At 52.2% G+C, this 57671-nt stretch carries 58 protein-coding genes and 1 riboswitch (1 of these 59 running past the window's edge); of the genes, 56 read left to right on the top strand and 2 right to left on the bottom strand.

What is annotated here, in order from left to right:
- The 15 genes from L1N82_RS21700 to L1N82_RS21630 all read left to right on the top strand — a co-directional run.
- On the top strand, positions 1–858 hold the 3' portion of the coding sequence (locus tag L1N82_RS21700) for an HD domain-containing protein (RefSeq protein WP_235289540.1). 432 nt of this gene lie to the left of the window's left edge; the window shows 858 of its 1290 coding nt (coding positions 433–1290); its start codon lies beyond the left edge, outside the window; it ends in the stop codon at positions 856–858.
- Positions 859–893: 35 nt separating this feature from the next.
- Complete coding sequence (locus tag L1N82_RS21695; protein WP_235289539.1) at positions 894–1658, top strand: TatD family hydrolase; 765 nt, start codon at positions 894–896, stop codon at positions 1656–1658.
- A 184-nt stretch (positions 1659–1842) separates the two neighbouring features.
- A riboswitch (cyclic di-AMP (ydaO/yuaA leader) is annotated at positions 1843–2049 on the top strand.
- A 232-nt stretch (positions 2050–2281) separates the two neighbouring features.
- On the top strand, positions 2282–3433 hold the full coding sequence (locus L1N82_RS21690; RefSeq protein ID WP_407946800.1) for a ubiquitin-like domain-containing protein: 1152 nt from the start codon (positions 2282–2284) through the stop codon (positions 3431–3433).
- Between the two features lie 199 nt (positions 3434–3632).
- Positions 3633–4196 carry a ribonuclease M5 gene (gene rnmV, locus L1N82_RS21685; RefSeq protein WP_235289537.1) on the top strand — a complete coding sequence of 188 codons (564 nt, stop codon included), beginning with the start codon at positions 3633–3635 and terminating at the stop codon, positions 4194–4196.
- Complete coding sequence (gene rsmA / locus L1N82_RS21680; RefSeq protein ID WP_235289536.1) at positions 4165–5082, top strand: 16S rRNA (adenine(1518)-N(6)/adenine(1519)-N(6))-dimethyltransferase RsmA; 918 nt, start codon at positions 4165–4167, stop codon at positions 5080–5082. Before rnmV ends, rsmA begins: the two co-directional genes overlap by 32 nt.
- Before the next feature lie 127 nt (positions 5083–5209).
- On the top strand, positions 5210–5584 hold the full coding sequence (locus L1N82_RS21675) for a hypothetical protein (RefSeq protein ID WP_235289535.1): 375 nt from the start codon (positions 5210–5212) through the stop codon (positions 5582–5584).
- 121 nt (positions 5585–5705) lie between these two features.
- Positions 5706–6596, top strand: coding sequence for a sporulation peptidase YabG (yabG, locus tag L1N82_RS21670; protein WP_235289534.1), 891 nt, complete (start codon positions 5706–5708; stop codon positions 6594–6596).
- A gap of 154 nt (positions 6597–6750) precedes the next feature.
- Positions 6751–7026 (top strand): biofilm formation stimulator Veg, encoded by a 276-nt coding sequence (gene veg, locus L1N82_RS21665; RefSeq protein WP_111147683.1) that lies wholly within the window; start codon positions 6751–6753, stop codon positions 7024–7026.
- Positions 7027–7120: 94 nt separating this feature from the next.
- Positions 7121–7315 (top strand): small, acid-soluble spore protein, alpha/beta type, encoded by a 195-nt coding sequence (locus L1N82_RS21660; RefSeq protein WP_235289533.1) that lies wholly within the window; start codon positions 7121–7123, stop codon positions 7313–7315.
- A gap of 142 nt (positions 7316–7457) precedes the next feature.
- Positions 7458–8312 (top strand): 4-(cytidine 5'-diphospho)-2-C-methyl-D-erythritol kinase, encoded by an 855-nt coding sequence (ispE, locus tag L1N82_RS21655; RefSeq protein ID WP_235289553.1) that lies wholly within the window; start codon positions 7458–7460, stop codon positions 8310–8312.
- An 83-nt stretch (positions 8313–8395) separates the two neighbouring features.
- The gene (gene purR, locus L1N82_RS21650) at positions 8396–9223 is read left to right on the top strand and encodes a pur operon repressor (RefSeq protein WP_235289532.1); all 828 of its coding nucleotides are present in this window, start codon (positions 8396–8398) and stop codon (positions 9221–9223) included.
- Positions 9224–9236: 13 nt separating this feature from the next.
- On the top strand, positions 9237–9635 hold the full coding sequence (locus tag L1N82_RS21645; RefSeq protein ID WP_235289531.1) for a RidA family protein: 399 nt from the start codon (positions 9237–9239) through the stop codon (positions 9633–9635).
- 127 nt (positions 9636–9762) lie between these two features.
- Positions 9763–10050 (top strand): septation regulator SpoVG, encoded by a 288-nt coding sequence (gene spoVG, locus L1N82_RS21640; protein WP_111147706.1) that lies wholly within the window; start codon positions 9763–9765, stop codon positions 10048–10050.
- Between the two features lie 124 nt (positions 10051–10174).
- Complete coding sequence (glmU, locus tag L1N82_RS21635; protein ID WP_235289530.1) at positions 10175–11575, top strand: bifunctional UDP-N-acetylglucosamine diphosphorylase/glucosamine-1-phosphate N-acetyltransferase GlmU; 1401 nt, start codon at positions 10175–10177, stop codon at positions 11573–11575.
- A gap of 170 nt (positions 11576–11745) precedes the next feature.
- Positions 11746–12411, top strand: a complete 666-nt coding sequence (locus L1N82_RS21630) for a 50S ribosomal protein L25 (protein ID WP_235289529.1) — start codon at positions 11746–11748, stop codon at positions 12409–12411.
- A 154-nt stretch (positions 12412–12565) separates the two neighbouring features.
- Here the strand turns inward: L1N82_RS21630 and L1N82_RS21625 are convergent, their stop codons facing one another.
- On the bottom strand, positions 12566–12808 hold the full coding sequence (locus tag L1N82_RS21625; RefSeq protein ID WP_235289528.1) for a hypothetical protein: 243 nt from the start codon (positions 12806–12808) through the stop codon (positions 12566–12568).
- Between the two features lie 92 nt (positions 12809–12900).
- Between L1N82_RS21625 and pth the strand changes: the two genes are divergently transcribed.
- The 25 genes from pth to ftsH all read left to right on the top strand — a co-directional run bounded on the left by pth (position 12901) and on the right by ftsH (position 42169).
- The gene (gene pth / locus L1N82_RS21620; RefSeq protein ID WP_235289527.1) at positions 12901–13461 is read left to right on the top strand and encodes an aminoacyl-tRNA hydrolase; all 561 of its coding nucleotides are present in this window, start codon (positions 12901–12903) and stop codon (positions 13459–13461) included.
- Between the two features lie 54 nt (positions 13462–13515).
- Positions 13516–13746: an anti-sigma-F factor Fin family protein gene (locus L1N82_RS21615; protein ID WP_235289526.1), complete on the top strand. Its 231-nt coding sequence runs from the start codon at positions 13516–13518 to the stop codon at positions 13744–13746.
- Positions 13747–13908: 162 nt separating this feature from the next.
- On the top strand, positions 13909–17439 hold the full coding sequence (mfd, locus tag L1N82_RS21610) for a transcription-repair coupling factor (protein ID WP_235289525.1): 3531 nt from the start codon (positions 13909–13911) through the stop codon (positions 17437–17439).
- Positions 17426–18580, top strand: coding sequence for a peptidylprolyl isomerase (locus L1N82_RS21605; RefSeq protein ID WP_235289524.1), 1155 nt, complete (start codon positions 17426–17428; stop codon positions 18578–18580). Before mfd ends, L1N82_RS21605 begins: the two co-directional genes overlap by 14 nt.
- A 407-nt stretch (positions 18581–18987) precedes the next feature.
- The gene (gene urtA / locus L1N82_RS21600) at positions 18988–20265 is read left to right on the top strand and encodes an urea ABC transporter substrate-binding protein (protein WP_235289523.1); all 1278 of its coding nucleotides are present in this window, start codon (positions 18988–18990) and stop codon (positions 20263–20265) included.
- Positions 20266–20380: 115 nt separating this feature from the next.
- On the top strand, positions 20381–21289 hold the full coding sequence (gene urtB, locus L1N82_RS21595) for an urea ABC transporter permease subunit UrtB (protein WP_235289522.1): 909 nt from the start codon (positions 20381–20383) through the stop codon (positions 21287–21289).
- 72 nt (positions 21290–21361) lie between these two features.
- Positions 21362–22462 carry an urea ABC transporter permease subunit UrtC gene (gene urtC, locus L1N82_RS21590; protein ID WP_407946801.1) on the top strand — a complete coding sequence of 367 codons (1101 nt, stop codon included), beginning with the start codon at positions 21362–21364 and terminating at the stop codon, positions 22460–22462.
- Positions 22410–23195, top strand: a complete 786-nt coding sequence (gene urtD / locus L1N82_RS21585; protein ID WP_235289521.1) for an urea ABC transporter ATP-binding protein UrtD — start codon at positions 22410–22412, stop codon at positions 23193–23195. The genes urtC and urtD overlap by 53 nt, the downstream gene beginning before the upstream one ends.
- Positions 23173–23868, top strand: a complete 696-nt coding sequence (gene urtE, locus L1N82_RS21580) for an urea ABC transporter ATP-binding subunit UrtE (RefSeq protein ID WP_235289520.1) — start codon at positions 23173–23175, stop codon at positions 23866–23868. Before urtD ends, urtE begins: the two co-directional genes overlap by 23 nt.
- 391 nt (positions 23869–24259) lie before the next feature.
- Positions 24260–24802, top strand: a complete 543-nt coding sequence (gene spoVT, locus L1N82_RS21575; RefSeq protein ID WP_235289519.1) for a stage V sporulation protein T — start codon at positions 24260–24262, stop codon at positions 24800–24802.
- A 202-nt stretch (positions 24803–25004) separates the two neighbouring features.
- Complete coding sequence (locus L1N82_RS21570; protein ID WP_235289518.1) at positions 25005–26777, top strand: putative polysaccharide biosynthesis protein; 1773 nt, start codon at positions 25005–25007, stop codon at positions 26775–26777.
- A 345-nt stretch (positions 26778–27122) separates the two neighbouring features.
- Positions 27123–28202: a hypothetical protein gene (locus L1N82_RS21565; RefSeq protein ID WP_235289517.1), complete on the top strand. Its 1080-nt coding sequence runs from the start codon at positions 27123–27125 to the stop codon at positions 28200–28202.
- Positions 28203–28743: 541 nt separating this feature from the next.
- Entirely contained in the window at positions 28744–30246 is a 1503-nt protein-coding gene (gene yabN / locus L1N82_RS21560) for a bifunctional methyltransferase/pyrophosphohydrolase YabN (RefSeq protein WP_235289516.1), read from the top strand.
- A 189-nt stretch (positions 30247–30435) separates the two neighbouring features.
- Positions 30436–30708 (top strand): HU family DNA-binding protein, encoded by a 273-nt coding sequence (locus L1N82_RS21555; RefSeq protein ID WP_235289515.1) that lies wholly within the window; start codon positions 30436–30438, stop codon positions 30706–30708.
- Positions 30709–30711: 3 nt separating this feature from the next.
- Positions 30712–31002, top strand: coding sequence for an RNA-binding S4 domain-containing protein (locus L1N82_RS21550; RefSeq protein ID WP_235289514.1), 291 nt, complete (start codon positions 30712–30714; stop codon positions 31000–31002).
- Positions 31003–31171: 169 nt separating this feature from the next.
- A complete protein-coding gene (yabP, locus tag L1N82_RS21545; protein WP_235289513.1) occupies positions 31172–31456 on the top strand; it encodes a sporulation protein YabP in 285 nt (94 codons plus the stop codon).
- Complete coding sequence (gene yabQ / locus L1N82_RS21540) at positions 31453–32055, top strand: spore cortex biosynthesis protein YabQ (protein WP_235289512.1); 603 nt, start codon at positions 31453–31455, stop codon at positions 32053–32055. Before yabP ends, yabQ begins: the two co-directional genes overlap by 4 nt.
- 12 nt (positions 32056–32067) lie before the next feature.
- On the top strand, positions 32068–32388 hold the full coding sequence (locus L1N82_RS21535) for an FtsB family cell division protein (RefSeq protein WP_235289511.1): 321 nt from the start codon (positions 32068–32070) through the stop codon (positions 32386–32388).
- A gap of 136 nt (positions 32389–32524) precedes the next feature.
- The gene (locus tag L1N82_RS21530; RefSeq protein WP_111147662.1) at positions 32525–33043 is read left to right on the top strand and encodes a S1 domain-containing RNA-binding protein; all 519 of its coding nucleotides are present in this window, start codon (positions 32525–32527) and stop codon (positions 33041–33043) included.
- A gap of 514 nt (positions 33044–33557) precedes the next feature.
- Positions 33558–36053 carry a stage II sporulation protein E gene (spoIIE, locus tag L1N82_RS21525; RefSeq protein ID WP_235289510.1) on the top strand — a complete coding sequence of 832 codons (2496 nt, stop codon included), beginning with the start codon at positions 33558–33560 and terminating at the stop codon, positions 36051–36053.
- Positions 36054–36253: 200 nt separating this feature from the next.
- On the top strand, positions 36254–36982 hold the full coding sequence (locus tag L1N82_RS21520; RefSeq protein WP_235289509.1) for a vWA domain-containing protein: 729 nt from the start codon (positions 36254–36256) through the stop codon (positions 36980–36982).
- Positions 36966–37907: a serine/threonine protein kinase gene (locus L1N82_RS21515; protein ID WP_235289508.1), complete on the top strand. Its 942-nt coding sequence runs from the start codon at positions 36966–36968 to the stop codon at positions 37905–37907. Before L1N82_RS21520 ends, L1N82_RS21515 begins: the two co-directional genes overlap by 17 nt.
- Before the next feature lie 109 nt (positions 37908–38016).
- Positions 38017–39480 carry a tRNA lysidine(34) synthetase TilS gene (gene tilS / locus L1N82_RS21510; protein ID WP_235289507.1) on the top strand — a complete coding sequence of 488 codons (1464 nt, stop codon included), beginning with the start codon at positions 38017–38019 and terminating at the stop codon, positions 39478–39480.
- A 33-nt stretch (positions 39481–39513) separates the two neighbouring features.
- Positions 39514–40053, top strand: coding sequence for a hypoxanthine phosphoribosyltransferase (gene hpt, locus L1N82_RS21505; protein WP_235289506.1), 540 nt, complete (start codon positions 39514–39516; stop codon positions 40051–40053).
- Positions 40054–40162: 109 nt separating this feature from the next.
- Positions 40163–42169 carry an ATP-dependent zinc metalloprotease FtsH gene (gene ftsH, locus L1N82_RS21500; RefSeq protein ID WP_235289505.1) on the top strand — a complete coding sequence of 669 codons (2007 nt, stop codon included), beginning with the start codon at positions 40163–40165 and terminating at the stop codon, positions 42167–42169.
- Positions 42170–42255: 86 nt separating this feature from the next.
- On the opposite strand, the gene L1N82_RS21495 is transcribed toward ftsH, so the two are convergent.
- Complete coding sequence (locus tag L1N82_RS21495) at positions 42256–42720, bottom strand: DUF2269 family protein (RefSeq protein ID WP_235289551.1); 465 nt, start codon at positions 42718–42720, stop codon at positions 42256–42258.
- A 360-nt stretch (positions 42721–43080) separates the two neighbouring features.
- Between L1N82_RS21495 and nadA the strand changes: the two genes are divergently transcribed.
- The 16 genes from nadA (at position 43081) to lysS (ending at position 57570) form a co-directional block, all read left to right on the top strand.
- Complete coding sequence (nadA, locus tag L1N82_RS21490; protein WP_235289504.1) at positions 43081–44019, top strand: quinolinate synthase NadA; 939 nt, start codon at positions 43081–43083, stop codon at positions 44017–44019.
- 91 nt (positions 44020–44110) lie between these two features.
- On the top strand, positions 44111–45727 hold the full coding sequence (gene nadB, locus L1N82_RS21485) for an L-aspartate oxidase (protein ID WP_235289503.1): 1617 nt from the start codon (positions 44111–44113) through the stop codon (positions 45725–45727).
- Positions 45720–46598, top strand: coding sequence for a carboxylating nicotinate-nucleotide diphosphorylase (nadC, locus tag L1N82_RS21480; protein ID WP_235289502.1), 879 nt, complete (start codon positions 45720–45722; stop codon positions 46596–46598). Before nadB ends, nadC begins: the two co-directional genes overlap by 8 nt.
- Positions 46598–47365, top strand: coding sequence for a type III pantothenate kinase (locus L1N82_RS21475; RefSeq protein WP_235289501.1), 768 nt, complete (start codon positions 46598–46600; stop codon positions 47363–47365). The genes nadC and L1N82_RS21475 overlap by 1 nt, the downstream gene beginning before the upstream one ends.
- A gap of 33 nt (positions 47366–47398) precedes the next feature.
- Positions 47399–48289, top strand: a complete 891-nt coding sequence (hslO, locus tag L1N82_RS21470) for an Hsp33 family molecular chaperone HslO (RefSeq protein ID WP_235289500.1) — start codon at positions 47399–47401, stop codon at positions 48287–48289.
- 18 nt (positions 48290–48307) lie between these two features.
- On the top strand, positions 48308–49231 hold the full coding sequence (locus L1N82_RS21465) for a peptidyl-prolyl cis-trans isomerase (RefSeq protein ID WP_235289498.1): 924 nt from the start codon (positions 48308–48310) through the stop codon (positions 49229–49231).
- Between the two features lie 143 nt (positions 49232–49374).
- Positions 49375–50313 (top strand): cysteine synthase A, encoded by a 939-nt coding sequence (cysK, locus tag L1N82_RS21460; protein WP_235289497.1) that lies wholly within the window; start codon positions 49375–49377, stop codon positions 50311–50313.
- A 115-nt stretch (positions 50314–50428) separates the two neighbouring features.
- Positions 50429–51010, top strand: a complete 582-nt coding sequence (gene pabA / locus L1N82_RS21455; protein ID WP_235289495.1) for an aminodeoxychorismate/anthranilate synthase component II — start codon at positions 50429–50431, stop codon at positions 51008–51010.
- Complete coding sequence (gene pabC / locus L1N82_RS21450) at positions 51007–51885, top strand: aminodeoxychorismate lyase (protein WP_235289494.1); 879 nt, start codon at positions 51007–51009, stop codon at positions 51883–51885. The genes pabA and pabC overlap by 4 nt, the downstream gene beginning before the upstream one ends.
- A 79-nt stretch (positions 51886–51964) precedes the next feature.
- Positions 51965–52822, top strand: a complete 858-nt coding sequence (gene folP / locus L1N82_RS21445) for a dihydropteroate synthase (protein WP_235289493.1) — start codon at positions 51965–51967, stop codon at positions 52820–52822.
- Between the two features lie 49 nt (positions 52823–52871).
- Positions 52872–53258 (top strand): dihydroneopterin aldolase, encoded by a 387-nt coding sequence (gene folB, locus L1N82_RS21440; RefSeq protein ID WP_235289492.1) that lies wholly within the window; start codon positions 52872–52874, stop codon positions 53256–53258.
- The gene (gene folK / locus L1N82_RS21435; RefSeq protein WP_235289491.1) at positions 53236–53823 is read left to right on the top strand and encodes a 2-amino-4-hydroxy-6-hydroxymethyldihydropteridine diphosphokinase; all 588 of its coding nucleotides are present in this window, start codon (positions 53236–53238) and stop codon (positions 53821–53823) included. The genes folB and folK overlap by 23 nt, the downstream gene beginning before the upstream one ends.
- Positions 53775–53981 (top strand): helix-turn-helix domain-containing protein, encoded by a 207-nt coding sequence (locus L1N82_RS21430; RefSeq protein WP_235289490.1) that lies wholly within the window; start codon positions 53775–53777, stop codon positions 53979–53981. The genes folK and L1N82_RS21430 overlap by 49 nt, the downstream gene beginning before the upstream one ends.
- 53 nt (positions 53982–54034) lie before the next feature.
- Entirely contained in the window at positions 54035–55030 is a 996-nt protein-coding gene (gene dusB, locus L1N82_RS21425; protein WP_235289489.1) for a tRNA dihydrouridine synthase DusB, read from the top strand.
- Positions 55031–55438: 408 nt separating this feature from the next.
- Complete coding sequence (gene greA / locus L1N82_RS21420; RefSeq protein WP_235289487.1) at positions 55439–55915, top strand: transcription elongation factor GreA; 477 nt, start codon at positions 55439–55441, stop codon at positions 55913–55915.
- Positions 55916–56052: 137 nt separating this feature from the next.
- Positions 56053–57570 (top strand): lysine--tRNA ligase, encoded by a 1518-nt coding sequence (gene lysS, locus L1N82_RS21415; protein WP_407946799.1) that lies wholly within the window; start codon positions 56053–56055, stop codon positions 57568–57570.
- The last annotated feature ends 101 nt before the right edge of the window (positions 57571–57671 follow it).

Here is a 57671-nt window from a genome sequence, read left to right as displayed (position 1 = left end):
GCGAAGGTGGCATCGGTTATATGTAAAACCTATCCTCAACCGATTGTCATCAGCCTCGTTTCGAGCCAGATGGATGCTGACCGTATGGACTACCTGTTGAGGGATGCCTACTATACGGGCGTTAATTACGGCACCTTTGATCTGGACCGGATTCTGCGCGTGCTTCGTCCGTACCGTGACAAGATTGTCGTCAAGGAAAGCGGTATGCACGCCGTTGAGGACTATTTGATGTCCCGTTACCAGATGTACTGGCAGGTTTACTTTCATCCGGTTACCCGCAGTTCTGAAATTATCCTCAGACAGATATTTCGCAGAGCAAAAGAGCTTTATGCGGGTACGTATACATTTCAATATATGATGGAGCCGCTGGATAAGCTGCTGAGCAACAATCTGGATGTCGCGGCTTATCTTCAGCTGGATGAAGCACTTGTTCAAACTGTCTTTAGCCAATGGATGAATGAGCAGGATCAGCTCCTGGCTAATTTGTGCCAGCGGTTCATTGACCGGGCCTTGTATAAATATGTAACAGTTGAACAAATGGATGAGTCTCTCAATGCACAGATTCGCGCAAATTTTGAAAAAATCGGTCTTCATCCTGACTATCATCTGGAAATTGATTATCCCTTCGATCTTCCGTATCATGTATACCGTCCGGGCAACTCTGAAGGCGAAGAAAAAGCGCCTATTCTACTGCTCGGCAGTAAGGACCAACTGGAGGATATATCCGGTAAGTCGGATATTATCCGGTCAATCGCCGGGCTACATAGAGGCAAGTATCACCTTTATTACCCCGAAGAAGAACTTTTGAAACACAATAATCAATTAGATGATGAAATTCGACAACTTTTTAATGTATAAATGCTAAATCGACAGAATAGAGGAGCCAAGAACCTATGTTAATCGACACGCATACCCATCTGGATTCCAAGAAATTTGACAACGACCGGGAAGCTGCTATTCAGCGGGCGAGAGAAGCTGGTGTCGAAATCATGATCAATGTCGGCTTCGATAGAGAGACCATTCCGTCCACTATGGAGCTGGCTGAGAAATATGAATTTATATACGCGGTTATCGGCTGGCACCCGGTCGAGAGCATACATATGCGGGAAGAGGATTTGGAGTGGATCGAGCGGTTATCCGCCCATCCTAAGGTAGTTGCTATTGGAGAAATTGGTCTGGATTATCACTGGGATACATCCCCCAAGGATGTTCAGCATGAAGTATTTCGCAAACAAATCCAGCTGGCTAAGCGGGTAGGAAAACCGATTGTCATTCATAACCGGGATGCGCACGAAGATGTGGTTCGTATCCTGCGTGAGGAAAAGGCTGAAGAGGTGGGAGGGGTCATGCACTGCTTCTCGGGAAGCTGGGAAACGGCCAAGCAGTGCCTGGACATGAATTTCTATATCTCCTTTGGGGGACCGGTTACCTTCAAGAATGCCAGGGTGCCTAAGGAAGTGCTCGCCAAGGTGCCGGAAGACCGGCTCTTGATCGAAACAGATTCTCCCTACCTGTCTCCGGAGCCTTATCGGGGCAAACGAAATGAGTCTGCCTACGTGGCTTATGTAGCAGATGCGGCTGCGGTAATATTAGGTAAAGACAGGAAGGAAATTGAAAAAATAACAACGGATAATGCCAAAATTTTGTTTGGCCTCTAGCGAAATCACGTAAAAAGGTTAGAAAAAGCGACCTATACGGTGAAAAAAGTGATTTTACTTCGCCGAATCGCGACTTTTTTGCGTGATTTTCCTTAAATAAGCTTTAAATCGTCTTTTTCGCGTTCTTTACAATGCTGGTCCAAAGACGGTATGATTCTTCTCAGAGCTTTTGAGTTTGTATCCATTTCCAGTTGCGCTTAATCTCCGTATGGAGAGCGGGGGAACCGATACATCCTTTTGCCTAACCCACGGGCAAGGACTGTATTTGAATTCTTCTAGGGGTGAATTTGTAAGACGATCCGGTCATCATATTGGCTGGGCGTTGATCATTAGGGCGGCTCTCTTGCCCGAACCCGACAGCTAACCTCGTAAGCGTTCATAGAGAGATCTCGTGCATCCACTAGCCTATGAATCCATTCCTGCCGGAAGCCACGAAGGATCCTCTGACGTCGGCTTCTTTTATTTTTTGAATAATACGTAAAAGGACGTCATAGGTTTTCATCATGGGGGTGGGGCTTTGCGGTGTAACTGGAACAGCGTGCTTGCACGCATACTACCAATAGTCGCGTCATTTATACTCATGTCACTCTAGGGCGGCGGGGCTATGAAGGAGGACCGAAGAAGTGGGCGCTTTCCAAATCAAGGAATCCCATGGTAAACGATCATCCAGCATGACTTTCGCATTGCGATGGAAGCATGAAAACTTGCGTTTGATTCTTTTAAGTGGAATTATCTCAATCGCTATGACTTTCATGTTTTTGGTGTTGTTGTACGGAACGGCTGATAAGAGCGTCTCCGTAGTAGTTAATGGACAAGAAACCGTTGTTTCTACGAAGCAATGGGTCCTGCAACGCCTACTGGATGAACAGGCCATTACGGTTGGTCCGCATGATAAGGTGTCACATCCGCTGGATGCGCCAGTGAAGGATGGAGACCAGGTTGTCATCGACCAAGCTGTACAAGTAACCGTAAAGGCTGACGGGAAATCAAAAACGTTCTACACGACAGGAAAAACAGTTGGGGCAGCGATCGAGCAATCAAATATTGCGATTCGCGAGCAGGATAAGGTTTTCCCGGCCTTGAATGCTGAGCTTAAAGCCCATATGGCTGTATCGGTTACCCGTGTCGACAAGAAGTTGACCGAAACCGAACATACGATGCCTTTCACTGTGGTGAAGCGCAAAGATCCTAATCTTGAGGTCGGCCAGCAGAAGGTCGTTCAAGAGGGTCAGGAAGGGCTTATCGTTAAACAATTCGAAAAAGTATACGAGGACGGACAGCTGGTCGAAAACCGGCTCGTCACCAAATATATGGAGACGTCTAAGCGGGATCACATCGTGGCAGTCGGTACGAAGAAACCGGAACCAAAGGTTGAGATCCTGACGGCGCAATCATCGAGTGCAGGTGCTACTGTAACCAAGCAAGGCGTATCGTTTAAGTCCAAGAAGGTACTTAAGAACGTCACCTTAACGGCCTACTCGGCCGGCGTGGCTTCAACCGGCAAGAGCGAAAACCATCCTCAGTATGGTATAACGGCTTCCGGAGCCCGCGTGAAGGAAGGGCGGACGATAGCAGTTGATCCGAAGGTTATTCCGATCGGCTGGTGGGTCTACATTGAGGGCATTGGCTTCCGCCGTGCGGAAGACACTGGTAGTGCCATCAAAGGCAATAAGATTGATGTCTATTTTGACAGTGAGTCTTATGCATTGAAGTTCGGCAGAAAAAAGGGTTACACCGTGTATGTCCTTGGCCCGAACAAACCATCGGCAAGCTAAACCGGTATCATCTATAAACCTCTATGCGCAGTTTTATCCTCCGGCAGGGGATGGCTGTGCTGGAGGTTTTTCTGTGATTTAGACAGACAGTCCTGTATACTAGCCAGTAGCGGCACAGGGTTAGTTTCATGTATAGCATTAGACGATCTAGGCTACCCTTAGGTTGCATAAGGGCAGGCTTTTTTGAAAGGATTTTTCCATGATAAAAGAAATTATTGTAGTGGAAGGCAAGTCCGATACGGCTGCCATCCGCCGTGCGGTTGAAGCTGAGACGATAGAAACTAACGGATCAGCGATCGGGGAGGCAGTGCTTCGGCGAATCGAGCTGGCTGCAGAACGGCGGGGCATCATAATATTCACTGATCCGGACCACGCCGGTGAACGGATACGCAAGATTGTCTCCCGCCGTGTACCGGGATGCAAGCATGCGTTCCTGCCTCAGGAGGAAGCGGAGTATAAGGGAGACATTGGAATCGAGAACGCACAGCCTGAGGCTATCAGGCGGGCGTTAGCGACGCTGCGCACCGAAACGGCCGGTTTAGAGGCGGAAATAACCTGGGATGACCTAATTAGAGCCGGACTCATCGTGCACCCGGAGGCAGCTTCGCGCCGGCTCATCGCAGGCAATGCGCTCGGTATTGGCTATGCGAACGGCAAGCAGTTCTTCAAGAGGTGTACGATGTTTCAGATAACAAGAGCAGAATTTGATCGGGCTGTTCAGCTGCTGGAGAATGATAAGGGAAGAGGTGAAGCCGATGCCTGAGGATACGGGTAGCAGGCCGGTTGTTTCTTCGCCGAAGCGGACGAAGGACATCATAGCAAGACACGGCTTTTCATTTAAGAAGAGCCTCGGGCAAAATTTTCTGATTGATCATAATATCCTGAACAAAATAGTAGACGCAGCAGAGCTTAACGAACACAAGGGAGCCCTGGAGATTGGGCCGGGCATTGGCGCGCTTACCGAGCAGCTGGCCAGGACAGCGGGCAAGGTGACGGCAGTTGAAATTGATCAGCGGCTTATTCCTATTTTGGCGGAGGTGCTCGCTGATTATGAGAATACCGAAGTCATTCACGGGGATGTCCTAAAGCTCGACCTCCAGGCTTTGTTTAGGGAACGCTTTGGAGATATGGAGAGTGTGAGCGTAGTTGCCAACCTCCCTTACTATGTAACAACTCCGATATTGATGAAGCTGCTGGAAGAGCGCCTGCCGCTTGAGCACATCGTAGTGATGATTCAAAAGGAAGTGGCAGAACGGATCGCAGCGGCTCCCGGGTCCAAAACGTACGGTAGTCTCAGTGTGGCTGCCCAGTACTATTGTGAGCCCCGTATGATATGCATTGTGCCTCACACGGTATTTATTCCCCAGCCGAATGTAGATTCGGCTGTTATCCGGCTTACCGTCCGCAAGACACCGCCTGTTGAATTAAAGGATGAAGAGCAGTTTTTCCGTATCGTGCAGGGTTCATTTGCACAGCGGCGCAAGACGCTGGCTAACAATCTCTCTGCGCTCCTGGGTAAAGAGCGGCGGGATGAGATCAATGCCCTCCTGACGAGCTGTGAGATAGAGCCTTCACGCCGCGGCGAGACGTTGTCCCTGCAGGAGTTTGCACGTCTTAGCAATGCTATCGCGGACAAGGGCTGGCTGTAGGAGCCCGACTTAAGTCCAGTTTAAGACTGAACCTCAGGCTGAGCTATGAATCCGGAATATAGGGTATTCTAAATTAAGGAAGGGCTTCTAGGCTAGAGGCCGTGAGACGAATGGAGGTGATAGTAGGGTGGATTCGTATGTACATGTTGGAGAACCGGCGCCCGTCATGATACGCAAGCGCAGCAAGGCCGCTGCGGCGATGCTGTCTCTGATGCTGCCGGGAACAGGTCATCTCTATCTCGGTGAGCTGCCAAGAGGTCTTGCCTTTATGGTGCTGCTCATCAGCAATATTGTTATGCTGGTCTTTGCCGGAATGAATGATATTCCACTTAAGGTACTCGCGATTGTGTTCCTGTCCCTTATGATCCCGGTCATCTATGTCGTGACCTTGTTTGATTCCCTGCATCAAGCAGAATACATAAACCGCCAATGTCAGGCTGCCGCTGGGCCCCATCCAGGCATGCATCCTGAACCTCATCAGCCGTTCTCCGTAAGGCGGTAAAACGGGTATCAGCGAGAGCTCCACATCCTGTAAGAAAGGATGATGGGGCTTTTATTGTGCCTGAATACCAAACACCAAACGGGCTATTATCCCATAGGATAGACGAAGAGGTGATAGGCTCATGAAGCAAGGGGATTATGTCGTGCGTAAATCGTACGGCGGCGATGTTCTGTTCCGTATTGAATCATTCTGGCAGCATTCCGCTATACTGAAAGGAATCGATTACAGGCTGTTAGCGGATGCACCGCTTGGTGATCTGGATGTGATTGCTAACCCGGAGCAGACGGGGGCATCACAGGAAGTGAAGATTAAAGTGAACGAGACGATGCGTCGGATTCAGCAGCAGACAGCCAGGCTTGAAGAGCAGCGGAGTATGTACTACGGGCCGCGGCCGGGTATGCCCAAGGGAGGGGGTCCCTATTTTGAAGTACCCGGCAAGGTACTCCATCTGGACGGTGATGGCAGTTACCTTAGAAAAAGCATGCAGCTATATAACCATATGCGTGTTCCCGCACAGGGCCTTCATGCCCACGAATCCCAGATGCCCGGTCTGCTTCAACAGCTTCTACCGAGTCTGCAGCCGGATATTATTGTAATCACGGGTCATGATGGTCTGCTGAAGAATCGGCCAGAGCCTAATTTGCAGCAGCTGAGCAGTTACAAGAATTCTCAAAACTTTGTCAATGCTGTACGGGTTGCAAGGAATTATGACCATAACCGGGACAGCTTGATTATTATAGCAGGTGCCTGTCAATCGCACTTTGAAGCGCTGCTGCAGGCAGGTGCTAATTTTGCAAGCTCACCGGACCGGATTCTGATTCATGCGCTGGATCCTGTGTATATAGCGGTTAAAGCAAGTCAAACACCGATACGCGAAACGATTAGCCTTAATGATGCCATCTACGGAACGATTAGCGGTGCGGCGGGGGTTGGGGGAATTGAGACATCAGGGACTTACCGGGTAGGTATGCCCAGGCCCAAACAAGTAAAGGCTATAGCCCAAGGGCGCTAACGAGGCTTTTTTAAGTACTCAATGCATAATTTACGCTAAAAAAGGCAAAATGCCCGTTGACAGATTATTTGGTTGGTTGTTATAATTATTTGCTTCATTTGACACCACCCTCTTTGTCCGGTATAATGGACAAGGAAAGAGGTGGTAGTGGACAATGGCAAAAAATGCGCTGTTGGAAATTAAACGAAACTTAGAGGCACATGTGGGTTCCAAGATTTGTCTTCGGGCCAATGGCGGCCGACGGAAGACCATTGAACGTACCGGTGTGTTGGAAGAAATCTACCCATCTGTTTTCATCGTCAAACTCGATCAAGACCAGCACGCCTTCAAGCGTGTTTCTTACAGTTATGCTGACATATTAACGGAATCGGTTGAAGTAACGGTGGTTAATGACGAAGGGCAGGTTCGTATCACCTATATTCAGCACTGACTGGATTGCTCCCGCATGTTAGGCATGCCGGCGGCGCATATTATGTAGGGGACAGCTTTCAGCATGACAATGCAGAGAAGGAGGCCCACATAATATGAGCCGCAGAAGACGCAGTGTGATGTCCGAGCAGCTTAAGTATGAGCTTGCCAAGGATCTTGGCTTCTACGATACCGTTCAGAAGGAAGGTTGGGGCGGTATTCGTGCAAAAGATGCAGGAAATATGGTCAAACGGGCTATTCAGCTTGCTGAGCAGTCCGCTCAAGGGAGCAGTAATCCGAATCGGCAGTAGCTTCGATATCCGTCTTATGAATGAACGGCCTTTACGCGTTATACGCGGATGGGCCGTTCTTTCGCTTTTACATACGTCATTTGTTATAATAGCATGAAGTACAAGATCGTTTTAGTGGAGATAAGGCGAGCGGGTGAATAAGATGAAGATCTATGAGAAAGCGCCGGCCAAAATCAATCTTCTGCTGGATGTGCTTGGCAAGCGGAATGATGGATTTCATGAGGTCGAGATGATTATGACTATGGTTGATCTGGCAGACCGCCTGGAGATGGAGGAACTGCCGCGGGATACGATCATTATTTCCAGTCAGGCTGGTTACATTCCGCTTGATGAGAAGAACTTGGCCTTTCAGGCTGCCAAGCTGATTAAAGAACGTTACCAGGTGCGCCAAGGCGTCTATATCCACCTGGACAAGCATATTCCCGTAGCTGCGGGGCTTGCAGGGGGCAGCAGCGATGCGGCTGCTACGCTGCGCGGGCTAAATCGTCTGTGGGGCCTTCATATCCCCGAGAAGGAGCTGTGCGAGCTTGGAGCAGAGCTTGGCTCGGATGTGCCGTTCTGTGTAACCGGCGGGACAGCAATAGCTACAGGACGCGGTGAGAAGCTCGAGCCGATCGATAACCCGCCACAGTGTTGGGTAATACTTGCGAAGCCTCCCATTAATGTCTCAACGGCAGATGTGTATGGGCGCTTCCGTGTTGACGATCTGAAGAGCCACCCTTCTGCGGCCGGGATGGTGGAAGCGATACGGAACCGGTCCTTCTCGGAGGTGTGTGACAGGCTGGGAAATGTATTGGAAACGGTCACACTGCGCCTCTACCCGGAGGTCGCACAGCTGAAGGAAAGTATGATCCGGCTGGGTGCTGACGGCGTGCTGATGTCAGGAAGCGGACCTACTGTATTCGGACTGGTATCCAAAGAATCCAAGGTGGCCAGAATCTATAATGGACTGCGGGGCTTTTGCAAGGAAGTATATGTGGTAAGAATGCTTACATGAAGGTTACGTTCTTCTTGTAAAAAACCGTATAAAAATGTTATATTGACTGTATAACATTCGGTTTTTATCAGGGAGATGGGCCCATGAAGAAATTAAAGCGGAGCGCAAGGCTGGTAGAGATGACACAGTACCTGTTATCCCGGCCTCACACGTTAATTTCGCTGACAGCCTTTGCAGACCGTTATCAGTCTGCAAAATCCTCCATCAGCGAGGATTTGGCGATTATTAAAGAAGTTTTCGAAGGTGAAGGACTTGGCGAGCTGCATACCCTAGCGGGTGCGGCCGGCGGGGTGAAGTATATTCCAAAGACTGATAAACAAGCGGCCTTGTCTACAATTCAGGACATATGCAAGCAGCTGGAGCAGCCGGAGAGGGTGCTGGCTGGCGGCTATCTGTATATGACCGATATGATTGGGCAGCCGTCGGTTATGAGCGATGTGGGGCGTATATTTGCTACGGCATTTGCAAACCGGGACATTGACGTAATCATGACCGTAGAGACCAAAGGTATCCCGCTGGCATACTCGACTGCAACCTTCCTCAATCTGCCCGTTGTTATAGTGCGGCGTGACAATAAAGTGACGGAAGGTTCGGCTGTCAGCATCAATTACGTTTCCGGATCGAATAAGCGTATCCAGACGATGTCGCTGGCAAGACGTGCCTTGAAGGAGCGGTCCAGAGTTCTGATCATTGACGATTTCATGAAGGCCGGCGGAACGGTGCAGGGTATGATCGATCTTCTGACGGAATTTAATGCAACCGTTGCTGGTGTGGGCGTGTTCGTGGAGTCGGGAGAAGTAGAGATCGAGGAACGGCTGCTTGAGGATTATATTTCTCTTGCCAAGCTGACTGCTGTTGATATGAAGACCAAGCACACGACTGTGGTGCCGGGTAATTATTTTAATGAGTAGGGAGGAATAGATGATGTCTAAGCAACAGCCGATTCCGCTGACTACGACAGAAGCGCCGGCAGCAATTGGTCCATATTCACAGGCGGTAAAGATCGGGGGTCTGCTCTTCACCTCGGGGCAAATCCCTCTTAAACCGGACGGTTCGCTTGTTGAGGGCGGAATCGCGGAACAGACGCACCAGGTATTCCGTAACCTTCAGGCAGTTCTTGCAGCTGCAGGGGCCGGACTGAATGATGTAGTCAAGGCAACGGTATTTATTAAGGATATGGATCAGTTTGCAGAACTTAACGCGATCTACGCGGAATACTTTGGCGAGCACAAGCCGGCACGTTCAACTGTAGAAGTGGCACGTCTTCCGAAGGATGTGCTTGTCGAAATTGAACTCATCGCATCGATAGGTGTCGAACAGTAGCGAACCATTTTTTACTCCAAAAAAAACTTATTAAAGTGGCGTAAATTTTCCAAATTCAAGAAGGATTTGGGGGAGAAATGTGGAATTATACACCAAGTCTTCGAAAGGCAAAGGTGGTGAACACAAAGTGCAAATAACCGATGTTAGACTCCGCCGTGTAAATTCCGAAGGAAGAATGAAGGCTATCGCCTCCATCACCATTGACAATGAATTTGTAGTTCACGACATTCGCGTGATCGATGGTAACAATGGTATGTTCGTGGCTATGCCGAGCAAGCGTACTCCGGATGGAGAATTCCGTGATATCGCTCATCCGATTTCCTCCACTACTCGGGAGAAAATCCAAGCTGCTGTCCTGGCTGAATATGAACGCGCAGCGACTGAGGAAGAAACCGCAATTGAAGAAGGTGCGTGAATTCGTGTCATGAGAGAAGAGGGCCCTAAGGCTCTCTTTTCTTTTGGCATGAAGTAATGATATAGTCAGTAATGATTATATTTCGCCCCCGGGTGGGCAGGTTGCGGGGAGGAGAAGAGTAGTTATGAAGAAAATGGCGATTGTGCTTGCTGCGGGTCAAGGCAAGCGGATGAAGTCCAAATTGTATAAAGTGCTGCATCCGGTATGCGGCAAGCCCATGGTGGGACATGTACTCGATACGGTGCGCGATGCGTCCTGTGAACGTGTGGTGGTCATCGTTGGACACGGTGCGGAGGCGGTTCAGGGTTATGTAGGTGACCGCGCCGAATTTGTGCTGCAGGCCGAGCAGTTGGGAACCGGGCACGCTGTTCGCCAGGCTGAGAGTCTGCTGGGAAGTGAAGAGGGTACGACCATTGTGATATGCGGCGATACTCCGCTGGTTACCGCGACTACCATTCAGTCTATGCTGGCGCTTCATGCTTCTTCCGGTGCATCGGCAACTGTCCTGACAGCTGAGCTAGAGGACCCGACAGGGTACGGACGGGTTGTCCGCAGTGCCGGTGGTGCAGTGGAACGAATCGTCGAACATAAGGACTGCTCTGCAGAGGAGCGGAAGGTACGGGAAATTAATACCGGTACATATTGCTTTGATAACAAGAAGCTGTTCGAGGCGCTCGCTAACATACGTAACGATAATGCGCAGGGTGAGTTTTACTTGACGGATGTCATTGGCCTTCTGAAGGAGGCAGGTGATATCGTGCAGGCTTATTGCACATCAGACCTTGCGGAAGCAATTGGCGTCAATGACCGTGTTGCCTTGGCTGAAGCCGAGAAGCTGATGCGCGAGCGTATTATTAAGCGTCACCTCTTGAACGGTGTAACGATCATGGATACATCTAATACCTATATCGAAGATAGTGTGACAATCGGAGCGGATACGGTCCTGTATCCGGGCACAGTGCTGCGCGGACGCACGGTTATCGGCGAGGATTGCCACATTGGCCCGCAGGCTGATATTACCGACTCGGTGCTGAAGAGCGGCGTGCAGGTCAGATATTCCGTCCTGCTGGAAGCTGAAGTGGGGGATGCCTGTGCAATCGGACCTTATGCGAATCTGCGGCCGGGCTCGAAGCTTGACCGCGACTGCAAGATCGGCGACTTTGTCGAGCTGAAGAATGCGTCGCTTGGCAAGGGCAGCAAGGTTTCCCATTTAAGCTATGTGGGAGATGCGGTAGTAGGCAAGGATGTTAACATCGGCTGCGGTGCAATAACGGTTAACTATGATGGCATCAATAAATCGGTAACGGAGATTGGCGACGGCGCATTCATCGGCAGCAACTGTAACCTGATTGCCCCGGTTAAGATTGGGGAGGGTGCTTATGTGGTAGCCGGATCGACGGTAACGCATGATGTGCCGGCAGGCGATCTGGCAATCGCCAGAGAACGTCAGGTTAACAAGGAAGGGTATGCGGAACGAATCCGTGCTAGAGCCAAGCTGAAGAAGGAACGCGGCGGCGAGAGCTAACATCCTCTAGGGTTAATGAAACCGCACGAAGAAGAATGCCGGCTGACCGCAGGGTTAGCCGGCATTCTTCATGGAGGCGCTGGCAAAAAAAGCTTCCCTACGGTTAAACAACCATGGTAATGGGTAAGAATATATGGAAACGTACATGCACGATAAGAGGAGGTTTCCATATGACGATGACCATGAAAGCCGAAGAGCGACTTGTACAAACCAAAGCGGATCTGAGGCAGCTGCGCGAGCAGGGTAAAGTCCCAGGTGTCGTATACGGCAAAAATATCAGCAAAGCAACGGCAATTGCCGTGGAGGAAAAAGAGCTGATGGCTCTTATCCGCTCAAATCCGCATGCGGTTCTGGAGCTGGAGGTTCCTGCTGTCGGTAAGCAATCGGTTATGCTGTCGGATGTACAGCGCGATCCGCTGAGCCGTCATTTGCTCCATATTGATTTTCACCAGATTGATATGAATCAAGCTATCCGCACGCAGGTAAGAGTAGAAACGACAGGAGTGTCCGCGGGCGAGAAGGAAGGCGGTATTGTGCAGACCATGCTTCATGAAGTTGAGATTCAGTGTCTGCCAAGCCGGATCCCGGATTCGCTGGCTGTCGATGTCTCCTCCCTGCAGGTGGGTGAGAATATATTGGTTGGCGAATTAAAGCTGCCGGAGGGTGTAGAGCTAAAGACGGATCCGGAATCGGTCGTCGTGACGGTTCTTGCACCGCAGAAGGATCTCACTGCTGAAGAAGCAGAGGATGCGGCTGTTGAGGAAGCGGAAGCAGCTTCTCGCGCGGAAGAAGCCGGTGCCGAGGAAGTCAGGGAAGAAGAGGCGTCCAAGGCGTAAATCGGCTGGACAAGCTCTTCGTACAAAATGGAGTAGGCCCGTGTCGCTTGGACATGGGCCTACTCCATTTGGGACCGAGGAGAGTGCATAGCGAAGAAAAGACCGGACATGTGGTTCATGGACAATGAACCATTGGGCAGGCACATCAGGAAATCTAGTAGCCGGGCCTTGATTTGAAGGTAAACTGGCGGCGGTTATAGAATACATTATTAACCTTAACATAATCAGGGCAGAACTGTTCAATAAAACCGATGTCTCGATGTTCCTTCCCCCAATAGACTTGTATCGGGACTTCATGCTCGATGTGATCCAGAAGCTGCTGGTCGGAGGTTAGAATTTGACCGTTGATGTACATCGGAATCTCCAAATCGAACAGATGCATGATTTCATTGACCATGATATCACCTCTACTTATAATGACAATTTAGAAGAATAGAACGTTGCACGTGCGAAAAAAATATTATTCTGTTGGAAGCGGGGAATTGAAATATGAAATGGATTGTCGGATTAGGCAATCCCGGAAGCACCTATCAATCGACGCGGCACAATGTGGGTTTTATGGTTGTGGACACGCTGGCGAAGCGTTGGGGCATATCCGTTACGCAGAGCAAATTCAAGGCGCTTGTCGGTGAAGGACACGTGCAGGGTGAGAGAGTATACTTGATCAAGCCCATGACCTATATGAATTTATCCGGTGAAACGGTCCGGGCTTTTATGGATTTCTATAAGGCGGAGCTGGACGATTTTATTGTGGTGTATGATGATTTGGACACGGAGATCGGGAAAATCAGACTCCGTTATCAGGGCAGTGCCGGCGGGCATAACGGAATCAAGTCGATTATTCAGCATACCGGAACCCAAAGCTTTAACAGGGTCCGCATGGGTATATCGCGACCTGCTCCGGGAGTTAATATAGCCGATTATGTATTATCCCCCTTTGCCAAGAGTGAGCATGACCAGCTGGCCGGGATGATTGAGGCGGCTGCTGATGCGCTTGAGTATGCACTTTCACATCCATATGAGCAAACCATGGCGAGATATAACCGTTAGTTTTTGCCGAAAAGGGGCATACTGGGGGTATACTGTACCCTCAGGAGGCATACAATGGCTGTAAATTATGTTTGCCGGCACTGCCGGACCGAAGTTGGAACATTACACAATGAAGAACTGACAGAAGCCAGACTGGGCTTCCATTTCTTGACCCCCGAGGAGCGCAGCGATATAATAGCGTATAACGCGAATGGCGATGTGACCGTTAAGGTGGTCTGTGAATACTGCCGTGAAGCGCTTGAAGCTAATCCCGAACTGCTGCTGGTGGAGAGTCCTCTTCAATAGAGAAGGAGTTCCCCGCCGGCTGATGTACGGCCTCGGCCCGGATGCCGAGGCTTCTTTTTCCTGTGTGAACCGGACTCTCGTAAACGCGCCTAATCTCTTTGATGGTTTAGGGGCGTTTAGTTGCATGTGGTCCTTTTTTATAGAAGCGAGGTGCCTTGTACGTTGGAAACATTAATAAAAGCAGTAGCTGCTGATCCGGATTTTCAGAACGTCTTAGCGGGTTTTGAGAGCGGTATGCGTGAGCAGATGGTATCTGGTCTGGCCGGTTCATCCCGTCAGTTATGGATGGCGGCACTGCAGCAGAAGATGGACCGGCCGATGCTGGTTGTGACACACAATATGTTTGCAGCGCAGAAGGTTGCGGAAGATTTGGTTGAATGCCTCTCTCAGGAGCAGGTTCTGCTCTACCCGGCTAATGAGCTTGTGGCGGCGGAGGCTGCCATATCGAGTCCGGAAACACTTGCTCAGCGGATGGAAGTTCTAATCCGGTTATCGCAAGGATTTCGGGGCGTTGTTGTCGTGCCTTTCTCCGGTGTCCGGCGGTACCTGCCGATTCGCGAGGTGATTGCGGAAGCACAAATTTCGCTTAAGGTTGGCGAGACGCTGACGATGGAAGCGTTTTTACGGCGCATGGTGGAGCTCGGTTACGAACGGGCTGACCGTGTCGAGAACAAGGGTGAGATCAGCGTACGCGGCGGGATCGTCGACTTCTATCCGTTGACCTCTCCTGCTGCTTACCGGGTGGAGTGGTTTGATGAGGAGATTGATTCCATCCGTACCTTCGATCCGGCCGATCAACGGTCAATTGACAAGGTAGAATCGTATACTGTTCCTCCATGCAGAGAAGTAATCGCCAATGAGCGGCGGATGCTGAATGCGGCGCAGCATGCAGCCGAGCTGCTCGAGCGGCAGCTGGAGAAGATGACAGACCGGCTTGCCAAGGAGAGACTGCGTGAGGAGATTGGCTCTGAGCTTGAGAAGCTCCGCGGGCAGATTCATTTCCCTGAGATGTACAAGTATATTTCCCTCCTCTATCCGGAGCGGGAAACCTTATATGATTACATGCCGCAGGATACGCTGCTAATCATGGATGAACCGACCAGACTGATTGAGACAGCGAAGCAGCTGGAGCGGGATGAGGCGGAATGGGCTACCCATTTGCTTCAGAACGGCAAATCGCTGCCGGGCTTCGTGCTGGCAAGAGATACGGAGCCGATTCTGTACCAGCGCCCGTTCCCGACCTTGTTCATGTCCTTGTTCCTGAGACAGATTCCGCATACCCAGCCGCAGAACATTCTCAATATCGTCAGCCGGGCGATGCAGGATTTCCATGGACAGATGAATGTGCTTAAGGCAGAGATGGAACGCTGGCGCAAGGCAGGGGCGAATATCCTGATGCTTTCCGGCACACCGGAACGGATGGACCGGATGAAGCGTGTGCTGATGGACTACAGCATTGATCTGCCGACGATGGTGGAGGGCAATCTGCAAAGCGGTTTTGAGCTTCCTTCCTCCCATCTGGTTGTCATCACGGAAGGCGAAATGTTCTCACAGAAGCAGCGCAAAGCGCGCCGCGTGGACAAGAAGATTGACAACGCTGAACGGATTAAGAGCTATACCGAGCTTAAGGTAGGCGATTATGTCGTCCATCAGAATCACGGGATTGGCAAATATGTCGGAATCGGAACGCTGGAGATTGGCGGCATTCATAAGGACTACCTCCATATACTGTACGCGGGCGGCGACAAGCTGTCTGTGCCGATCGAGCAGATCGATCTGATCCAGAAGTATGTGGGCAACGAAGACAAAGAACCGAAAATCTATAAGCTTGGCGGCAATGAATGGACACGGGTCAAGAACAAAGTGCAGTCATCCGTTAAAGACATCGCGGATGACCTGATCAAGCTTTATGCCCAGCGGCAGGCATCGTCGGGATTCGGTTTCCAGCAGGATACGCCTTATCAGAAGGAATTCGAGGAGATGTTCCCTTACGATGAGACGAGGGATCAGCTAAGAGCAATTGAAGAAATCAAGAAGGATATGGAGACGCCCCGTCCAATGGACCGGCTGCTGTGCGGCGACGTAGGCTACGGGAAGACGGAGGTCGCGGTGCGCGCGGCTTTCAAGGCAGCCATTGAGGGTAAGCAGGTTGCTGTTCTGGTCCCAACCACCATATTGGCCCAGCAGCATTATGAAACCTTCAAGGAGCGGTTCTCCGGTTATCCGTTTAACATTCAGGTGCTGAGCCGTTTCCGCTCCCGTAAGGAGCAGAACGAGACGATGAAGGGTATTAAGGCCGGTACGGTGGATGTCGTCATTGGTACTCACCGCCTGCTGTCCCAGGATGTGGTCTTTAAAGACCTGGGCCTCCTTATTGTGGACGAGGAGCAGCGTTTTGGCGTATCCCATAAGGAGAAGCTGAAGAAATTGAAGACGAACGTGGACGTGCTGACGCTGACAGCGACGCCGATCCCGAGAACGCTTCATATGTCGATGCTTGGCGTACGGGATCTGTCCGTTATCGAGACGCCGCCGGAGAATCGTTTTCCCGTACAAACTTATGTGGTTGAGTACAATACATCCCTTGTGCGGGAGGCAATTGAACGTGAACTGGCCCGCGGCGGGCAGGTGTATTACCTGTATAACCGGGTACAGGGCATCCACCAGATGGCCGAGCAGATTACGGCGCTTGTTCCAGGTGCCAAGGTAGCGGTCGGCCACGGGCAGATGACGGAGCAGGAACTGGAGAAGACCATTCTAGATTTTCTGGATGGGGAATCCGACGTTCTGGTTAGCACCAGCATTATTGAGACAGGGGTGGATATCCCGAATGTTAATACGCTGATCGTGCATGATGCGGACAAAATGGGTCTCTCCCAGCTGTATCAGCTGCGCGGCCGTGTCGGGCGCTCCAATCGGATCGCGTATGCCTATTTTACCTACCAGCGCGATAAGGTACTGACAGAGGTTGCGGAGAAGCGCCTGCAGTCAATCAAGGAGTTCACCGAGCTTGGCTCCGGCTTCAAAATCGCTATGCGCGACTTGTCTATCCGGGGAGCAGGCAATCTGCTGGGTGCCGAGCAGCACGGCTTTATCGCTTCAGTCGGCTTTGATCTGTACTCCCAAATGCTGGCCGATGAGATTGCTAAGCGGAAAGCGGAGATGTACGGTGAAGGCGCAGAGACGGTGAAGGAAGTGAATACACAAATTGACCTGAGCATGGACGCTTATCTGCCTTCCGATTACATCTATGACAGCATTCAGAAGATTGAGATCTACAAGAAGGTTGCGGTCATCCGCAGTGTGGAAGAGACAGAGGATCTGCGTGAGGAGCTCGTTGACCGTTTCGGCGATCTGCCCGAGGCAGTCGACAACCTGTTGTCTGTTGCGCGGCTTAAGGTATACGGAAGAGAATATGGAATTGAGCAGATCATCCAGCGCGGGGAGGATCTCATTCTGAAATTCGCGGCCTCTGAGAGACAGCGGATGGATAACAAGAAAATTGACAAGCTCTGCCTGGCTTTTGAGAACCGGTTTATGCGTTCCGGAACAGCTGAAGGCGAGCAGCCGGTTATCCAGCTGCTTGGCAAGGGGCTGGCCGATCATGAGAAATTGGAAATGCTTGAGCGTTTTCTGGTACAATACAAGGAAGCACTTAAACCGAAAGGGGAACTCCAAAATGCTCTTCAATAAACGCAAATCGTCATGGCGGCAAGGCTTGCTGCTTGTTGTGGCGGCAGTTCTCGTCCTGACGATGGCGGCGGGCTGCGGTAAGAAGGATAATACGAATACAACAGGTGGTGGTAATACTCCCGCAACAGGAGAGACCAGCGCTACGGTCGTGGCAACTTATAAAGATGGTGGACAAGTTACCGAAGCTGAGTTTGACAAGTACATCACACTGACTCAGATTACAGATCCTCAGAACGCGATGTATCTGATGATTCCGCAGTACAAGGAGCAAGAGCTTAAGCGTTATATCGTGTACAAGGAATATGAGAAGAAGGCAACCGAGGAGCAGCTTAAGACGGCGGAGGAGCAGGCCGAAACCTTCCGGAAGAATATTGAGGAAGCACTGAAGGAAAATGAAGAACTGAAGAAGACCATGTCAGACAGCGGCTTGACGGTTGATGACGCGAAAGCTATCGCCAAGACAATGCTGGCGGCTAGTGCAGTAATTGAAGCGAAGAGAGTCGAGTTCAGCGAGGATATTCCAGATGAAGACTTGAAGGCTGCGTTTAACGAAAAGCAGGCTGACTATACCGTGGCGACTGTCCGCCATATCCTGGTTGGAACATCGGATCCGGCCACAGGAGAACAGAGCCGTACAGAAGAAGAAGCACTATCGAGAGCTAACGAAGTGAAGGAAAAGCTCGAGAAGGGCGGCGACTGGGGCGAGCTGGCTAAGGAATATTCCGATGATACGGGTTCCAAAGAAAATGGCGGTCTGTATGAGGAGCAGCAGGTTAATTCTTGGGTAGAAGAATTCAAGAATGCCGCTCTTACCCAGGAGATCGGTGTGATTGGTGATCCGGTCAAAACAACCTATGGTTACCATGTTATGAAGGTAGAGAAGCGCGAAGAGGTTACCTTCGACAAGATGACGCAGGAGCAAAAGGATCAGCTTCGTGAATCGATCGCGGTTGAGAAGCTGAATGAGTTCATGACGCAAGAACAGGAGAAGCTGGAAATTAAGGTTTCCCTCCCGCAAGAAGAGCCTGCCCCGGCTGAAGATGCCGGTAATGCGGCGACTGAAGGTAATGCAGGCACAGATGCATCCGGTAACGCGGGTGCGGAAGGCGGGCAGGCAACAGAAGGTAATACAGCCGAGTAATTGCGGCTGCTTAGGCGAAAGAGGAAGCCCTTGGCATGATGCCAAGGGTTTTTGTCGTTCTTAGGGAACAATTAGGGGAAAGGGAATTTTCCAATAATAGGATAAAGGCGAACAAAGGGGCAATAGTAAAGTGAAAGTTTTATGTTATATATATGTTATGTACAGAGAAATATTGAAGTGATAATGACGGATATTCAACCGATATGATAGGTATATTTACGTAATTTCTGCTTAAAATCCGACATTTTGCAGGGCTTCAGACATATTTGCTGTTCGCCATCATATTTTTATGTAAGATATATTGACATCATAATGAGACCGCGTCTATAATAAAACCACGAACAAAGCAACTGGAAAAACGATCGAACGTTCGGAAACTACAGACAACGATTATGGGGAGTGGAAGCATGAGAAAAAGAGTGTGGTCTTCGGTCTTGTTGTTGGTATTGTCGCTGAGTCTGATATTGGCGGGCTGCGGTTCAAACAATGGAGGTACAGCCCCTGCCAGCGGGGGAGCAGAAACGGCTTCGGGCGGCAGTAACAGTGGTTCATCAGGTGACGGAAGTGAAATCAAGGTTGGCATTCTGCACTCACTCAGCGGCACGATGGCAATCAGTGAAAAATCTGTACATGATGCCGAGCTGATGGCGATTGAAGAGATCAATGCCAAGGGCGGCGTGCTCGGCAAGAAGCTGGTGCCAGTCATCGAGGATGGCGCCTCGGATTGGCCGACCTTCGCGGAGAAGGCGCGCAAGCTTATCTCGGAGGATAAGGTCGCTACCGTGTTCGGCGGCTGGACATCGGCAAGCCGTAAGGCGATGCTCCCGGTATTTGAAGAGATGAACGGCTTGCTCTGGTACCCGGTACAGTATGAAGGCTTAGAATCATCACCAAACATCTTCTACACCGGCGCAACGACGAACCAGCAGATCGTACCGGCCGTGACATGGCTGCTTGAGAACCGCGGCAAGAAATTTTATCTGCTGGGCTCGGACTATGTATTCCCGCGTACCGCTAACAAAATCATTAAAGAACAGCTGAAGGCAGAGGGCGGAGAGCTGGCAGGCGAGGAATATACCCCGCTTGGGCACACCGACTACAGTACAATCATCAGCAAGATTCAGCAAGCTGATCCGGATGTTGTCTTTAACACGCTAAACGGTGACAGCAACGTGGCATTCTTCAAGCAGCTTAAGGATGCCGGTATCACGGCACAGGATATGACGACGCTGTCAGTAAGTGTGGCAGAGGAAGAAATCCGGGGAATTGGAGCTGACGTGCTGGAGGGTCATCTGGCAGCATGGAACTACTACCAGACGACAGATACACCGGAGAACAAAACATTCGTTGAGAATTATAAAGCGAAGTATGGAGCAGACCGTGTGACGGCTGACCCGATTGAAGCTGGATATACAGCCGTTTATCTGTGGGCCGCAGCCGTTGAGAAAGCGGGATCGACCGATGTTGCAGCTGTGAAGGAAGCGGCGAAAGGGCTGGAGTGGAACGCGCCGGAAGGCAAGGTCACCATAGATGGTGAGAACCAGCATATTTACAAGCCGGTCCGGATTGGCGAGGTACAGGCGGACGGCCAGTTCAAGGAGCTGTGGAGCACGGGCGAGGAGGTAAAGCCGGATCCTTATTTGAAGGGCTATGACTGGGCGGCAAGCTTAAGCTCGGGCGGCTAACAAAGGGAAAGCTAACCAGCTTAATGGAGGGGAGTGTCCGGCCGGCGGCAAGGCGGGATGCTTCCCTTCCCTTATACCCTTATAGATGGGGACCAGGAAGAGAAGGGGTGAATTTATGGAGGTCTTGTTCCTTCAGCTGTTTAACGGAATCAGCGTAAGCTCTATTTTGCTGCTCATTGCCCTCGGGCTGGCCATTACGTTTGGTTTGATGAATGTGATTAACATGGCGCATGGCGAGCTGATCATGATTGGGGCTTATTCCACCTATGTGACACAAAATATCTTTATGGATCTGTTTCCCGAATCGATGTTTGGCTGGTACTTCGTGCTGGCTATTCCGGTCAGTTTTCTGGTCGCATTCGTAATCGGTCTTATTCTGGAATTTACGTTAATCCGTTTCCTCTACGGCCGTCCGCTCGACAGCCTGCTGGCTACCTGGGGGGTAGCGCTTGTACTGCAGCAGCTGGCCCGCACGATTTTCGGAGCTCCGAACGTCGGGGTCACAAGCCCCTCTTGGCTGAACGGCGGATTAACAGTAATGGACGGTGTTGTGTTCCCGTATAAGCGGCTGTTCATCATCGCTCTGGTGGCAATCACCTTGTTCATCATGTATCTGTATATTTACCGCTCTAACGCGGGTCGCAGGATGAGAGCCGTTATGCAAAACCGCGATATGGCTGCCTGTCTGGGCGTATCGACAAGGCGTGTAGACGCGCTTACCTTCGCGATTGGTTCGGGTATAGCGGGAATTGCCGGCTGCGCCTTAACGCTCCTGGGACCTATTGGACCATCGCTTGGCACCTATTACATTGTAGACGCCTTTATGGTAGTTGTACTGGGCGGTGTAGGCAAGCTCGTCGGAACGGTATTCGGTGCTCTGGGGATCGGTGTCACGAATACAGTATTTGAGTATTGGACGACTGCATCGCTGGGCAAGGTTCTCGTCTTCGTCTGTATTGTGGCTTTTCTGCAGTGGCGGCCGAAAGGGCTGGTGGCAATGCGGACCCGTCAGCTTGACTCCTAAAGAACAACATGACCCGGGTCCCTTCCACTAGCTCTGACAAAGAAATGATGAGAGGTGTGATGCAGTGTGCAACTGCGAACATTAACACCGCAGCGGATCTATATTCTGATCGGCTATGCGGTTGCGGCAACTGCGCTGTTCTGCGCGCCGCTATATCTGAATGATTTTCGCCTGAATCTGCTGGCCAAGTTTTTGGCATTTGCTATCGTGGCGCTTGGCCTTGACCTTATATGGGGCTACACGGGGATTCTCAGTCTTGGCCATGGCGTATTTTTCGGACTTGGCGCCTATGCGATGGCTATGTACCTGAAGCTAGAAGCAAGCGGAGGGCGGCTGCCAGATTTCATGGAATGGAGCGGGCTATCGTCGCTCCCCCTGTTCTGGAAGCCATTCGAGAGCTTTGGCTTTGCGGTAGCGGCCGGGCTGCTCATCCCCGCCTTACTCGCCCTGTTTCTCGGTTATTTTACCTTCCGCAACCGGATCAAGGGTGTATACTTTACGATTCTGACCCAGGCGCTAGTCATCATCACAACGACGCTGTTCATTGGCCAGCAGGCATTCACGGGCGGGACGAATGGTCTGACCGGCTTCTCGACCCTGTTCGGAACGTCACTGGCGGGTACGGGAATGAAGCATACGCTGTACTATGTGACAGCGGCGCTCCTGATCGTGGCTTTCGTCCTGTGCAGGGTTATTGTGAAGAGCCGCTTCGGCAAGGTGCTGCGGGCAGTTCGTGACGGAGAGAACCGGGCGCGGTTCATCGGCTACAACCCAGCGGTTTACCAGATGGTAGTATTCAGTATATCCGGAGCGCTGGCGGGGCTTGCAGGCATGCTGTTCGTTCTGCACGTAGGAATTATTTCCCCTTCCATGATGGGCATTGTGCCATCCATCGAGATGGTGTTGTGGGTAGCCATTGGCGGCAGAGGAACACTGGTGGGAGCAGCGCTCGGCGCGATTTTGATGAACTCGGCGAAGAGCGTGTTTAGTGAGAACTATCCGGATGCATGGCTGTTCTTCCTCGGCCTGCTGTTCGTCATTGTAGTCGTCTTCCTGCCAAAAGGCCTGGTCGGCTTGTTCTCACGCATCACATTCCGCAAGCGAAAGGAGTCTGAGGAGCATGACGGAGCGGCAGCAATCAGCCATCCTGCAGTGCGAGCAGGTAACGGTTGAATTTGACGGATTTAAGGCCGTACAGGGAATGAATCTGCATCTGGAGCAGGGTGAGCTGCGGTTTCTTATCGGTCCTAACGGTGCAGGCAAGACGACGATTCTGGATGTAATCTGCGGCAAGGTGAAGCCGGCCTCGGGCAAGGTAGTGTTCAAGGGTGATATCGATATCACGAGGAAGAAGGAGCACCAGATTGCAGAGCTTGGCATCGGCCGTAAATTTCAGACGCCGTCCATTTTCCCGACAATGACAGTGTTCGAGAACCTGGAGATCGCGATGAGCCAGAACCGCGGGGTATTCGCGACACTCAGGGCGAAGATGACAAAGGCGGACAGGGAACGGATTATTGCCCAGATGGTAATGATCGGCCTGGAGCGCAAGTCGGATTGGCGGGCAGGCTTGCTCTCACACGGAGAGAAGCAATGGCTTGAGATCGGCATGATGCTGCTGCAGGAGCCGGAGATTCTGCTGCTGGATGAACCGGTTGCCGGCATGACGGATAAGGAGACGGATAAGACGGGTGAACTCCTGCACGAAATTGCCAAGTCCCGCTCGGTCGTCGTGGTGGAGCACGACATGGAATTCGTGCGGAACTTTGCGAGCAAGGTAACGGTCATGCATGAAGGGAAGCTGTTGAAGGAAGGTTCCATGGATGAGGTTCAGGGAGACGACCGGGTCGCGGAAGTGTATCTTGGAAAAAGGCGGGATGCTGATGTTAGCCGTTCAACAGCTTGAATCAGGATACGGGGAAAGCATTATTTTACGGAATGTGTCGCTGAAGGTCCAGCCGGGCCAGGTGGTCTGTCTGCTGGGGCGCAACGGAGTCGGCAAGACCACGCTGATGCGCAGCATCATGGGTGTCCTGAAGGCCCGCAAAGGAATGGTGTCCTATAACGGAAGGAATCTGACGAAAAAATCGCCGGGCTTCCGGGCGAAGGCGGGTATTGGCTATGTGCCGCAGGGAAGAGAGGTCTTCCCGCAGCTGACGGTCTATGAGAATATTCTGCTCGGACTTGAAGCAAGCTCGGGGAAAATAAGGGAAATACCGGAGGATGCCATTGCGAAGTTCCCGGTGCTGCCGGCCATGTACGAGCGCCGGGGCGGTGATCTCAGCGGCGGGCAGCAGCAGCAGCTGGCCTTCGCCAGGGCACTGGCTTCCCGGCCGGAGGTTCTGCTGCTGGATGAACCGTGTGAAGGGATTCAGCCCTCTATTGTGGATGATATCCGGGATGTCATCCGCTCCATCAAAGAAGAGGGCCAGACAGCGATTCTGCTGGCGGAGCAGAGCCTGGAGTTTGTAAAGAGTGTAGGGGATTACTTCTATATTCTGGAGAAGGGCGCCATCGCCTGGGAGGGCGGACTGGATGCTCTAAGCGATGAGGTCATTATGCGGTATTTGACAGTATAACCAATGAAGAACAGAGAACAGACATCCTGCAGCATGGTTGCGGCGGATGTTTGTTTTTTTTTGTATATGAGGGTCTTGGGTTCTTGGGGCAGAACTGGGTGCAGGTATAGTTCATGCCCTGCGGTAACAATCTATAACTGTACTGGCGCGAATGCTGCAGTCTCTGCAGAGCCTTCTGTAATGCTGGTATGCCCATGCTTGCTGACAGTGCAGGATCAGGAGAGCGCGGAATCCGGACCGATAGATGGATGTGTATAAGAAAATGGGAGGGGATGAATACTATGGTCAGATTCGCAAGCACCTTCCGCCGCATGGTATTCCCTTATTCAGATAAGGCAGGCCGTATCCTCCAGTCGATTCTAAATCTTCAAGGAAAGTGGGGCATCTAGATATGAAAGCAACTGGAATTGTTCGCCGTATCGATGATCTCGGACGCGTGGTCATCCCTAAGGAAATTCGCCGCACGCTTCGCATACGCGAAGGAGATCCGCTCGAGATCTTTGTTGACCGTGATGGTGAAGTGATTCTCAAGAAATACTCACCGATCGGTGAACTTGGTGATTTTGCCAAGGAATACGCGGAGTCGCTGTACGAGAGCACCAACCATACCACGATCATTTGTGACCGTGACACCATCATTGCTGTTGCAGGCGCGTCGAAGAAGGAGTTTCTGGAAAAATCCATTGGCGCTACCCTTGAGCAGTGCATGGAAAGCCGTAAGGCCGTAGCGGAGGAGGACGGCGGTTCCTTCGAGATTGTCAAGGATACCACTGATGAATACAGCTCGCTTGTCGTGGCACCGATTATTGCAGGCGGCGATCCAATCGGAGCGGTGGCTCTGCTGAGCAAGGAAGAGAATGTGAAGATGGCTCAAATGGAAATCAAGATGGCCGAGACGGCAGCCGGATTTCTGGCTAAGCAGATGGAGCAATAAACCGTTTACTTATACAAAGATGAAGCTTCCCTGTAACCGCGCCAGCAGATGGCGTTCCGCAGAGGAAGCTTCTTTGCGTGCAGCCGTCCAATGTAGTGCTAGCTCCTTCATAGATGTACGTTCCTGCCTGACCGGACCGCTTAAATGGAGTATAATGATCTCAATTATACTAGGGCGAGCGGACAGGCGGTGAAGGGCGGCAATGGAGCACAAGATCAAGCAGCCGGAGGCTGAAGAGAAAGCGGGAATTCGGGCTGGGGATGAAGGACAGCCGGAAAGGGGCAGTGCCCGCACTTCGTGGCTGCAGGGAGCAGCAGTGCTGGGGGCTGCGGCGGCACTATCGAAGCTGCTGGGCACAATTCAGAAGGTGCCGCTGCAAAATATCGCAGGAGACCGCGTATTTGGTCTCTATAATGCGGTATACCCGTTCTATCAGCTGCTGCTGTTCCTGACTGCGGCGGGGATACCGGCAGCCTTGTCGCTGCTTGTCGCGGAGCGGGTGGAGAAAGGAGATAGCGGTCAGGGCCTGGTCCGGGCGGCCATGGTCTGGCTGGCAATCAGCGCGGCGGCGGGATTTGCCCTAATGTGGTTCGGTGCAGGCGCGGTAGCCCTGATGGTGGGCGACGAATTGGCCAGACCGGCAATCAGGGCGTCTGCGCTTGCGCTGTTTAGCATGCCGTTCGTGGCGGCGCTTAGGGGATATTTTCAGGGCCGGCAGCGGATGCTGCCCTCTGCAGTCTCGCAGGTTACCGAACAGAGCTTCCGGGTGGCTGCCATGCTGACTCTGCTGCTCCTTGGATGGAGCTGGGGCTGGAGTGATGCCATGCTGGCTGCTGGCGCTACGGCAGGCTCTGCGGTAGGAGGAGCGGCTGGCCTTGCGGTCATGCTGCTCTTCTGGCTCGCAGAGCGGAGAAGCGGGCGGCTGAGCTTGGAGAGCGGCGCGGCGGCAGCCTTGAAGAGGAGTAGAGATGTAGAGCGCGATGGCAGGGCGGAGAGGTTTCATAAGTGCAGGGAAGCCTCCCGGGTGCGGCAGGCGAGGAAGAATAGTCTCGGACCGGACATGGGGCTGCTGCTGCGAGTCGGACTGCCTGCAGCGTTCGGCGCAGCAGCGGTTCCGGTCGCAGGAATTGTCGATGCGTTCACGGTTCCCAGACTGCTCAGCGGAGACGGTATGAGCGCCATGGAGGCGATGCGGCAGTTCGGCCTGTACAGCAGGGGCCAGACATTGGTTCAGCTAGTCGTTATGGTAGCTGGCACGATGGCAGGCGCACTGGTGCCTGCACTGGCAGCAGCCAGGCTGCGGGGAGATCGCGAAGCGGTGAAGGGACAGGCAGGCCTTGCGCTTGGCCTCGCCTGGCAGGTTGGGGCGGCGGCAGCTGTGGGGCTGGTGCTGCTTGCGCCATCCATCAACATTATGCTGTACACGGACAATGAAGCGGGGCGGACGTTCGCCTGGGTGAGCGCTACAGCCCTTGCGGGGACGCTCAGCGCGGTTACGGCGGCGATGCTGCCAGCCCTCGGCCGGGTCAAGCTGCCGGCGCTGCTGATTCTGGGCAGCGCTGCTTGCAAGGCCGGCCTGAACGCGGTGCTGGTGCCCGCGTTCGGCATCGAAGGCGCCGCCTGGGCAGGCTTCGCGGCGCTTTCGGCCGCCGCGCTGCTGGGCGCGGGCGCCGTGCGCCGCGCCGCCGGCGGCGGCCCTGCCGTGCCCCGCGCTGCTGCGGGCACGGCTCTTGCGCTCGCGTGCATGGCCGCGGCGCTGCTCCTCACCGAGCGCGGCCTGCCGGCGCTGCTCGGGCTCTGGCCGCTGCCCCTGCGGGCGGCAGCGGCTGTCCACGCGCTGACGGGCACAGCCGTCGGCGCAGTGGTGTTCGCCGCCGCGCTGGTGCTTGGCGGCGGCATCGGCGCGCGCGAGCTGCGCGCGCTGCCGGGCGGCTCGAAGCTTGCCGCCCTGCTCCACCGCAATTCTCGAATATGATAATACACTAATTGTCTTTAGGGGCAATCGTTAGCGAGTATGGACATTTTATTTAGTGAAAGGGTGAAGGATGCATATATCAATGACAAACTGCTTTACATCCTGCCCTATAGTTCATAGAACGAGTAGTGACAGACGAGACAAGCCTTTACTAGATACACCATCCACAATTGACAATGGTTCATCTTCCGTATATCCAGTGTCTAATGTGTCGGAATTAAGCGAAGCAGTATGGACACACGATGGAAAAATAGATTTTGTAAAGAATGTCATTAGTTCAACTGACAGAGATGAAAACTACAGAAATACTTCCAGGCAAAAATAGAATGGAACTGGAGGCTAACTATGAAAAAATTATATGCATTCATAATATCGGCTGCTCTTTCACTTCTGTTATTCCAATCTCCTCTGTATGCGGCTGAATCGGTGGATGGTTACTTGTCACAGGTACAAATCCAACAAGTGGAGGATTCCGGGAAGGCGTTGGTAGTGGATAAAGGCGGAAGCAGGGTATCACTGTGGGATATGGAGAACAGTACGATCAACTGGTCGCATACCATGGAAACGATTGTGCAGGCGGATGTCCTCAATTCGAACAAGTTCATTATCCTGAACCGGAATAACCACAAGCTGGAGAAAAAAGTGCTCAACCAACACGGCGAAATGTTAGGTAACAGCAACTATCCGATTCGTCTCTCAGAGCAAACTGCGGCTGTACAATGGCTCATACCTTATAACCAGATACCGGAACGGATCATGACTCTCGAAGACAATGTATTCAAGGTTTATCAATCTCCCTGGAACAAGCCAGTCATTCAAAGTGATTTGACCTCTTATCTCAAAGAGACTGGAGAGTATATTAGCGAAATCAGTTATAGTAAGTATCCCTATGTAGCATTGAAGGTCACATTGGATGAGATCGGTGCCTCTACTCACAATAAACTTGTCATCGTTAATCTGTACAAGAAGTCAGCGATTACAATTGACAACTTTAACACCAGCTTTAATATCAAGATGACTAATGCTACAACAATCGTGCACACGTTTCACAATAATGGCCCTCATGGTGCTAATGTAAATTGGCCAGATCTGTCTAAGCCGCAACCCGTATTACAGATATACAGCAGTGCAACCGGCAGGCTTATTCATGATGTGAAGCAGCAATTTTCGGATGATGAGAATGGAGGATGGGTAACATCGTTGTCTGGGGATATGATGTTGCTCAAAAACGGGAACACCAACGCTTGGTCGCTATATCGTACTAATGGTGAGCAAATCATAAAATCTAAAACCGCTCCTGATGCCTTGTCCTACGACCTTGCTGGATATCAGGCAAGTTCTAGTTCGGTGTTTCTGCTTGTTCAAAAAGCTAATTTTACCGACGGTACATTTCATAAGGTAGTATTTAAATCGATAGAGGAATAAAGTGTTAATTCGTCTCTCGGTTAGTATCGGAATTACTTGCAAAAATGCAAATGAATAAACAGGTCCCGTATAGGGCAGTTAAAGGGCGGATTTTAAGTGCTGGAAACAGTGCTAGATTCGTCCTCTTTCCGTATATGCGGAGGTTGAGCTCCCGAGGTTGAAGACACATACAGGGCATGCATCGGTGATATGCCGCCTACTGTCAGGTACCCGCCACTCGTTATACAGTATCTCTCGCTATTCAGATCTAACTGGCATTAAGGGTATCTTTAAGCAACTTCAATTATTATAGTGAACTAGAGCAGATAATTGCATTTGGAGTGATTGTTACAGGAGCAGCTGGTAATATCAGTAATGGACAGAAAAGAATACTTATGGAACCGGGCTTGCGGACAGTTAATGCAGTCGTTGTTGATGAACTATTAAAGGGGCTTAAAGGAATTTGTTAGTTTCAACGAACACGCCGGAGGGCTATAATATAAACGCACAGCTTCCGTATAGGGACATACTGGAAGCGGCATGATTCGTGAGGAGGATTGGCATGCAACCAACCATTACGGTAGCCGGGCTCGGGTCCGGCGATGAAGAGCAGCTGACGCTTGGTGTCTGGCGCAGGCTTCAAGAAGCGGAGGTGCGCTACGTCCGTACGGACAAGCATCCGATGATGAGCCTGTTTGAGAAGAACGGACTTTCTTATACATCCTTTGATTACCTGTATGAACAGATGGAGTCCTTCCCTGATGTGTATGAGGCCATTGCGGCAGCTCTTATAGAGGCAGCCCAATCGGATAGCCCGGCCATAAGCAATGAGGGCAGGTCGGTCCTCTATGCGGTGCCCGGTCACCCGATGGTAGCCGAGCGCACCGTGCAGCTGCTGCGGGAACGATGCCCTGAGGCAGGGATCTCCCTGCATATCCTGGGCGGAGAGAGCTTCCTCGACCAGGCATTCGTCCGGCTTGGCTTCGACCCGATTGAGGGCTTCCAGCTGCTGGACGCGGGTGAATTGCACCATTCTCTTCTGCAGCCTAAGCTTCATACGGTTATCGGGCAGGTCTACGACCAATTTACAGCATCTGATGTGAAGCTTACGCTGATGGAACGGTATCCGGATGAGCACCTGGTCACCGTCGGGCATGCGCTTGGCGTAGCGGGCGAGGAGCGGATTGAGACGGTGCCGCTGTATGAGTTGGACCGGATCGAAGGCTACGGCAACCTGTCGCTGATCTGGATTCCCCGTTCGGAGGACGATCGCCTGCTGAACAGGTCCTTTGACCGTCTGCATGAGATCGTCTCGATTCTGCGCAGCCCGGAGGGATGCCCGTGGGACCGCGAGCAGACGCATCAGTCCATACGGAAGAATTTCATCGAGGAAACGTATGAAGCGCTGGAGGCTATTGATAATGATGACCCGTCCGGCATGCAGGAGGAGTTCGGCGATGTGATTCTTCAGGTTATGCTCCACAGCCAGATGGAAGAAGAGCAGGGTGCCTTTAATGCCTACGACGTCATTCAGACGCTGAACGAGAAGCTGATTTTCCGGCATCCGCATGTGTTTGGCAAGAGCGGGGCGGACAATGCCGACGAAGCGCTGCAGAACTGGGAAGAGATGAAGGCCGAGGAGAAGCGCCGCAAGGGTATCAGCCGGGAGGGGCAGTCGCTGCTAGCTGGTATTCCGAAGGACTTGCCGGCTATTATGAAGGCTTATAAGCTGCAAAAGAAGGCCGCTAAGGTAGGCTTTGACTGGGATGATGTGGAGCCTGTACTGGCGAAGATCGAGGAAGAAACCGCTGAACTGCGGCAGGCGATTGGGGATGGGGACAAGCAGGAGCAGGCCCGTGAGCTGGGTGATCTGCTGTTTGCGGCCGTGAACGCTGCCCGGTTCATTGACGCCGACCCTGAGGAAGCGCTGGCCGGTACGAACTTGAAATTTATGCGCCGCTTCGCGTATATTGAAGAGCAGCTCCGTATAAGCGGCCGCACATTTGACGAGACTGACTTACAAGAAATGGACCGCTGGTGGGAAGAGGCAAAGCGTGAATTATAACCACTTCGTCGTCAAAAATCGTCTTTTTTCACCAAAAATCGAAAAAAACTTCGCGGACCAGCAGGAGTTTTCCAGGAACGGGAAGAATAGTACACCTTGAAGTACCCTAATAAAGGGCTATACATAAGGATTAAGGCGTCATACGTGCGTCTGGCCTTACTTAATTTTATTGCTGGGAGGCAACTCATAATGAACAAAACAGATCTGATCAACAACATCTCGGACAAAAGCGGTTTGACCAAGCGTGACGTGGAAGCGGTACTGAACGGCTTCCTCGGCGAAATTACAGAAGCGCTCCAAAACGGCGACAAAGTACAGCTGATCGGCTTCGGCACATTCGAGACCCGCAAGCGTTCCGGTCGTGTAGGCCGCAACCCGCAAACAGGCAAGACAATCGAAATCCCGGAATCCAACGTTCCAGCATTCAAAGCCGGCAACAAACTGAAGGAAGCCGTAAAGTAAAGAATGCGTCTGGATAAATTTCTCAAGGTATCGAGATTGATTAAACGCCGCACCGTAGCGAAGGATGTATCTGAGCAGGGGCGCGTATGGATCAATGGTCGGGAAGCGAAAGCGAGCAGCACCGTCAAAGCCGGCGACGAGCTCACCATCCAGTTCGGACAGAAGATTGTGACAGTCCGTGTGGAACGGATTGCTGATACGACCCGTAAGGATGAAGCTGCCGAACTCTATACCTTGTTGAAAGAGGAATCCCGCAAGCCGGAGAACAGCCCGGAAGGCGGTAACCTCTTCTAATCCGGCATCTTGTCAGATGAGAGAGAAAGCCCCGTCACCGGGGCTTTCTTTTTTTTATTTCCGGGATGTTTCACCCCTGCCCGGATCGGGTAATGCACCTATGCCGTCACCCGGTTCTAAATCTTGTCCCTCCTCCATATGCATGTAGTAATGAAGGAGGGGCCGAGCTATGAATGAACATGGAAAATCCGCCAAGCGCCAGGAAGTCAAGATGCTGAACCGTAAGGTCCTGGAGCTGACCGGCGTCAGTAATGTCGAGAGCTTTGACAGCGAGGAATTTCTGCTGGAGACCGAGTGCGGATTTGTAACCGTCCGCGGACAGAACCTTCACATGAAGCATCTCAGCCTGGAGCAGGGCCTCGTTGCAATCGAGGGACTCGTCCATTCCATCGCCTACCTGGACGGGGCAGCCGCAGACAAATCCAAGGGCTTCCTGGGTAAGCTGTTTAAGTGAACCTGGAGATTCAGTTTTTGTCGCTGGCTGTAATGATGCTGTCCGGGGTCGGAATGGGGGCGGCTTTTGACGGCTACCGCGTCGTGTCGAATCAGCTGCGGATTGGCCGTATATGGGTTCCGGTTCTGGATTTGTTGTATTGGACAGCGGCAACACTGATTGTTTTCCGGATGCTGATCGCAAGTAATGACGGGGAAGTCAGGTTCTATGTATTTCTTGGTCTGTTTATTGGCATCAGCTTTTACTTCTGGCTTCTGAGCCGGATCATTATCCGAATCGTTGAATGGCTTATGGATGCGCTGCGCAGCTTATGGGCGGCGGCTGTCCGTGCCTTTGAGGTGCTGTTCATCAAGCCGGTAATACTGGTATACCGGCTGCTGAAGATTACCGCTGGGTTTCTGATTGTTTGTACTATGTTCCTCTTCCGTATTGTGGTACAATTGTTACGTCCGTTTTGGCTTTTCCTATCCTGGATATTGTCACCGCTGATTCGTCCCTTATGGGGCTGGATGAAGCAGACAGGGGAGAAGCTGGGATTGCCGGGGCTGGTAGCCCGCATCAAGGCGTTCTTCGAGCGGATACGAAACCATAAGTCTTAGGAGGTACATAGCGTGGCCAAAGCCCAAACATCCAATCGGACAACCACACACCCTGGTTCCAAGCGCCGTCTGAAGATTTGGTTCGCCTTTGTTGTGCTGTTTATGGCATGGGCTCTCTATACCCTCTTCAGTCAGATGGAGCAGCGCGGCGAGACGGAGATGAAGCGGCTTGCGCTTCAGGAGACCCTTGCGGAAGCCGAAGCGGAGAGTTTGAAGCTGCAGAAGCAGGTTGACCGGTTGAATGATTCCGAATACATTCGGGAGATCGCCCGCAAGCACGGCTATATTTTACCGGGTGAACAGCCGATCCAGGTCACCGAAGCCGGGGACTAATACGGGCAACCGTCTGTTGACCTTAGTTCAGGCGTTCGGGTATAATCACGATAGGTATACCAAGAAGTAAGAATCAATCCAATTATGGTATGGTTCATTTGCTTTGCAAAAATCTTAGGGAGGAACATTTTATTCTATGGCAATTGAAGTGGGAGCCAAATTAGAGGGCAAAGTGACAGGCATAACGCATTTCGGAGCATTCGTCGATTTGTCGGGGGGTGTCACGGGGCTCGTTCACATTTCGGAAATTGCCGATAATTACGTCAAAGACGTCAAAGATCACCTGAAGATTGACGATGTTGTCAAAGTGAAGGTAATCAATGTGGACAAGGACGGAAAAATCGGACTTTCTATTAAACAGGCAATCGATCGGCCGGAGGGTTATGTGCCACCGCAGCGCGGTGGTGACCGTGGTCCAGGATTTAGCGGACCTCGTCCCGGAGCTGGACCTCGTCCAGGCGGTGGACCCCGTCCCGGAGCTGGACCACGTCCAGGAGGAGGCGACCGTGGAGGACGTCCCTTCAAGGCTGCCCCTGGCAAACCATCCTTCGAGGATAAAGTCTCCCGCTTCTTGAAAGACAGTGAAGAACGTATTTCTTCCCTCAAGAAAAACACGGAGTCCAAGCGTGGAGGCCGTGGCGCGAAGCGAGTGTAACCAATCTTTATAGAGTCGTATAAGTACGCCGTCCCTGCAAGCAGGGGCGGCGTATTTGCTATGTAAAGCTATGTATAGGGCTGTCGTCCGCAGGAAATAGCTGAAGGACAGCACTTCTCCGTCTGCGCAAGGCGCCAATATTCTTTCTTTTGGCACAGACCAAATACTTTCCCGTATATCTCCATCATCTCCGACAGGTTCGGACGCCTTGCACCCGCGAACATATGAACGGTCAACCCGGTTTTTGTTGAACAAGCCGTCTGCCGGGCTTAAGGCTTCTGCCTGTAAACATGCACAGCCATTGGGCTCGCCCACCGTTTGACATGGCTGCCGGTCCGAGGGGCTTTTGTCGGAAAAAACTTTGCTGCTCCCTACGGGTTATGACAAACATCCCCTGTTCCCAATTCTATAATGGGTAACACTCAGAGCGGTAAGGGCTTCGGCATAAGCTTAAGCCTGTCCATCCATCATGAATGGTGGAAGTTCTAAAATTCGGAATGGTGGTGCCAGAATAATGATGAACAAACGCAACCTGGTTATGTTCCCGGGTGCAAAGCAGACAGGTGTCGTTCAGGAGACGGTTCGTAAAGGCTGGAATTCTGCGGGGATGAAGCGGATCACACAGACTATAGCTTCCAAGAAGTGGACTGTGCTGCTCGCGGTGGTTGCTTTTCTGCTCGGCAGGGCCATGATTCTGGAGTCTCTTGCCCCCTTTGCCATTGCTTACTTTGCTGTGATTTATTTCCTGAGACGGGATGTCCATCTGATCGTAGCCGCCTCGCTTGTTCTTGGCAGCTGGTTTGCTGCAACGCCATCCACCCTGTGGATCGCCATGGAGCTGTCTGCCTTTTACCTGCTTGTGAAAGGAATGGAAGCGTATGAGCGATCTGAATTATCCTATGCGCCGCTCATTGTCTTTATATCTACTATGCTGGTTAAATTATTCGGGGTCGTCTTAACCTCCTCGCTTGACTGGTATCACCTGATGATGGTGGCCGTGGAGGCGAGTCTCGCCTTTGTTCTCACGCTCGTCTTCATTCAAGCGGTGCCGGTACTGACCATGACGAAGAAAACCTCCGCTTTGAAGAACGAAGAAATTATCTGCCTAATGATCCTGCTAGCTTCCATTATGACCGGCGCAGTCGGCTGGGTAGTGTATGGCATGTCTGCCGAGCATATCATGTCCCGTTACCTGCTGTTGATGTTCGCACTCGTCGGGGGCGCTCCGCTGGGGGCATCCGTAGGGGTGGTTGGCGGATTAATCCTCAGTCTTGCTGACTTTGAGGCAATTGTGCAGATGAGCCTGCTGGCTTTCTCGGGACTGCTTGCCGGACTGCTCCGTGAGGGAGGCAAGACAGCGGTGGCGTTCGGAATGCTGCTCGGAACCTCTATCCTCTCTATATATGTAGGCGGTCAGACGGATGTGTTGACCTCTGCCTGGGAGTCAGTGGCGGCAGCTGCACTCTTCCTGATGACACCTAGAAGTTTGCTGCGAACAATCGCCCGTTATGTGCCCGGGACAAGCGAGCATGCCAAGACACAGCATGAGTATGCCCGCAGAGTAAGGGATGTTACCGCTCAGCGGGTTACGCAGTTCTCCGAGGTTTTCCGTCAGCTGTCCCGCAGCTTCGGCCAGATGCAGGAGACTGATGCCTGGCAGAAGAGCGAGGATGACAAGACGCATTTCATGAATGCGGTAGCTGAGCGTACCTGTGCGACCTGCTTCCGGAAGGACATGTGCTGGGATGGTAAGTTTTATCAGACCTATAAAGTGATGACGGATATGATGTCATCAGTCGAGAATAACCGCCGCGGCGTAACGAAGGAACTGCCGAAGGAGTGGACAACCCATTGTGTCCGGCCGCAGCAGGTACTGGCCACTATGCGCCAGCAGTATGATCTGTTCGAGCATGATCAGCATTGGCGCAAGCAGATTCAGGAGTCGCGGCAGCTTGTCGCGGATCAGCTCTACGGCGTGTCGCAGATCATGGAGGATCTGGCGAAGGAAATTCGGCGTGAAGGGCAGGAGCTGCACCTGCAGGAGGAGCAAATCCGGGAAGCTTTAGAGGGACTGGGCTTGTCCATCCAGAGCGTGGACATTATCAGCCTGGAAGAAGGGAATGTCGACATTGAGGTTACCCATACCTTCGGCAGGGGCTACGATGAATGCCGCAAAATCGTTGCGCCGCTGCTCTCTGATATCCTCGGTGAGCATATTGCGGTCAAGACCGAGCGTTATCCTGATACAAGCGGAGAGCCGGCGTCCGTCACCTTCGGCTCAGCGAAGGAGTTTGAAGTGGAGACGGGGGTGGCGGGGGCTGCTAAAGGGGGAGACCTGCTCTCGGGCGACAGCTTCAGCACGGTAGAGCTTGGCAACGGCAAGTTTGCGGTGGCCGTTAGCGATGGTATGGGGAACGGTGAGCGCGCACGGTTGGAGAGCAGCACGGCTCTTTCGATTCTGCAGCAGCTGCTGAAATCGGGGATGGATGAGAAGCTGGCTATCAAGTCGGTTAATTCGGTACTACTGCTGCGATCCTCCGATGAGGTATTCGCCACTGTGGATGTGGCCCTGATCGATATGTATACAGCGAAGACAACCTTTATGAAGATCGGCTCGACCCCAAGCTTCATCCGGCGAGGCAGCGAGGTGATCCCGATCTCCGCCAACAATTTGCCGATTGGCATTCTGCAGGATATCGACGTAGATCTGATTCGCATTCAGCTGCAGCCGGGGGATACGCTCATCATGATGACAGACGGCATTTACGATGCGCCGGGCCATGCGGTGAATAAGGAAATGTGGATGAAGCGCGTCATTCAGGAGCTGCATTCGGAAGAGCCGCAGGATATGGCCGATGAGCTGCTGGAGCATGTGGTCCGCCATCATGAAGGTCAGATTGTGGATGATATGACCGTTGTAGTAGCGAAGGTGAGTAAGCATCAGCCGGAGTGGGCAACCTTCCGCTGGCCGGGGATGTCCAAGTTTGAGCGTCCTCGCACGGTAAGTTAGCGGGTGGAGAAACCCTCTTTATGATGGAGAAGTAGACTGTGCCGGGCCTTCCGGTACGGTCTTTTTTCAATGGGCGTTATTATTTGGCGGAACGGCTGCTAGGATAGCGGCAGTAGATTGGTATAAGCCCTCTATTTCCGGGAATGCTGATTCATAGGCAGTCTAATTACTAGTAACGGAGAATAGGGAGGCGTAGGCGAATGAGGCAGATTCTGCTTATAACAGACGGCTGCTCCAATGTCGGCATGAGTCCGGTCGTTGCAGCTGCACATGCAAGATCCGAGGGAATTACAGTCAATGTAGTCGGTGTATTAGATAATAATGAAGAGGCATCTATGGCGGGCAGAGAGGAAATTGCCGATATAGCTAGAGCGGGTGGTGGTTTGAGCCGGATCGTTCATGAACGCCAGCTGTCGCAGACTGTGCAGCTAATGACCCGCAAGACGGTTGTCACTACGATTCAGCAGGCGGTCAACCGGGAGCTGAAGCAGGTGTTTGGCGCAGACGCAATAGAAGAGCTTCCGCCGGAGAAACGGGGGCAGGTTGTTAGAGTCATTGATGATCTGGGCGAGACATCGGATTTAAAGGTGGCTCTTCTAATCGATGCGAGTGCAAGCATGAAGCCGAAGCTTGCGGCGGTGGAAGAGGCAATCCGTGACCTGATGCTTAGTCTGCAGGCCCGGTCGGGACGCAGTGAGATCGCTGTGTTTCATTTTCCGCATTCCAGCAGCGGGGATGATTGTATGTGTGATCTGGATTGGACAGACAATCTCACGGGTATGCGCAGCATAATACCGAAGCTGCAAATGCGGGGAACGACGCCGACCGGTCCGGCTCTGATGCAGGTCATTGATTTTTACGGCAAAGGCGGCTATGGTAGAACTACTAGAAGAGAAACGGATGGGATAAGCGGTGACTACGTCGTTTGATATCCGGCTCGCGCGCGGGTCGGTGCTGACCGGCAAGTGGAAGAAGGGCCAGTACCGGGTGGAACGGCTGCTCGGCGAAGGGGCTAACGGCAAGGTTTATCTGGTCGAACACCTGGGTCGGCATTACGCGCTGAAGATAGGCGGAGATGCCGTCGACCTGCAGTCGGAAATCAATGTGCTGCAGAGCCTCGCTGTTCAAAAAAAGGGGGCTGAGCCCTTCCTGATCGCCGTGGATGATTTTCGCCATCAGGATGGCAAGGAATATCCGTTCTACGTAATGCGTTATGTCAAGGGGAGCAACCTGAACGAGTTCCTGCACAGGGAGGGGGCGGACTGGTTTCCGCTCATCGGCTTCCACCTGCTGGGAAGGCTTGCGGCGCTTCATGAAGCGGGCTGGGCTTTTGGCGATCTGAAGCAGGAGAATGTTATGGTCGGGGAATTCGGCCGTGTCGAGCTTGTCGATTACGGAGGTGTAACCGCTGCGGGCAAAAGCGTCAGGCAGTTCACAGAAATCTACGACAGGGGCTACTGGAATGGGGGCACGCGTACCGCTGAGGGCAGCTATGACCTCTTCTCGTTTGCTGTGCTCTGTATTCAGCAGTTTGAAGGAAAACGGCTACTGCAGCTGACCCAGACTCTGCTGCCCCAGAACAGGAATATAGAGGAGCTGCTTAAGTTGGCTGCGGCCAGTCCAACCTTGAAGCCGTTCAATGGTTGGCTTGATCAGGCGTTAAAGGGCGGATTTTCCAGCGCCCGGGAAGGGGCGGCTGCCTGGCAGCGGCTCATGTACGGGCCGGGCGTACGGATGCGCAGACAGAAGGGCAGCGGGTGGGTCAAGGGGCTGTTCACCGCTTCGATGGTTGTACTGGCTGCGACGGTGGTCTGGATGTTCGCAGAAGGCGTTATTCCTGACGGACTCTGGTAACACAGGGGCCGATGCTGATGGACGAGGGGCCAGCTGTTTGACTGATAGCGGGTTGGTGTAAATTTACAATAGAGTTACCGGGGTGTGATGTGGAGTCATGGAGGAACTGGTGAAACGTACTAAACAAGCGGCGCTGCAGGAAGGTCTCTGGAACTCGGGGGACACGATTGTAGTAGCGGTATCAGGCGGGCCGGATTCGACGGCATTGCTCCATGTGCTCCACCGGCTGGCTGAAGAAGAGAAGCTCAGATTGATTGCGGCGCATGTCAACCATGGCTTCCGGAAGGAAGAGTCCAGAGCGGAGGCGGATTTTGTTAAGCGCTTATGCCGCCAACTGCATATCCCATGCGAGATAACGGAGCTTGATATGCCGGCCGAGCTGGCTGCTGTCAGCGAGAATCCGCAGCTGGCCTCCCGCCGGCGGCGCTATGCGTTCCTGCACAAGGTTGCAGCGGCGCACGGAGCTTCCAAAATCGCACTTGCTCATCATGCAGACGATCAGGCCGAGACCGTGCTGATGCGGCTGCTCCGCGGGACAGGACTTGGCGGACTCTCTGGCATGGCGCCCATCCGCCGCGAAAAAAACGTGGAACTTATCCGGCCTTTTCTGCGTATGAACAAGACGGATATAATGGCTTACTGCCAGCAGACAGATATTGAATATTGTGAGGACAGCAGCAACACCCAACGGTATTATTTGCGCAACAAGCTGCGGCTTGATGTTCTCCCTTACCTGGAGACAATGAACCCCGGTGTACGCGAATCACTTGTCCGGCTGGCGGAGGTCAGCAGCGCCGAGCATGATTACATGCAGCGTCAGGCGGAAGCCGCGCTCCAGGAACACGCCGTGCGGACCGATGGGGGCTGGAAGCTCAAATGCAGTAATTTGGCCGGCCTCCACGTCGCTTTACAAAGGAGATTGATTAAACTAATATTAAACTATCTCACTATGGAGACGGAAACGATTTCCTTTGAGCGTATTGAGGAGATTCGGCTGTCCGCTGTTGATGAAGCACGAACCTCCTGGAGTCTGGATACAGGCGGCGGAGTGCGGTGTGTACGCGAGTATGATACACTGCGTTTCATTAAGGATAGCGGCAGCAGGGGCATGCCTATGGAGTTTGAATATTCCGTCATGCCAGAGCACAAGCGGCTGCTGATCGCCGAGACAGGAGAGGAGCTGCTGTTTGGTATCGGCAGGACAGAGCCCGGAAAGAACGACAACCATACATATGGCGGGAATGGCAGCGAAGTTTATTTTGATGCTGAGGCCGTCCGATTTCCTTTAACCGTCCGCAGCAGAAGACCTGGGGACCGGATGAGTGTTTTCGGTTTAAACGGCACCAAAAAAGTGCAAGATATGTTCGTTGACAGTAAGATCCCGACATCACGGAGAGACCGGGTTCCGCTTGTATGGGACGCCGAGGGAAGGCTGCTCTGGATACCTGGTGTTCGCAGATCTTCGGTGGCCCCGATCGTGGCTGGTACCGAGAGGCTTCTGCGGATTGTATGGTCGGGAGACACGGACAATGAAGAGTCCGGAGGCCGCATGGATGGAAGCGTGGATTCATAAAGATAAGTAGATAAGACATTGGGGGTTCCTAAGTTGCTGAATGATATTCAAGAAGTACTGTACGACGCCGAACAAATCCAGCAGAAGGTAAAGGAGCTGGGGGGACAGCTGAGCCGTGATTTTGAAGGACGGAATCCGCTTGTAATCTGTATTCTTAAGGGTGCTTTTATCTTCATGGCCGATTTGGTTAAGAATATGGATATTCCGCTGGAGCTTGATTTCATGGCGATATCCAGCTACGGGGCATCGACGAAGTCATCCGGAGTGGTCAAGATTATCAAGGACTTGGACACGCCGGTTGAAGGTCGTGACGTTCTGATTGTAGAGGATATCATCGACAGCGGTCTGACGCTCAGCTACCTTATTGATGTACTGGAGCGGCGAAATGCTAAGTCGGTAACTGTTGCAACGCTCTTTGACAAGCCGGCCGGCCGGACAGTGGATCTGGAGGCTGATTATACCGGTTTCACCCTACCGGACGCTTTTGTTGTCGGTTATGGCCTTGACTACGCCGAGCGGTACCGCAACCTGCCTCTCATCGGCATCCTGAAGCCGGAAGTTTACAGCAAATAGCAGCAATCATCGTACCAGGGATCATCCTTATCGGGTCTAATCCGGTTCTGTTGAGAATGGGAGACCTGCTATGGTAAAATATTTTAAGCGCCTTGAGAGGAGGTAGGGGATGAATCGGATCATCCGAAATACTGGATTTTATTTACTTATTTTTTTGGTGACCGTCGGGATCGTCCAGTTTATCAGCGGCCAGAACGATTCAACACAGGAGCTTTCATATGACGAGTTCCGTCAGGTACTTGCTGATAACAACGTCGAGGAAGTTACTCTGAAGTTTGACGGCTACACCTATTTGGTCACTGGTAAATATAGAACACAGCCGAGCGATGCAGAGAGTCTGCAATTTTTCTCACGTATGCCGGCTGAGGAGTACGCAACCGCGGAAGTTCAGAACTCTTCGGCTGCGAACGGGTTCAAATTTAATATGGAGAAGATGGAAGGCCAGAGCATCTGGCTGACATTCCTGACCTCCATTATACCGTTTGTGATCATCTTCATCCTGTTCTTCTTCTTAATTAATCAAGCACAGGGCGGCGGCGGTAAAGTCATGAACTTCGGCAAGAGCCGCGCGCGTCTTTATAATGAAGAGAAGAAACGGATTACATTTGAGGATGTGGCAGGGGCCGACGAAGAGAAGCAGGAGCTTGTCGAAGTCGTTGAGTTCCTGAAGGACCCGCGGAAGTTCAGCGCTGTTGGCGCACGTATTCCGAAGGGCGTACTGCTAGTAGGTCCTCCAGGTACCGGTAAAACGCTGCTTGCGCGTGCCGTAGCGGGTGAAGCAGGCGTTCCATTCTTCAGTATCTCCGGCTCCGACTTCGTTGAAATGTTCGTCGGTGTCGGCGCCTCCCGTGTTCGTGACTTGTTCGAGAACGCGAAGAAGAATGCGCCATGTATTATCTTTATCGATGAGATTGACGCCGTTGGACGTCAGCGGGGCGCAGGCCTTGGCGGCGGCCATGATGAGCGTGAGCAGACTCTTAACCAGCTGCTCGTTGAGATGGATGGCTTTGGTGCCAACGAGGGCATTATTATCGTTGCGGCAACGAACCGTCCGGACATTCTCGACCCGGCGCTGCTCCGTCCGGGCCGTTTCGACCGTCAGATTACAGTTGACCGCCCGGATGTTAAGGGCCGTGAAGCTGTTCTGAAGGTTCATGCGCGTAACAAGCCGCTCGCCAAGGACGTGAAGCTGGATGTTATCGCTAAGCGGACAACCGGTTTTACAGGAGCGGATCTTGAGAACCTCCTGAACGAGGCGGCGCTGCTCGCAGCACGCCGTAACAAGAAGGATATCGCCATGCAGGAAGTGGATGAAGCAATTGACCGTGTTATCGTAGGTACTGAGAAGCGCAGCCGCGTGATCAGCGACCGGGAGAAGCGAATCGTCGCTTTCCACGAAGCGGGTCATACCATTATCGGTTACTTCTTGGAGCATGCCGATATGGTTCATAAAGTAACGATTATCCCGCGCGGCCGTGCCGGCGGATATGTGATCATGCTTCCGAAGGAAGACCGGATGCTGGTTACAAAGCAGGAGCTTCTGGATAAGGTTACAGGCCTCTTGGGCGGGCGTGTAGCAGAAGAGCTCTTCATCGGCGAGATCGGCACTGGCGCATACAGTGACTTCAAGCAGGCAACGGGCATTGTCCGTAGCATGATTATGGAGTACGGCATGAGTGAGAAGCTTGGTCCGATGCAGTTCGGCAATTCGCAAGGCCAGGTGTTCCTGGGCCGCGATATTGGTCATGAACAGAATTATTCCGATGCGATTGCTTATGAGATTGACCAGGAAATGCAGAACCTGATCAACTACTGCTATACACGCGCGAAGGATCTCCTGAATGAGAAGAGCCGTGAGGTTACTTTGATTGCTGAGACGCTTCTTAAAGAAGAGACGCTGGAACTTGAGCAGATCAAGCGTCTAATCGATACCGGTTCGCTTGAAGGCGGCGACAGTGACGGTACTTCTTCCGGTGACACCCCAGAGGAGACCAGAGGCGAACCAACGATTGATACATTGGGCAACGTCAAGGTTCGGATTCAGAAGAAGGAACCTGGCAGCGACGCCACTCCAGGCGGCGATGATAATGGTAATGACGGAATGGATCCGCGGTAAACTGCAGATTCTCCAATAATAGAGGAAGAGCTTCCACCGAAAGGTAGAAGCTCTTTCCTTTTTTTGTTGAATGATGTTCAACAGGGCTAGGGCAGTTGTTTAACAACCATCAACAGCAAAACAAGCAGCGGCAGCACGGTTGCTGCTGTTCCTCCAATATTCCAGCGGCGGCTTGCAAGGCGGTAATCGTCACATAGAATACCAGATGTGAATGATTGCTGTGCCAGACGGAGCATCTGACGCTGAGCCGGAACCAATACGCCAAGCCACAGTATACCGGAGGTTAGGAACAGAAGGTAGGCCGCAGTCAGCCATGACCATTCCCACAACGAATATCCTCTTTCCTCGATCATCATGTGACCGGAGAACAGCAATAGTGATATGCCGGGCAGGGTAAAGACCAGATCAGCGCGGATAACGGATCGGGTGGCCAGCACTATGACGTCCGGATTCCCGCTGCGATCGGCACTTACCTTCCAGAAGGCCGTGATGAGGATATTGCCGATGAAGAGGACGGCACCGATCAGGTGAAGGACCAGCCAGAGATTCATCAAGGTATACATCTCCTTTATTATTGAGGTTTGTATTAAGTGTAAGATGCAGGGCCCTGCTCCCCAAGTGAAGGAAGTCATTATATAGGCTGACTGTAGTCCGGCTTGCAGATGACGATGGTCACGCAGCACACGAAAGTTATTGGAAGGGTAAGAAGGGCGAACTGCACCACAAATGGGGAGCAGTGCTCGTTCCTGCTTTCACAAGCGACCCCGTCCTTTTATTGACAGCCCCTACGGCGTTGTGTAAATTAGTTGTTAACCAATTGATTTTGCGGTCATTGGTCACACTAAACATCATCAGGGCATCTTTTGACGGGGGACACGAGCCCTTTGACATAATTAAGGAGTGGATGATCCATGGAAGCATTGGCTCTCGAGCGCAAGGCGGAACAGAACCGTGTACTTCGCGAGCGGCTTATGCAGCTGAAGAAAGAACGCAACGCCATTATTCTTGCTCATTATTACCAGCGTGACGAAATACAGGAGGTAGCCGATTTCCGTGGGGATTCTTTCCTTCTGGCACAGAAGGCTGCACAGACCGATGCGGAAACCATCGTGTTCTGCGGGGTCCACTTCATGGGTGAGAGCGCGAAGATTCTGGCCCCGAACAAGACGGTCATTATTCCTGACGAGCGTGCAGGATGTCCTATGGCAGATATGGTTAACGTAGACGGGCTGCGCAAGCTGAAGGCTCAGCATCCGAACGCAACGGTCGTCACTTACATCAATTCATCAGCTGAAATTAAAGCCGAAACGGACATCTGCTGTACTTCAGCAAATGCTGTGAAAGTTGTAAATTCAGTGGATTCGGACGAAGTGATCTGGGTTCCGGACAAGAACCTTGGTCATTACGTGCAGCAGCACACGGACAAGAAGATGATCATCTGGGAAGGCTACTGTAATACGCATGACATGCTGACGGTGAAAGATGTCGAAGAGATGAAAGCCAAGTATCCGGAGGCGCTCTTCGTTGTTCATCCCGAATGCCGCCCCGAGGTCGTCGAATTGGGCGACTTTGTAGGAAGCACGACGGCCATTCTCAAATTCTGCAAGGAGTCCAGTCATAAGCAGTTTATTGTGGGTACAGAGGACGGAACGGGCTACCAGCTTCGTTTGGACAGCCCGGACAAGGAATTCCACTTTGCGACCAAGTATCTGGTTTGCCCGAATATGAAGGTCAATAATTTGAAGAAGCTGGTTAAATGTCTCGAGACGATGCAGCCGCAGATTTATGTGCCGCCTCATATTGCAGATAAAGCTCGTCTGTCGCTGGAGCGTATGCTTCAGGTCAAATAATTGTCTTAATGGAGCTCGCTATATTCAATGCCAAAAACGGTGCTTACCCCTTCGCCGGGGTAAGCCGTTTACGCTTGTACGGAGGACTGTCATGATACCTAGATATCTGGTGGACGTCGAGCTGTCTCAGCTGCCCGTCATCGACAAAGATGTGATCGTTATCGGGGCCGGCATTGCCGGTCTTTTTACCGCTATTAAGGCAAGTGAACATAACTCAGTTTTGATGATTACGAAGAAATCGCTGCTTGACAGCAATACCCGTTATGCTCAGGGCGGGATCGCGGCGGTCATCTCAGATGAGGATTCACCGGCCTATCACAGGCAGGATACCCTGATTGCCGGTGCTGGGCTGTGCGCTCATGACGCCGTTGATGTACTGGTCCATGAAGGACCCGAGGGTGTGGCCGATCTGATCCAGATGGGAACACAGTTTGACCAGGAGGATGGGACTTACGCGCTGACTAAGGAAGGCGCACACAGCCAGCGGCGGATTCTTCATGCGAACGGGGATGCGACCGGCTATGAGATCGTTCGTGCCTTATCGGAGAAGATTAAGGATCATGATAACATTGAGTCGTGGGATGATCACTTTGTTATAGACCTGATTACACATGAAGGAGAATGCTGCGGGGCGCTGGTTCAAAAGCCGGATGGAGGGCGTGTCTATGTCCGGGGGAAGGCGACTGTGCTGTGTTCTGGCGGTGCTGGACAGCTTTACCGGTACACAACTAATCCGGATGTAGCAACCGGTGATGGTATAGCGATGGCGTACCGTGCGGGCGCTAACATTCGGGATGTGGAGTTTATCCAGTTCCATCCTACGGCACTTTGTTACCCTGGTGCCCCACGATTCCTGATCTCTGAAGCGGTTCGGGGTGAAGGTGCTGTGCTCCGTAATATTAAGGGAGAGCGCTTCATGGAACGGTATCATGAACAGCTGGAGCTCGCGCCAAGGGATGTGGTGGCTCGTGCAATTGTCAGTGAGATGGAGATTACAAAGTCTACCTTCGTGTACATAGATATAACACATGAATCGGCAGACCTTGTGAGGCGCCGCTTTCCGACCATTTACGAGTTCTGCCTAAATTACGGGCTCGATCTGACGACGGATTGGATTCCGGTTGCGCCGGCGGCCCATTACATGATGGGCGGGGTTAAGACCGATCTCAATGGGGAGACCAATATCAAGCGTCTCTTCGCATGCGGCGAGGTATCTTCCACCGGCGTTCATGGGGCGAACCGGCTGGCGAGTAACTCCTTGTCGGAAGCCATTGTGTTTGGACGCAGGATTGTACACCGGATCAACAACCTGGAGCCTCTATGTAAGGATGTGCCGTCAACACTTGAATCACCTGTACGGATGGCTTCCTCCATTCAGGCCGTTGTGGAGAAGCGGCTTAAGCTGCAAAAAATCATGGTCCGTTACTCAGGACTTCGGCGGGATGGAAACGGTTTGTCGAAGGGACTGGACGAGCTGAAGCGGCAGCTGCCGATTTTTCAGACGTTGTTGACCAAACGGGAGCAGTACGAATTTGCCAATCTGCTCACCTGTGCACTGCTGACGACGCAGGCGGCCCTTACCCGTGAGGAAAGCAGAGGCGCGCATTATCGGGATGATTTTCCGGAACGGGATGATTTGCTGTGGCGCAAGCACACTGTGCTGCATCGCGAACATGGCGTGACAGAGGAGCGGATAGACGATGTTTGAGTTGGACCGGTATCAAGACACGCTGCGGGAACAGATTAGAAGCTGGCTGGCTGAGGATATAGGCTATGGAGATGTGACGACTGAGTCGACGATCCCGCACGGCCACCAGTCCATAGCGATTATTCATGCCAAAGAGGGCGGAATTGTGGCTGGGCTGCCAATCGCCCGCCTTGTATTTGACATCGTGGATCCTTCACTTGCCTTTACTCCGAAGCAGGAGGACGGGCAGACAATTAGCAAGGGTGATGTGCTTGCTGAGGTGGCTGGGAGCACGCACAGTCTTCTGACGGGAGAGCGGCTGGCGCTTAACCTGCTGCAGCGTCTGTCCGGTATTGCGACCAAGACTCGCAAGTACGTGGAGGCAATTGAGGGGCTTCCGGTCCGTCTGGTTGATACCCGCAAGACTACGCCGGGACACCGTCTGCTGGAGAAGTACGCGGTACGGGTCGGCGGGGGAGCCAATCACCGGTTCGGCCTGTATGATGCCGTGATGATCAAGGACAATCATATCAAGGGCGCGGGAGGCATTACGGCGGCTGTCGCAGCAGCCCGGGCGAGGATCCCCCACACGATGACCATCGAGGTGGAGACCGAATCGCTTGAGCAGGTGCAGGAAGCGCTGCAGGCCGGAGCGGATATTATCATGCTTGATAATATGCCGCTTGAGCGTATGTCAGAAGCCTGCCGGATCATTCGTGCGTCAGCCCCGCACGTGCGGATCGAAGCATCCGGCGGCGTCCGGTTCGATACCATCCGGAAAATCGCCGAAACCGGTGTGGATATCATATCGGTAGGCGCACTAACTTACTCGTTTAATGCACTGGATATCAGTCTGGACCTGAACGAGAGGAAAACGGGGGCGTCTCTCTGATGATACTAGTTGTAGATGTAGGCAACACGAATATCGTGCTTGGAATTTACCGAAGCAGAGAGCTCCTTCACCATTGGCGGCTCAGTACCAACCGGTCAGCTACGGTTGATGAATACGGCATGATGATCCATAATTTATTTCACTTTGCGGATGTCTCGATGAAGGACATTGATGGCATTATGATTTCCTCCGTCGTGCCGCCGCTTATGCGCACATTGGAGCAGCTGTGCCACAAATATTTTGACAAGTCCCCTTATATTGTAGGACCGGGCATTAAGACGGGCTTGAATATACGGTATGAGAATCCGCGTGAGGTTGGAGCAGACCGAATCGTAAATGCGGTGGCGGCAATTGAGAAATACGGAACCCCATTAATCGTTGTTGATTTTGGCACAGCAACCACATTCGATTATATTGATGGAGAAGGCAATTATCTGGGCGGTGCCATTGTACCGGGCATAGGCATCTCGACTGAAGCGCTGTACCAGCGGGCAGCCAAGCTGCCGCGTATTGAGCTGGTAAAGCCGAAGAGTGTCATTGGGCGTAATCCGGTAACCTCAATGCAAGCAGGAATTATTTTCGGCTATGCCGGCCAGGTTGATGGAATCGTGAACCGGATTCGTGCGGAGTTTGGAACAGACCCGCGTGTGATCGCTACCGGTGGTCTGGCTGAGCTCATTGCGGGGGAATCATCCACAATTGAAGAGGTCGATCCGCTGCTTACGCTGGAGGGGCTTAGGATTATATATGAACGAAATATGGAATAGATATAACCAGGATGATGAAGGGAGTGGACAAGGATGGAAGATATATTGATTCGCGGGACAGCCTGGAATGGCAAGATCCGTGTATTTGCCTGCCGTGCTACCCATTTGGTTGATGAGCTGCGCCGGCGTCATGGCACGCTGCCTACCGCAACCGCAGCACTTGGCCGTACGGCGATAGCAGGAGCGATTATGGGTGCGATGCTCAAGGGCGAAGAGAAGCTGACTATACAGGTTAAAGGTGACGGCCCAATCGGGCAAATTGTTGTAGACGCCAATGCGCATGGAGAGGTACGTGGTTACGCAGACCATCCGCAGGTACACCTGGCAAGCAATGCACAGGGCAAGCTGGATGTAGCGGGAGCCGTCGGACGCTCTGGTCATATTCATATTATTAAGGATTTGGGCATGAAGGAGCCGTACCGGGGCAGTATTCCGATTATTTCCGGCGAGCTTGGTGAGGACTTTACGTATTACTTTGCTTCATCCGAGCAGACCCCGTCCGCTGTAGGGCTCGGTGTACTCGTAGATACAGACGGTTCTGTGCTGCAGGCAGGCGGCTTTATTGTGCAGCTGCTCCCGGGACTCACCGACGCAGATATTACAAGGCTCGAGCAGGCGCTCTCTGTAATGCCGCCGGTAACCGCTCTTCTCGACCAGGGGGAAACGCCAGAGGGCATTCTTCAGTTTGCGCTTGGAGATGATGTTCAAATTATGGACAGCATGCCGATCCGTTTTCAATGTAAATGCTCGCCTGAGCGTGTTGAGAAAACATTAATCAGTCTGGGTGAATCTGAGTTAAACCAGATTATCCATGAAGAAGGCAAGGCGCAGGTGGAATGCCATTTCTGTAATGAAACATACAAGTTTGACAAGCCGGAGCTTGAAAGGCTTCTTGAACATGCCAAACCAAAGCCGATGCAATAAACCGGCGGAGGGGCAAGTATGGGGAAAATACAACTGTTAAAGGCTGTAATCATCGCCCAGGCGCTGTGTATGATCGTGTTTTCCATCGTCGTGATGGTTAGAATGGTAAGGCCAGACTCAGCGCTTGGCGAAGGCGGTACGGATGAGGATAGCAGGCCGATTGCTCGGGTGGGGAAGCAGATTATAACGGCAGGTAACCTGCAGGTAGAGTTGATTAAGCAGCATGGCGAGTCTGTGCTCAAGCAGCTGATGCTGCGGGAAGCCGTCCGGCTTGAGGCTGAGGCGCTTAACTTGTCTGTCAGTCAGGATGAAGTACGTTCCGCACTGGAACAGGCGATGGAGGGCTATGATAGCGAGAGAGCCTTTTATGATGCGATGCGGGAGCAGCTGGGCATGAATGAGGAAGCGGTACGAGAGGATACAGAATACAGGCTTCTGCTCGAGAAGGTGGCTACGGCAGCCATTGAGGTGCCCGAAGAGGATGTGGAGGCTTATCTCGCGGAGCATCCCGAAGAGCTTGGGCCCTCGGAGAGGGTCACACTTTCCTGGATTGTGCGAAGCACAAAGCAGGAAGCATCAGACATATTGCAGCGGTGGCTGGAAGGAGAATCCTTCGAGACACTGGCCAGCGCTTATTCCATAGATGAGTTTACGGCGGATAATGGAGGCTGGATCGGCACGGTAGAGGCGAATGATGTCTACTTGGAGCCTGGAGTCAGGCAAGCCCTCCCTTCGATTGGAGTAGGTGAAGCCGGAGGACCGGTTCAGGTGGAACAAGGGTGGGCCGTACTGCTTGTACATGAGCGTACTCTAATCGAACGCCCGGATCGCGGCCTCGTGGAAGAAGAGGTTCGTAAGCAGCTGGCGCTTGAAGCGGCAACACCGCTGGCACAGCTGGAGAGCGAGCTGCTTGAGAAATATAATGGCGAAGTGCTGAAATGACCTTTGGGCCAGCTATCATAAGTACATCAGATTAGCAGCCAATTCCAAGCGGTAAAGTTGCTATTGACAACTTAAGCCCACGGTTATAAGATGAAGAAAGATGAAAACCAACTAATTTAGTCGGAAATAGGGAGGGCTCCAGGATGGCTAGAATTGTGAACAGTGTAACGGAACTCATTGGCGATACGCCGCTTGTACGTCTTAACCGTCTTGTACCGGAAGATAGTGCAGAGATTTACGTAAAGCTCGAATATCAAAACCCGGGTGCCAGCGTTAAAGACCGGATTGCAATCAGCATGATTGAGGTGGCCGAACAGGAAGGCCGCATTAAACCAGGTGATACAATTGTTGAGCCTACCAGCGGTAACACTGGGATCGGACTGGCTCTGGTAGCAGCTGCTAAAGGCTATAAGGCAATCCTTGTTATGCCTGAAACGATGAGTATTGAGCGCCGCAATCTGCTTCGTGCTTATGGAGCGGAGATCGTTCTTACACCGGGCGCAGAAGGTATGAACGGCGCGGTTCGCAAAGCTGAAGAGATTCAGCGCGAGAACCCAAGCTACTTCATGCCACAGCAGTTCAAGAACCAGGCGAACGTTAAGATTCACCGCGAAACGACAGGTCCCGAAATCGTGGAAGCTATCAACTCGCTGGACGGCAAGCTGGATGCTTTTGTCGCGGGTATTGGTACTGGCGGTACAATTACAGGCGCAGGCGAAGTGCTGAAGAAGAACTTTGAAGGTGTTAAGGTTTATGCGGTAGAGCCTGCAGCTTCCCCGCTGTTGTCGGGGGGTAACCCGGGTCCGCACAAGATTCAAGGTATTGGCGCCAACTTCGTGCCGGATATCCTGAACCGTGAAATCTATGACGGCGTCATCGCCGTCGAGAACGACGATGCTTTCGAGTATGCACGCCGTGCAGCGAAAGAAGAAGGCATTCTGTGCGGAATTTCATCAGGTGCAGCTATCTATGCCGCACTGAAAGTCGCGAAGGAGCTTGGCAAGGGCAAGCGTGTTGTCGCAGTAGTTCCAAGCAACGGCGAGCGTTACTTAAGCACGCCGCTCTTCAACTTCGAGAATTAAAGAACAGAAGTGCGAGCGTCCCCTATGGGTAAGGGGACGCTTTTCTTCATATTAAGCGATAGGGTATACTTATCAAAAATGGATACGAAAAGGTCCGTTCTGAGGAGGACAAGCCATGATTTTGGTCATCGACAACTATGACTCGTTCACCTATAACCTGGTCCAGTATTTGGGCGAGCTTGGCGAAGAGATTGTGGTCAAGCGCAATGATGAGATCGATTTGGACGGCGTAGCGGAATTAATGCCTGACCATCTGCTAATTTCTCCAGGTCCGTGTACGCCGAACGAAGCGGGCATCAGTCTTGCGCTGATTGAACGGTTTAAGGGGCAGATTCCTATAATGGGTGTATGTCTTGGCCATCAATCAATTGGCCAGGCATTCGGTGGGGAAGTCATCCGGGCAGATAATCTGATGCATGGCAAGACCTCCGAGATTCACCATGATGGTAAAGGAGTCTTCGCGGGGGTGCCGTCCCCGTTCACGGCTACGCGTTACCATTCTCTGATTGTGAAGAAGGAGACGCTTCCGGACTGCCTGGAGATCACGGCCGAAACCGCTGAGGGTGAAATTATGGGACTCCGTCACAAGGATTATCCGGTCGAAGGGGTACAGTTCCATCCCGAGTCCATTATCACCGATCATGGCATGCTGCTTCTGCGCAACTTCCTTCAGACAAAGGCAGGAGCTGCTTCTTGAGTCTTAAGGTAATGTATAACGGTTCTGTTGTAGACGCGAATGAAGCCGTGATCCCGGTTTATGATCACGGCTTTTTATACGGTATGGGGTTATTTGAGACCTTCAGGACATACAACGGCAAGCCTTACTTGCTGGATATGCACATGGAGCGCCTCAAGAACGGCTGCAGGGCACTCTTCATTGACTGCCGTTTGACAGCGGCAACGGTCCGTGAGTGGATCGCGGAGATTATGAAGGCAAATCAGCTGGAGGACGCTTATATCCGGCTGACTGTTACGGCGGGTAAGGCTGAGCTTGGTCTGCCGGCAGCGGATTATGATAGCCCGAATGTGCTGATCATAACCAAGCCGCTCCCGGCACTGCCGGAAGCGGCTTATGTCGAAGGTCGGGAGCTGTGGCTGCTGCAGACCCGGCGTAATACGCCGGAAACCGACATTCGTCTTAAGTCGCTGCATTATATGAATAATATTGTCGCAAAACGTGAACTCGCAGCTCTGGGAGCCGCGCCGGGGGCGGAAGGGCTTATGCTAACCCGCGAAGGCCTGCTTGCTGAAGGCATTGTGTCCAACCTCTTCTTCCTGCGCGGTGGAGTGGTATGCACACCGCACATCGACACTGGCATTTTGCCGGGAATTACTAGAGAGAAGGTTTTGGAGCTCGCGGCCGCGCTCGGATATCGAACGGAGGAAGGCTTTTATCGCTGGGACGATCTGCTGGAAGCTGAAGAAGTATGGATCACGAGCTCGATCCAAGAGGTGATGCCGATCTCGCGGCTTGTGGATCAGCAGGGAGATAAGGTTATAGTTGGAGAAGGGTATGCAGGTGAAGCTGCCACTAGGCTGATCGCCGCTTATCGGAAGACCACTAATGAGTGAGCTCAGCGGTGGATAGGCTAAGGTTTAGCGATACGTGAGAGCCAGCAGAGCGGACAGATGCATCAAGGAGGGAAGCACGATGACGGTCAGACCGGTATTTTACCGCCGCAGCTACAGGTGGGGACAAGCCTCGCTGGAGCTTGGGGAACGGACACTTGTGATGGGTATCTTGAACACGACGCCGGATTCCTTCTCAGACGGCGGCCGCTATACCCGGGTAGATGCCGCTGTGGAGCATGCCAGGGAGATGGTGGCTCAAGGCGCGGATATTATTGATATCGGCGGTGAATCGACCAGGCCCGGCAGTACACTAGTACCGCTGGAGGAGGAGCTTGCACGGGTCATCCCCATAGTTGAAGCGGTTCATAAGGCGCTGCCGCAAATTCCGATTTCCATTGATACGTATAAAGCGGAGACGGCCAGACAAGCGCTGGAAGCAGGGGCTCATATCATTAATGATGTATGGGGCCTTCAGGCAGACCCGGATATGGCCCGTATCGCTGCAGCAGCCAGCTGTCCGGTCATCATTGGTCATAACCGTGAGGCAGGGGGATATATCAATCTTGCTGCTGAAGTAGCCGCTGACCTGAAGAGGTCTATTCAGCATGCTTTGGAGACGGGAGTCCAGCAGGATCAGATCTGGGTGGACCCGGGAATTGGTTTTGCCAAGGATTATAATGATAACCTGCTCCTGATGGGGCAACTGGACGAGCTGTCGCAGCTGGGGTATCCGATTCTGCTCGGCACTTCACGTAAAAGGTTTATTCAACGGACACTTGATCTCCCTGCGAATGACGTTGTGGAGGGGACAGCTGCAACAACGGTTATGGGGATCATGCAGGGCTGCCAGCTAATACGGGTACACGACGTACAGGCGAATGTGCGTGCAGCTCGTATGGCGGATGCTGTAGTGTACCGGTTTGCTGACTTACGGTAGCAAGCGGCTGAATGAGGGTTTGACGGATAAGAACGGAGAGTGATGGCATATGGACAGAATGATTCTCAAAGGCATGCAGTTTTTTGGCTATCATGGGGTCATACCCGAGGAGAACAAGCTGGGCCAGCGGTTTGGCGTGGAGCTGGAGCTTCTGCTAGATTTGGAGCAGGCAGCTAATGCCGATGATATTGATACGACAGTGAATTACGCGGAGTTATATGAAGTGGTGAAAGCCGTTGTCGAAGGACCGCCGTCGAAATTAATCGAAGCTGTGGCTGGCCGTATTGCATCAGCTGTTCTGGACACTTATACTATTATCAATGAAGTGACTGTAAGGGTGACGAAGCCGCACCCGCCGTTTGATATCCATTTTGACGGGGTAACGGTTGAACTTCGCAGAAAGCGTGATAAAGATGGTACGATTATTCCCGCTTGATTATCCTGATAGTGGAGCAGGCGGCTCGGCAAGCGGCATAGAGCGGGAAGCTTACATTGCCCTCGGCACCAATCAAGGTGACCGGGGTGCTATGCTGTGCAGAGCACTTGACAGGCTATCGGCCCTCAGGGATGTGCGGGTAATCCGCGTGTCTGCTGTTTATGAGACCGATCCCGTAGGATATACCGAGCAGCCTGCTTTTCTCAATATGGTCGCAGCAGTGCAAACAACCCTGGAGCCTGACCAGCTCCTGCATGAACTGCTTAAGATCGAGCATGAGCTCGGGCGTGTCCGCGATATACGCTGGGGGCCGCGCACGATCGATTTGGATCTGCTGATGATGGAAGGCGTAACGATGACTACCGAACAGCTTACCATTCCACATCCCCGCATGATGGAGCGAGCCTTCGTTCTGGTTCCGCTTCGCGAGGTGCTGGATGAATCAATGCCTCAGTACGATGAAGTTGTAACGGCTGCACAGCAGGCATTGGGACAGGGAAAGGAAGGCATTGCACGATGGAATACGATCAATTGGCACAGCGCATCCGCGCTTTTCGAAAGTTAAAAGGATATACCCAGCAGCAGCTGGCTGAACGGCTCGGTGTTTCGGTGGCGGTACTTGGCTCTCTGGAGCGGGGAACACGCAAGCCCGAGACCAAGCTGATCGAAAGGATCGCCGAATCCCTCGGAGTTAGCTATGAAGAGCTGACGGCTGGCGGCTAGCGATAGGCGTAGTCGAATAAGGTTCAGGCTTTAGGAAAGGAGTATAAGGCACCATGTTGAAAATTGGAGACATCGAGATGAAGAACCAAGTGGTGCTGGCGCCGATGGCCGGGGTTTGCAATCCGGCTTTCCGCCTGATCGCCAAGGAGTTCGGAACCGGCCTGGTATGTGCGGAGATGGTTAGCGATAAAGCCATCCTGCATGGCAACAAACGGACAATGGAGATGCTGTATGTGGATGAGAGAGAGAAGCCTCTCAGCCTGCAAATATTCGGAGGCGACCGGGAAACGCTCGTGGAAGCAGCCAAGGTTGTGGATAAACAGACCAATGCTGATATTATCGATATCAACATGGGCTGTCCGGTACCCAAGGTCACGAAATGTGATGCGGGTGCACGCTGGCTGCTTGATCCGAATAAAATCTATGAGATGGTATCCGCTGTTGTCGATGCGGTCGATAAGCCGGTAACGGTTAAGATGCGTATTGGCTGGGACAGTGAGCATATCTTCGCAGTGGAAAATGCCCAGGCGGTTGAGCGTGCCGGGGGCATGGCGGTCAGTGTTCACGGCCGAACCAGGGAGCAGCTGTACACTGGTACCGCCAACTGGGATATCATTAAGGAAGTCAAGGAATCGGTATCTATCCCCGTGATCGGGAACGGCGATGTGTTTTCTCCAGAGGACGCGAAGCGGATACTCGAGCATACGGGTTGTGATGGCGTTATGATTGGTCGGGGCGCACTCGGCAATCCTTGGATGCTTTACCGGACCATTCATTATCTGACCGAGGGTGAACTGCTGCCAGATCCGGATCCATCGGAGAAAATGCGGATTGCTGTGCTGCACATGGATCGCTTGGTTGCGCTAAAAGGCGAATCCACGGCTGTCCGTGAGATGAGAAAGCATCTTGCTTGGTACCTCAAAGGACTGCCTGGCGCAGCTAGAGTCAAGGATGTCATTATGGAGGAGACGAGCCGGAATCAGATGGTGAAAATCCTAAATGATTATGTCCAGTCGCTTGATGAAGCCGGGGAAGCTGTTGTTCAATAATTAACAAGGCCGCGCGGCTTGCTGCGCGGCCTTTATGCTATGCGTAGCAGCCTGTCCGGCTGAATCATTCGTCGTATGGGAAGCTGCAGGGAAGATTATACGAAGCTGCTGGTTTTGGCTTAACAGCGCCTGCTTAAGCGGTTTCAGAAGCCATTTGGCTGTCATTGACATTTGGGCTGGATATGAAATATAATCATGCAATAACATTTGTCCCGCTATGGGATATGAGGATTTATACTCGATTACCGGCTGTAAGATCAGGCCGAAGGCACCTTGAAGTTAGGTGCGGTGATAAGGCAGCGGAAACGCTTTTTTTCAGGTCATGTCACGGGTTGGAGTCAATATATTAAGTAACAGTGAATTCATACAGAGTATGAAAATTTTGCACACGACAGGAGAATCGGTAAGATGAGCGATAAAGAGATCATTCTGACGCAGGACGGCTTGAAAAAGCTCGAAGAGGAGCTGGAAAATCTCAAGTCTGTCAAGCGCCGGGAAGTGGCTGAACGGATTAAGATCGCCATCGGCTACGGGGATATCAGCGAGAATTCCGAGTACGAGGATGCGAAGAATGAACAAGCCTTTATTGAAGGCCGGATCATTACCCTTGAGAAAATGCTGCGCAATGCGCGTATCATCAATAATGACGAAATCGATACGGATACGGTAAGCATCGGCTCCATTGTAACCGTTGAAGATGTAGAATTTAAGGATACGATGGAGTATGCCATTGTCGGCACGGCTGAGTCTGATCCGCTCCAAAATAAGATTTCCAATGAAAGTCCGGTCGGAAAAGCAATTTTGGGCAAGAAAAAGGGTACAATTGTAGAAGTAAACGTACCAGCCGGCGTCATTCAATATAAGATTATTGATATCAAAAAATAGCATCCTAGCGCATGCGTTCGGTTTTAGCCTCACCAAATGGATATGGTTCTGAACGACAAAGAAGCTTCCATACCGGAAGCTTTTTTTGGGACATGTGGGCATTTGGAACGGGTAGCAGAGAGAGGGAGATGATAACTGTGGATCTTAATCAGGGACAGGGCCAGGAACAGGAAGCCCAGGAGCTAAGTGAACTGCTTCAAATCAGACGCAACAAGTTGGACGAGCTTCGGGCTCTCGGGGTAGACCCGTTCGGGAAGAAATTTGAGCGGACACATCAGGCAAAAGAAATACTGGATGCTTATCAGGACGTCAGTAAAGAGCAGCTTGAGGAACAGGCAGTAGAAGTATCGCTGGCCGGCCGTATTATGCAGAAGCGGGGAATGGGCAAGGCATCATTCGCGCATATTCAGGACCTCTCCGGCAAGATTCAGATCTATGTCAGACAGGATACGGTGGACGAGAAGAAGTATCAGGCATTTGATCTGCTTGATCTCGGAGATATGGTGGGCATTAAGGGAACGGTATTCAAGACCAAGACCGGTGAGACGTCGGTTAAGGTGAAGGAGCTTGAAGTGATGACCAAATCGCTTCTGCCGCTTCCCGAGAAGTATCATGGCTTGAAGGATGTGGAGCTGCGCTACCGCCAGCGCTATGTAGACCTCATTGTAAATCCGGATGTGCGTCAGACCTTTGTTGCCCGTTCGCGAATTATTCAGTCGATGCGCCGTTACCTGGATTCACTCGGATACCTGGAGGTTGAAACGCCGACCCTTCATACGATTGCCGGGGGAGCTGCAGCCCGTCCGTTTATTACGCATCATAATGCGCTGGATATGCAGCTGTACATGCGCATTGCGATTGAGCTCCATCTTAAGCGCTTGATTGTGGGCGGCCTAGAGAAGGTCTATGAGATTGGCAGGGTATACCGCAACGAGGGAATTTCAACCCGGCATAACCCGGAGTTTACGATGATTGAGCTGTATGAAGCTTATGCGGATTATAAGGACATCATGGCGTTAACCGAAAATCTGATCGCCCATATCGCCAAGGAAGTACTCGGAACGACAACGATTACATATCAGGGCCAGCAGGTTGACTTGGCACCGCCATGGCGCCGTGTCTCAATGGTTGATTTGGTTAAGGAGCTGACTGGCGTTGATTTCAGTATCCAGATGACGGATGAAGAAGCTCATGCCCTTGCCAAGGAGCATAAAGTACCGGTAGAGCCGCATATGACTTTTGGTCATATTCTTAACGCCTTCTTCGAGACGTTCGCAGAGCATACCTTGATTCAACCAACATTCGTTACCGGACATCCGGTGGCGATCTCACCGCTTGCGAAGAAGAATGAGGAAGATCCAAGGTTCACGGACCGCTTCGAGCTGTTTATTGTTGCGCGTGAGCATGCGAATGCGTTCACAGAGCTTAATGACCCGATTGATCAGCGTGAACGGTTTGAAGCTCAGCTTGTGGAACGTGAGCATGGCAATGATGAAGCACATGAGATGGATGAAGATTTTATCCGTGCTCTGGAGTACGGCATGCCGCCAACAGGCGGGCTCGGCATTGGTGTGGACAGGCTGGTTATGCTGCTTACCGATGCACCATCTATACGTGATATTCTGCTGTTCCCGCATATGCGTTCGGAAGAATAACAGGATGCTGCCCCAATTGCGGGGCAGCTTTTTCTTATAATAGATATCACTCCGTACGGTGATAAACTTTTTTGAATAAAAAGCTTGCATTCAGTTAGACA

The organism is Paenibacillus tarimensis, from assembly GCF_021532315.1.
In the GTDB taxonomy this organism is placed as follows: domain Bacteria; phylum Bacillota; class Bacilli; order Paenibacillales; family Paenibacillaceae; genus Paenibacillus_I; species Paenibacillus_I tarimensis.
This window is presented reverse-complemented; position numbering and strand designations above follow the sequence as displayed.

Coding starts and splice junctions, on each gene's coding strand:
- L1N82_RS21695 (WP_235289539.1), top strand. CDS start 894: ATGTTAATCGACACGCATACCCATCTGGATTCCAAGAAATTTGACAAC.
- rnmV (WP_235289537.1), top strand. CDS start 3,633: ATGATAAAAGAAATTATTGTAGTGGAAGGCAAGTCCGATACGGCTGCC.
- rsmA (WP_235289536.1), top strand. CDS start 4,165: ATGATAAGGGAAGAGGTGAAGCCGATGCCTGAGGATACGGGTAGCAGG.
- yabG (WP_235289534.1), top strand. CDS start 5,706: ATGAAGCAAGGGGATTATGTCGTGCGTAAATCGTACGGCGGCGATGTT.
- veg (WP_111147683.1), top strand. CDS start 6,751: ATGGCAAAAAATGCGCTGTTGGAAATTAAACGAAACTTAGAGGCACAT.
- L1N82_RS21660 (WP_235289533.1), top strand. CDS start 7,121: ATGAGCCGCAGAAGACGCAGTGTGATGTCCGAGCAGCTTAAGTATGAG.
- ispE (WP_235289553.1), top strand. CDS start 7,458: ATGAAGATCTATGAGAAAGCGCCGGCCAAAATCAATCTTCTGCTGGAT.
- purR (WP_235289532.1), top strand. CDS start 8,396: ATGAAGAAATTAAAGCGGAGCGCAAGGCTGGTAGAGATGACACAGTAC.
- L1N82_RS21645 (WP_235289531.1), top strand. CDS start 9,237: ATGTCTAAGCAACAGCCGATTCCGCTGACTACGACAGAAGCGCCGGCA.
- glmU (WP_235289530.1), top strand. CDS start 10,175: ATGAAGAAAATGGCGATTGTGCTTGCTGCGGGTCAAGGCAAGCGGATG.
- L1N82_RS21630 (WP_235289529.1), top strand. CDS start 11,746: ATGACGATGACCATGAAAGCCGAAGAGCGACTTGTACAAACCAAAGCG.
- L1N82_RS21625 (WP_235289528.1), bottom strand. CDS start 12,808: ATGGTCAATGAAATCATGCATCTGTTCGATTTGGAGATTCCGATGTAC.
- pth (WP_235289527.1), top strand. CDS start 12,901: ATGAAATGGATTGTCGGATTAGGCAATCCCGGAAGCACCTATCAATCG.
- L1N82_RS21615 (WP_235289526.1), top strand. CDS start 13,516: ATGGCTGTAAATTATGTTTGCCGGCACTGCCGGACCGAAGTTGGAACA.
- L1N82_RS21605 (WP_235289524.1), top strand. CDS start 17,426: ATGCTCTTCAATAAACGCAAATCGTCATGGCGGCAAGGCTTGCTGCTT.
- urtA (WP_235289523.1), top strand. CDS start 18,988: ATGAGAAAAAGAGTGTGGTCTTCGGTCTTGTTGTTGGTATTGTCGCTG.
- urtB (WP_235289522.1), top strand. CDS start 20,381: ATGGAGGTCTTGTTCCTTCAGCTGTTTAACGGAATCAGCGTAAGCTCT.
- urtD (WP_235289521.1), top strand. CDS start 22,410: ATGACGGAGCGGCAGCAATCAGCCATCCTGCAGTGCGAGCAGGTAACG.
- urtE (WP_235289520.1), top strand. CDS start 23,173: ATGTTAGCCGTTCAACAGCTTGAATCAGGATACGGGGAAAGCATTATT.
- spoVT (WP_235289519.1), top strand. CDS start 24,260: ATGAAAGCAACTGGAATTGTTCGCCGTATCGATGATCTCGGACGCGTG.
- L1N82_RS21570 (WP_235289518.1), top strand. CDS start 25,005: ATGGAGCACAAGATCAAGCAGCCGGAGGCTGAAGAGAAAGCGGGAATT.
- L1N82_RS21565 (WP_235289517.1), top strand. CDS start 27,123: ATGAAAAAATTATATGCATTCATAATATCGGCTGCTCTTTCACTTCTG.
- yabN (WP_235289516.1), top strand. CDS start 28,744: ATGCAACCAACCATTACGGTAGCCGGGCTCGGGTCCGGCGATGAAGAG.
- L1N82_RS21555 (WP_235289515.1), top strand. CDS start 30,436: ATGAACAAAACAGATCTGATCAACAACATCTCGGACAAAAGCGGTTTG.
- L1N82_RS21550 (WP_235289514.1), top strand. CDS start 30,712: ATGCGTCTGGATAAATTTCTCAAGGTATCGAGATTGATTAAACGCCGC.
- yabP (WP_235289513.1), top strand. CDS start 31,172: ATGAATGAACATGGAAAATCCGCCAAGCGCCAGGAAGTCAAGATGCTG.
- L1N82_RS21530 (WP_111147662.1), top strand. CDS start 32,525: ATGGCAATTGAAGTGGGAGCCAAATTAGAGGGCAAAGTGACAGGCATA.
- spoIIE (WP_235289510.1), top strand. CDS start 33,558: ATGATGAACAAACGCAACCTGGTTATGTTCCCGGGTGCAAAGCAGACA.
- L1N82_RS21520 (WP_235289509.1), top strand. CDS start 36,254: ATGAGGCAGATTCTGCTTATAACAGACGGCTGCTCCAATGTCGGCATG.
- ftsH (WP_235289505.1), top strand. CDS start 40,163: ATGAATCGGATCATCCGAAATACTGGATTTTATTTACTTATTTTTTTG.
- L1N82_RS21495 (WP_235289551.1), bottom strand. CDS start 42,720: ATGAATCTCTGGCTGGTCCTTCACCTGATCGGTGCCGTCCTCTTCATC.
- nadA (WP_235289504.1), top strand. CDS start 43,081: ATGGAAGCATTGGCTCTCGAGCGCAAGGCGGAACAGAACCGTGTACTT.
- nadB (WP_235289503.1), top strand. CDS start 44,111: ATGATACCTAGATATCTGGTGGACGTCGAGCTGTCTCAGCTGCCCGTC.
- nadC (WP_235289502.1), top strand. CDS start 45,720: ATGTTTGAGTTGGACCGGTATCAAGACACGCTGCGGGAACAGATTAGA.
- L1N82_RS21475 (WP_235289501.1), top strand. CDS start 46,598: ATGATACTAGTTGTAGATGTAGGCAACACGAATATCGTGCTTGGAATT.
- hslO (WP_235289500.1), top strand. CDS start 47,399: ATGGAAGATATATTGATTCGCGGGACAGCCTGGAATGGCAAGATCCGT.
- L1N82_RS21465 (WP_235289498.1), top strand. CDS start 48,308: ATGGGGAAAATACAACTGTTAAAGGCTGTAATCATCGCCCAGGCGCTG.
- cysK (WP_235289497.1), top strand. CDS start 49,375: ATGGCTAGAATTGTGAACAGTGTAACGGAACTCATTGGCGATACGCCG.
- pabA (WP_235289495.1), top strand. CDS start 50,429: ATGATTTTGGTCATCGACAACTATGACTCGTTCACCTATAACCTGGTC.
- folP (WP_235289493.1), top strand. CDS start 51,965: ATGACGGTCAGACCGGTATTTTACCGCCGCAGCTACAGGTGGGGACAA.
- folB (WP_235289492.1), top strand. CDS start 52,872: ATGGACAGAATGATTCTCAAAGGCATGCAGTTTTTTGGCTATCATGGG.
- folK (WP_235289491.1), top strand. CDS start 53,236: ATGGTACGATTATTCCCGCTTGATTATCCTGATAGTGGAGCAGGCGGC.
- L1N82_RS21430 (WP_235289490.1), top strand. CDS start 53,775: ATGGAATACGATCAATTGGCACAGCGCATCCGCGCTTTTCGAAAGTTA.
- dusB (WP_235289489.1), top strand. CDS start 54,035: ATGTTGAAAATTGGAGACATCGAGATGAAGAACCAAGTGGTGCTGGCG.
- greA (WP_235289487.1), top strand. CDS start 55,439: ATGAGCGATAAAGAGATCATTCTGACGCAGGACGGCTTGAAAAAGCTC.